This window comes from Flavobacterium sp. KACC 22758 (assembly GCF_028736135.1).
GTDB classification, from domain to species: domain Bacteria; phylum Bacteroidota; class Bacteroidia; order Flavobacteriales; family Flavobacteriaceae; genus Flavobacterium; species Flavobacterium johnsoniae.
Window position 1 is genome coordinate 1787818 of the sequence record NZ_CP117878.1, and the last position, 57248, is coordinate 1845065.

General features: G+C 33.4%; 59 protein-coding genes (2 of these 59 only partly in view). 33 read left to right on the plus strand and 26 right to left on the minus strand.

The window, feature by feature from the left end:
- Together PQ462_RS07695 and PQ462_RS07700 are read left to right on the plus strand one after the other, a co-directional pair.
- Nucleotides 1-105, plus strand: the 3' end of a protein-coding gene (locus PQ462_RS07695) for a polysaccharide deacetylase family protein (protein WP_274252998.1). It extends 609 nt beyond the left edge of the window; only the last 105 of its 714 coding nucleotides appear in the window; its start codon lies off the left edge, out of view; its stop codon occupies nucleotides 103-105.
- Nucleotides 106-112: 7 nt separating this feature from the next.
- Nucleotides 113-862, plus strand: coding sequence for a glycosyltransferase family 2 protein (locus tag PQ462_RS07700; protein WP_274252999.1), 750 nt, complete (start codon nucleotides 113-115; stop codon nucleotides 860-862).
- A 51-nt stretch (nucleotides 863-913) separates the two neighbouring features.
- Here PQ462_RS07700 and PQ462_RS07705 read toward each other — a convergent pair whose 3' ends face one another.
- Nucleotides 914-1729: a 2,3,4,5-tetrahydropyridine-2,6-dicarboxylate N-succinyltransferase gene (locus tag PQ462_RS07705; protein WP_073409737.1), complete on the minus strand. Its 816-nt coding sequence runs from the start codon at nucleotides 1727-1729 to the stop codon at nucleotides 914-916.
- Nucleotides 1730-2008: 279 nt separating this feature from the next.
- Here PQ462_RS07705 and PQ462_RS07710 point away from each other — a divergent pair, with 279 nt between their 5' ends.
- From PQ462_RS07710 to PQ462_RS07735, 6 genes are all read left to right on the plus strand, one after another.
- On the plus strand, nucleotides 2009-2635 hold the full coding sequence (locus PQ462_RS07710) for a PAS domain-containing protein (protein WP_012024591.1): 627 nt from the start codon (nucleotides 2009-2011) through the stop codon (nucleotides 2633-2635).
- A gap of 172 nt (nucleotides 2636-2807) precedes the next feature.
- Nucleotides 2808-3053, plus strand: coding sequence for a hypothetical protein (locus PQ462_RS07715; protein ID WP_121361685.1), 246 nt, complete (start codon nucleotides 2808-2810; stop codon nucleotides 3051-3053).
- Nucleotides 3043-3324: a type II toxin-antitoxin system RelE/ParE family toxin gene (locus PQ462_RS07720; RefSeq protein WP_044047716.1), complete on the plus strand. Its 282-nt coding sequence runs from the start codon at nucleotides 3043-3045 to the stop codon at nucleotides 3322-3324. The genes PQ462_RS07715 and PQ462_RS07720 overlap by 11 nt, the downstream gene beginning before the upstream one ends.
- A gap of 23 nt (nucleotides 3325-3347) precedes the next feature.
- Nucleotides 3348-3764 carry a Holliday junction resolvase RuvX gene (ruvX, locus tag PQ462_RS07725; protein WP_274253000.1) on the plus strand — a complete coding sequence of 139 codons (417 nt, stop codon included), beginning with the start codon at nucleotides 3348-3350 and terminating at the stop codon, nucleotides 3762-3764.
- A gap of 125 nt (nucleotides 3765-3889) precedes the next feature.
- The gene (locus PQ462_RS07730) at nucleotides 3890-5383 is read left to right on the plus strand and encodes a malate:quinone oxidoreductase (RefSeq protein ID WP_274253001.1); all 1494 of its coding nucleotides are present in this window, start codon (nucleotides 3890-3892) and stop codon (nucleotides 5381-5383) included.
- A gap of 82 nt (nucleotides 5384-5465) precedes the next feature.
- A complete protein-coding gene (locus PQ462_RS07735) occupies nucleotides 5466-6038 on the plus strand; it encodes a cysteine hydrolase family protein (RefSeq protein ID WP_274253002.1) in 573 nt (190 codons plus the stop codon).
- Between the two features lie 29 nt (nucleotides 6039-6067).
- Here the strand turns inward: PQ462_RS07735 and PQ462_RS07740 are convergent, their stop codons facing one another.
- Nucleotides 6068-8290, minus strand: coding sequence for an FUSC family protein (locus PQ462_RS07740; RefSeq protein WP_012024597.1), 2223 nt, complete (start codon nucleotides 8288-8290; stop codon nucleotides 6068-6070).
- 199 nt (nucleotides 8291-8489) lie between these two features.
- On the opposite strand from PQ462_RS07740, the gene def reads away from it, so the two are divergent.
- The 3 genes from def (at nucleotide 8490) to mazG (ending at nucleotide 10496) form a co-directional block, all read left to right on the plus strand.
- Entirely contained in the window at nucleotides 8490-9080 is a 591-nt protein-coding gene (gene def, locus PQ462_RS07745; protein WP_012024598.1) for a peptide deformylase, read from the plus strand.
- A 60-nt stretch (nucleotides 9081-9140) separates the two neighbouring features.
- On the plus strand, nucleotides 9141-9626 hold the full coding sequence (locus tag PQ462_RS07750) for a DUF5606 family protein (RefSeq protein WP_012024599.1): 486 nt from the start codon (nucleotides 9141-9143) through the stop codon (nucleotides 9624-9626).
- A 99-nt stretch (nucleotides 9627-9725) separates the two neighbouring features.
- Nucleotides 9726-10496: a nucleoside triphosphate pyrophosphohydrolase gene (gene mazG, locus PQ462_RS07755; protein ID WP_073409741.1), complete on the plus strand. Its 771-nt coding sequence runs from the start codon at nucleotides 9726-9728 to the stop codon at nucleotides 10494-10496.
- Between the two features lie 2 nt (nucleotides 10497-10498).
- Here mazG and PQ462_RS07760 read toward each other — a convergent pair whose 3' ends face one another.
- Complete coding sequence (locus PQ462_RS07760) at nucleotides 10499-11179, minus strand: Crp/Fnr family transcriptional regulator (RefSeq protein WP_274253003.1); 681 nt, start codon at nucleotides 11177-11179, stop codon at nucleotides 10499-10501.
- Nucleotides 11180-11384: 205 nt separating this feature from the next.
- On the opposite strand from PQ462_RS07760, the gene PQ462_RS07765 reads away from it, so the two are divergent.
- The 8 genes from PQ462_RS07765 (at nucleotide 11385) to PQ462_RS07800 (ending at nucleotide 20098) form a co-directional block, all read left to right on the plus strand.
- Nucleotides 11385-13772 (plus strand): heavy metal translocating P-type ATPase, encoded by a 2388-nt coding sequence (locus PQ462_RS07765; protein WP_274253004.1) that lies wholly within the window; start codon nucleotides 11385-11387, stop codon nucleotides 13770-13772.
- A 114-nt stretch (nucleotides 13773-13886) separates the two neighbouring features.
- Nucleotides 13887-14078: a cbb3-type cytochrome oxidase assembly protein CcoS gene (gene ccoS / locus PQ462_RS07770; RefSeq protein ID WP_274253005.1), complete on the plus strand. Its 192-nt coding sequence runs from the start codon at nucleotides 13887-13889 to the stop codon at nucleotides 14076-14078.
- Nucleotides 14079-14081: 3 nt separating this feature from the next.
- Nucleotides 14082-16265 (plus strand): cytochrome-c oxidase, cbb3-type subunit I, encoded by a 2184-nt coding sequence (gene ccoN / locus PQ462_RS07775; RefSeq protein WP_012024603.1) that lies wholly within the window; start codon nucleotides 14082-14084, stop codon nucleotides 16263-16265.
- Between the two features lie 7 nt (nucleotides 16266-16272).
- Complete coding sequence (locus PQ462_RS07780; RefSeq protein WP_073409744.1) at nucleotides 16273-16467, plus strand: cytochrome C oxidase subunit IV; 195 nt, start codon at nucleotides 16273-16275, stop codon at nucleotides 16465-16467.
- Between the two features lie 2 nt (nucleotides 16468-16469).
- Entirely contained in the window at nucleotides 16470-17411 is a 942-nt protein-coding gene (locus tag PQ462_RS07785; protein WP_274253006.1) for a cbb3-type cytochrome c oxidase N-terminal domain-containing protein, read from the plus strand.
- Between the two features lie 11 nt (nucleotides 17412-17422).
- On the plus strand, nucleotides 17423-18841 hold the full coding sequence (gene ccoG, locus PQ462_RS07790) for a cytochrome c oxidase accessory protein CcoG (protein WP_274253007.1): 1419 nt from the start codon (nucleotides 17423-17425) through the stop codon (nucleotides 18839-18841).
- Nucleotides 18842-18854: 13 nt separating this feature from the next.
- Nucleotides 18855-19304, plus strand: coding sequence for a FixH family protein (locus PQ462_RS07795; protein ID WP_274253008.1), 450 nt, complete (start codon nucleotides 18855-18857; stop codon nucleotides 19302-19304).
- A gap of 92 nt (nucleotides 19305-19396) precedes the next feature.
- A complete protein-coding gene (locus PQ462_RS07800; RefSeq protein WP_274253009.1) occupies nucleotides 19397-20098 on the plus strand; it encodes a sulfite exporter TauE/SafE family protein in 702 nt (233 codons plus the stop codon).
- Here the strand turns inward: PQ462_RS07800 and hemN are convergent.
- The 5 genes from hemN to PQ462_RS07825 all read right to left on the minus strand — a co-directional run bounded on the left by hemN (nucleotide 20095) and on the right by PQ462_RS07825 (nucleotide 24807).
- The gene (gene hemN / locus PQ462_RS07805; protein WP_274253010.1) at nucleotides 20095-21459 is read right to left on the minus strand and encodes an oxygen-independent coproporphyrinogen III oxidase; all 1365 of its coding nucleotides are present in this window, start codon (nucleotides 21457-21459) and stop codon (nucleotides 20095-20097) included. The two genes, PQ462_RS07800 and hemN, sit on opposite strands and share 4 nt — an antisense overlap.
- A gap of 128 nt (nucleotides 21460-21587) precedes the next feature.
- Nucleotides 21588-22058, minus strand: a complete 471-nt coding sequence (locus tag PQ462_RS07810; RefSeq protein ID WP_149207899.1) for a hypothetical protein — start codon at nucleotides 22056-22058, stop codon at nucleotides 21588-21590.
- A gap of 112 nt (nucleotides 22059-22170) precedes the next feature.
- Complete coding sequence (locus PQ462_RS07815; protein ID WP_073409750.1) at nucleotides 22171-22518, minus strand: hypothetical protein; 348 nt, start codon at nucleotides 22516-22518, stop codon at nucleotides 22171-22173.
- A 117-nt stretch (nucleotides 22519-22635) separates the two neighbouring features.
- Nucleotides 22636-23058 (minus strand): DoxX family protein, encoded by a 423-nt coding sequence (locus PQ462_RS07820; RefSeq protein ID WP_012024611.1) that lies wholly within the window; start codon nucleotides 23056-23058, stop codon nucleotides 22636-22638.
- Nucleotides 23059-23178: 120 nt separating this feature from the next.
- Nucleotides 23179-24807, minus strand: a complete 1629-nt coding sequence (locus PQ462_RS07825; RefSeq protein WP_274253011.1) for an acyl-CoA carboxylase subunit beta — start codon at nucleotides 24805-24807, stop codon at nucleotides 23179-23181.
- A 173-nt stretch (nucleotides 24808-24980) separates the two neighbouring features.
- Between PQ462_RS07825 and PQ462_RS07830 the strand changes: the two genes are divergently transcribed.
- The 4 genes from PQ462_RS07830 (at nucleotide 24981) to PQ462_RS07845 (ending at nucleotide 26625) form a co-directional block, all read left to right on the plus strand.
- Nucleotides 24981-25571 carry a TetR/AcrR family transcriptional regulator gene (locus tag PQ462_RS07830; protein ID WP_274253013.1) on the plus strand — a complete coding sequence of 197 codons (591 nt, stop codon included), beginning with the start codon at nucleotides 24981-24983 and terminating at the stop codon, nucleotides 25569-25571.
- A gap of 69 nt (nucleotides 25572-25640) precedes the next feature.
- Nucleotides 25641-26099 (plus strand): hypothetical protein, encoded by a 459-nt coding sequence (locus PQ462_RS07835; RefSeq protein WP_012024614.1) that lies wholly within the window; start codon nucleotides 25641-25643, stop codon nucleotides 26097-26099.
- 2 nt (nucleotides 26100-26101) lie between these two features.
- Nucleotides 26102-26413, plus strand: coding sequence for a DUF3817 domain-containing protein (locus tag PQ462_RS07840; protein WP_073409752.1), 312 nt, complete (start codon nucleotides 26102-26104; stop codon nucleotides 26411-26413).
- A gap of 5 nt (nucleotides 26414-26418) precedes the next feature.
- Nucleotides 26419-26625 (plus strand): hypothetical protein, encoded by a 207-nt coding sequence (locus tag PQ462_RS07845; RefSeq protein WP_073409753.1) that lies wholly within the window; start codon nucleotides 26419-26421, stop codon nucleotides 26623-26625.
- A 218-nt stretch (nucleotides 26626-26843) separates the two neighbouring features.
- Here PQ462_RS07845 and lpxD read toward each other — a convergent pair whose 3' ends face one another.
- From lpxD to prfB, 3 genes are all read right to left on the minus strand, one after another.
- Nucleotides 26844-27842, minus strand: a complete 999-nt coding sequence (gene lpxD, locus PQ462_RS07850) for a UDP-3-O-(3-hydroxymyristoyl)glucosamine N-acyltransferase (protein WP_012024617.1) — start codon at nucleotides 27840-27842, stop codon at nucleotides 26844-26846.
- Between the two features lie 333 nt (nucleotides 27843-28175).
- Entirely contained in the window at nucleotides 28176-28622 is a 447-nt protein-coding gene (gene msrB, locus PQ462_RS07855) for a peptide-methionine (R)-S-oxide reductase MsrB (protein ID WP_274253014.1), read from the minus strand.
- A 90-nt stretch (nucleotides 28623-28712) separates the two neighbouring features.
- Nucleotides 28713-29811, minus strand: a protein-coding gene (gene prfB / locus PQ462_RS07860) for a peptide chain release factor 2 (protein WP_121361670.1) whose coding sequence is annotated in 2 segments (ribosomal slippage) — nucleotides 28713-29747 and nucleotides 29749-29811 — 1098 coding nt in all. Because the reading frame shifts where the segments join, the coding sequence is not laid out codon by codon here.
- A gap of 343 nt (nucleotides 29812-30154) precedes the next feature.
- On the opposite strand from prfB, the gene PQ462_RS07865 reads away from it, so the two are divergent.
- Nucleotides 30155-31174, plus strand: coding sequence for a threonine aldolase family protein (locus PQ462_RS07865; RefSeq protein WP_274253015.1), 1020 nt, complete (start codon nucleotides 30155-30157; stop codon nucleotides 31172-31174).
- A gap of 110 nt (nucleotides 31175-31284) precedes the next feature.
- Here the strand turns inward: PQ462_RS07865 and PQ462_RS07870 are convergent, their stop codons facing one another.
- Entirely contained in the window at nucleotides 31285-31605 is a 321-nt protein-coding gene (locus PQ462_RS07870) for a YbaB/EbfC family nucleoid-associated protein (protein WP_121361669.1), read from the minus strand.
- Between the two features lie 150 nt (nucleotides 31606-31755).
- Between PQ462_RS07870 and PQ462_RS07875 the strand changes: the two genes are divergently transcribed.
- From PQ462_RS07875 to PQ462_RS07890, 4 genes are all read left to right on the plus strand, one after another.
- On the plus strand, nucleotides 31756-33816 hold the full coding sequence (locus tag PQ462_RS07875; RefSeq protein WP_274253016.1) for a S9 family peptidase: 2061 nt from the start codon (nucleotides 31756-31758) through the stop codon (nucleotides 33814-33816).
- Nucleotides 33817-33886: 70 nt separating this feature from the next.
- Nucleotides 33887-34927 (plus strand): PLP-dependent cysteine synthase family protein, encoded by a 1041-nt coding sequence (locus tag PQ462_RS07880; protein WP_012024623.1) that lies wholly within the window; start codon nucleotides 33887-33889, stop codon nucleotides 34925-34927.
- A gap of 372 nt (nucleotides 34928-35299) precedes the next feature.
- Nucleotides 35300-36220, plus strand: coding sequence for a LamG domain-containing protein (locus tag PQ462_RS07885; protein WP_274253017.1), 921 nt, complete (start codon nucleotides 35300-35302; stop codon nucleotides 36218-36220).
- Nucleotides 36221-36564: 344 nt separating this feature from the next.
- Nucleotides 36565-37458, plus strand: coding sequence for a LamG domain-containing protein (locus tag PQ462_RS07890; RefSeq protein WP_274253018.1), 894 nt, complete (start codon nucleotides 36565-36567; stop codon nucleotides 37456-37458).
- 268 nt (nucleotides 37459-37726) lie between these two features.
- Here the strand turns inward: PQ462_RS07890 and PQ462_RS07895 are convergent, their stop codons facing one another.
- From PQ462_RS07895 to gcvT, 3 genes are all read right to left on the minus strand, one after another.
- On the minus strand, nucleotides 37727-38440 hold the full coding sequence (locus tag PQ462_RS07895) for a YebC/PmpR family DNA-binding transcriptional regulator (protein ID WP_012024626.1): 714 nt from the start codon (nucleotides 38438-38440) through the stop codon (nucleotides 37727-37729).
- Nucleotides 38441-38598: 158 nt separating this feature from the next.
- The gene (locus tag PQ462_RS07900) at nucleotides 38599-40629 is read right to left on the minus strand and encodes a S41 family peptidase (RefSeq protein WP_274253019.1); all 2031 of its coding nucleotides are present in this window, start codon (nucleotides 40627-40629) and stop codon (nucleotides 38599-38601) included.
- Nucleotides 40630-40839: 210 nt separating this feature from the next.
- Nucleotides 40840-41922, minus strand: a complete 1083-nt coding sequence (gene gcvT, locus PQ462_RS07905) for a glycine cleavage system aminomethyltransferase GcvT (RefSeq protein ID WP_274253020.1) — start codon at nucleotides 41920-41922, stop codon at nucleotides 40840-40842.
- A gap of 330 nt (nucleotides 41923-42252) precedes the next feature.
- Here gcvT and PQ462_RS07910 point away from each other — a divergent pair, with 330 nt between their 5' ends.
- From PQ462_RS07910 to PQ462_RS07920, 3 genes are all read left to right on the plus strand, one after another.
- Nucleotides 42253-43101 carry an NAD(P)H-hydrate dehydratase gene (locus PQ462_RS07910; RefSeq protein WP_274253021.1) on the plus strand — a complete coding sequence of 283 codons (849 nt, stop codon included), beginning with the start codon at nucleotides 42253-42255 and terminating at the stop codon, nucleotides 43099-43101.
- Nucleotides 43102-43317: 216 nt separating this feature from the next.
- Nucleotides 43318-44100 carry a HipA family kinase gene (locus PQ462_RS07915; protein ID WP_012024630.1) on the plus strand — a complete coding sequence of 261 codons (783 nt, stop codon included), beginning with the start codon at nucleotides 43318-43320 and terminating at the stop codon, nucleotides 44098-44100.
- Nucleotides 44090-44473 carry a DUF3037 domain-containing protein gene (locus PQ462_RS07920; protein WP_012024631.1) on the plus strand — a complete coding sequence of 128 codons (384 nt, stop codon included), beginning with the start codon at nucleotides 44090-44092 and terminating at the stop codon, nucleotides 44471-44473. The genes PQ462_RS07915 and PQ462_RS07920 overlap by 11 nt, the downstream gene beginning before the upstream one ends.
- Nucleotides 44474-44820: 347 nt before the next feature.
- Here the strand turns inward: PQ462_RS07920 and PQ462_RS07925 are convergent, their stop codons facing one another.
- Nucleotides 44821-45927 (minus strand): pectate lyase family protein, encoded by a 1107-nt coding sequence (locus tag PQ462_RS07925; RefSeq protein WP_274253022.1) that lies wholly within the window; start codon nucleotides 45925-45927, stop codon nucleotides 44821-44823.
- A gap of 234 nt (nucleotides 45928-46161) precedes the next feature.
- Between PQ462_RS07925 and PQ462_RS07930 the strand changes: the two genes are divergently transcribed.
- The gene (locus tag PQ462_RS07930) at nucleotides 46162-46731 is read left to right on the plus strand and encodes a Crp/Fnr family transcriptional regulator (protein WP_012024633.1); all 570 of its coding nucleotides are present in this window, start codon (nucleotides 46162-46164) and stop codon (nucleotides 46729-46731) included.
- 193 nt (nucleotides 46732-46924) lie between these two features.
- Here PQ462_RS07930 and PQ462_RS07935 read toward each other — a convergent pair whose 3' ends face one another.
- The 4 genes from PQ462_RS07935 to PQ462_RS07950 form a co-directional block, all read right to left on the minus strand.
- A complete protein-coding gene (locus tag PQ462_RS07935; RefSeq protein WP_274253023.1) occupies nucleotides 46925-47431 on the minus strand; it encodes a GNAT family N-acetyltransferase in 507 nt (168 codons plus the stop codon).
- Nucleotides 47432-47652: 221 nt separating this feature from the next.
- Nucleotides 47653-47886 (minus strand): hypothetical protein, encoded by a 234-nt coding sequence (locus PQ462_RS07940; protein WP_274253024.1) that lies wholly within the window; start codon nucleotides 47884-47886, stop codon nucleotides 47653-47655.
- Nucleotides 47870-48394 (minus strand): hypothetical protein, encoded by a 525-nt coding sequence (locus PQ462_RS07945; RefSeq protein WP_274253025.1) that lies wholly within the window; start codon nucleotides 48392-48394, stop codon nucleotides 47870-47872. Before PQ462_RS07945 ends, PQ462_RS07940 begins: the two co-directional genes overlap by 17 nt.
- A 344-nt stretch (nucleotides 48395-48738) precedes the next feature.
- Nucleotides 48739-49044 carry a hypothetical protein gene (locus PQ462_RS07950; RefSeq protein WP_274253026.1) on the minus strand — a complete coding sequence of 102 codons (306 nt, stop codon included), beginning with the start codon at nucleotides 49042-49044 and terminating at the stop codon, nucleotides 48739-48741.
- 163 nt (nucleotides 49045-49207) lie between these two features.
- Between PQ462_RS07950 and PQ462_RS07955 the strand changes: the two genes are divergently transcribed.
- Nucleotides 49208-49606, plus strand: coding sequence for a helix-turn-helix domain-containing protein (locus tag PQ462_RS07955; protein WP_274253027.1), 399 nt, complete (start codon nucleotides 49208-49210; stop codon nucleotides 49604-49606).
- Nucleotides 49607-49790: 184 nt separating this feature from the next.
- Here the strand turns inward: PQ462_RS07955 and PQ462_RS07960 are convergent, their stop codons facing one another.
- From PQ462_RS07960 to thrA, 6 genes are all read right to left on the minus strand, one after another.
- Entirely contained in the window at nucleotides 49791-50225 is a 435-nt protein-coding gene (locus PQ462_RS07960) for a hypothetical protein (protein WP_274253028.1), read from the minus strand.
- Nucleotides 50215-50679 carry a hypothetical protein gene (locus PQ462_RS07965; protein ID WP_274253029.1) on the minus strand — a complete coding sequence of 155 codons (465 nt, stop codon included), beginning with the start codon at nucleotides 50677-50679 and terminating at the stop codon, nucleotides 50215-50217. The genes PQ462_RS07960 and PQ462_RS07965 overlap by 11 nt, the downstream gene beginning before the upstream one ends.
- 986 nt (nucleotides 50680-51665) lie before the next feature.
- Nucleotides 51666-52355 carry a hypothetical protein gene (locus PQ462_RS07970; RefSeq protein WP_274253030.1) on the minus strand — a complete coding sequence of 230 codons (690 nt, stop codon included), beginning with the start codon at nucleotides 52353-52355 and terminating at the stop codon, nucleotides 51666-51668.
- Nucleotides 52356-52455: 100 nt separating this feature from the next.
- Complete coding sequence (gene thrC / locus PQ462_RS07975) at nucleotides 52456-53745, minus strand: threonine synthase (protein WP_274253031.1); 1290 nt, start codon at nucleotides 53743-53745, stop codon at nucleotides 52456-52458.
- A 350-nt stretch (nucleotides 53746-54095) separates the two neighbouring features.
- A complete protein-coding gene (locus PQ462_RS07980; protein ID WP_274253032.1) occupies nucleotides 54096-55016 on the minus strand; it encodes a homoserine kinase in 921 nt (306 codons plus the stop codon).
- A 167-nt stretch (nucleotides 55017-55183) separates the two neighbouring features.
- Nucleotides 55184-57248: the 3' portion of a bifunctional aspartate kinase/homoserine dehydrogenase I gene (gene thrA, locus PQ462_RS07985; RefSeq protein ID WP_274253033.1), read on the minus strand. Its footprint extends 383 nt past the window's final position; only the last 2065 of its 2448 coding nucleotides appear in the window; the start codon falls outside the window, past its right edge — the gene reads right to left on this strand; its stop codon occupies nucleotides 55184-55186.

The window sequence follows — 57248 nt, forward strand, 5'->3', positions numbered from 1 at the left end:
CCTTTTAAAAATAATTATTTAGTAAAAAGAATTGACATTAAAGGAGAGGACAGTATGTTTAAATTTAGATTAAAATTAAAGATTGGAAAACTTAAATTATTTTAAATAATACATGAAAATCAGCGGATTGGTAATAACCTATAATGAGGAAAAAAATATAGGTAAATGTATAGATGCACTTTTTAGAATTTGTGATGAAGTAATTATTATAGATTCATTGAGTGCAGATAATACAGTAAAAATAGCAGAAGAAAAAGGAGCTAAAGTTATCCCGCAGAAGTTTTTAGGCGATGGACCACAGCGAATTCATGGACTTCAATATTGTAAAAACGACTGGATTTTAAATCTGGATGCAGATGAAATTTTGGCTGAAGATGCCGAAAAATTCATATTATCAGGAAAACATGAAAATCAAGATTTTGATGTTTATACTTTTAGATTGTATAATTATCTGGGGGGTAAAAAAATAAATTTTGCAGGCTGGTATCCTGATAAAACAGCACGTTTTTTTAATAAAAAAACAGCTTCTCCATCAAATGAGAGAGTTCATCAAAAAGTTTGCGGAAGCAGTAAGACCCATTTAAATGTTCATATAAATCATTACGCTTGGGAAAATTTTGATCAATTTATCGCTAAGAAAAATTTATACACTACCTGGAATGCCCAGCAGCTTTATGATCAGGGAAAAAAAATCAATAGTTTTAAACCTGTATTAAACGGAACTGTATCTTTTATAAGATGCTATTTCTTTAAAAAAGGTTTTTTAAACGGATTGGATGGTCTGACATTTTCAATGATTCAGGCTTTTTTCTCTTATATGAAATATGCCAAGCTTTTGAAACTTCAGAAAAATAATAAATAAAAAAAATCCAAATTTCAATGGAAATTTGGATTTTTTATTGATTTTTAAAATCTATACTGCAACATCGTATTCACGAAGTGCATTATTTAATGAAGTTTTTAAATCTGTAGACGGTTTACGAGTTCCAATGATTAAAGCACATGGAACTTGGAATTCACCAGCAGCAAATTTCTTAGTGTAACTTCCTGGAATTACAACAGAACGTGCAGGAACAAAACCTTTCATTTCAACTGGTTCGTCACCCGTAACGTCAATAATTTTTGTAGAAGCGGTCAAACATACATTTGCACCAAGAACGGCCTCTTTACCAACGTGAACACCTTCTACAACAATACAACGAGAACCAATAAAAGCGCCGTCTTCAATAATTACCGGAGCAGCTTGTAATGGCTCTAAAACACCGCCAATTCCAACACCACCACTTAAGTGTACATTTTTACCAATTTGTGCACAGCTTCCAACAGTTGCCCATGTATCAACCATAGTTCCCTCATCAACATAAGCACCAATGTTGACATAACTAGGCATTAAAATAACACCGCTGGAAATATAAGCTCCGTAACGTGCAACAGCATTTGGTACTACACGAATTCCTTTCTCAGCATAATTTCTTTTAAGGAGCATTTTATCGTGGTATTCAAAAATACCAGATTCCCATGTTTCCATTTTTTGAATTGGGAAATACATTACAACCGCTTTCTTAACCCATTCGTTTACCTGCCATTTATCACCAACTGGTTCGGCAACACGTAATTTTCCTGCATCAACCAATTCGATAACTTCTCTAATAGCATCAGTTGTAGCTGTTTCTTGTAATAAAGCTCTGTTTTCCCAAGCTTGTTCAATTATAGTCTGTAAAGAATTCATAGTTTAAATTTTTGGCAAAGATAAAGTATTTAAAGAAAAGCAAAAAAGTAAACGAGATCGAAAGTGTTACAGGTATAACATTTTGTTTTTAATTTGATAAATTTTTATAACGGTCTTTATGTGAAATAAATTTAAAAAACATCCACTAAAAGTTTTTTTTATATCAAAATATGACAAAAGTCAGATTTTGCACTTTTTCTTCTATCTACTTTTGTGTAATTAATTCTTACAAACCAGAATTAAAAAATCCAATCCAAAAACATATTAAATTTACGAGACATGAATCAAGAAAATCAACTTCGAACACCAGTTACAGTTATTGATAAAGAAGTTACTTGGGATAAAACGCAGGTAATTATGAGCAAAACAAACGCTTTTGGTATTATTGAATATGCTAATGAAGTTTTTGTTGACGTTTGTGGTTACGAAGATTACGAGTTAATGGGACAGCCGCATAACATTATTCGTCATCCGGATATGCCAAAAGTTATTTTTAAAGTCCTGTGGGAAAATCTTAAAAACGGAAAAAACTTTCATGCAATAGTAAAAAACTTAGCTAAATCTGGAAGATACTATTGGGTTATAACTGACTTTGATATCGCCAGAGACGAAAATGGAGTTATTGTAAACTACTTTGGAAGAAGACAAGCCGTTCCGCAAGAAGTTGTTACAATGCATATTGAACCATTGTATAAAAAACTGCTTCAAATTGAAGCTGCAAGCGGTGTAGAGTTTAGTGAAAAATATCTAATAGGTTTCTTAGAAGAAAAAAAGAGAACTTATGTAGAATATATTAAAGAGTTAATTTTTGAGCACGAAAAAGCACAAGCAAAATTTGCTCATTATGAAGAAGAACAAGATACTGAAGAACACAAAGGTTTTTTCAGCAGATTATTTAATAGATAGAATAAAGTTTTAGTTTTTAAATATTTAGGTTCGGGTCCGTTTTGAGTTCGCTCAAGGCGGACCTTTTGGGTTAAATAATTAAGAGATTAAATTAATGGACTTTTTGAAGTAAGTTAAATTGTAAAAACATCAATTCAAAAAGCTTTATATTTGTATTGTAAAATAAAGTATTATGGAAGCAATTAGATTAGAATTTCAGCCAGAAATTAAGGAGAAGATATTGAAATTATTAAGTTCATTTTCTTCTGATGAATTGAAAATAGTTGAGGAGAGTAATTTTGTTGATCCTAATTTTATTAAAAATAAAAGAAAATTAGAGGCTGCAGCGGCTAAAATTGATAATGGTACAGCAAAGCTTTACACGTTTGAGGAATTAGATGAAATCTTAGAAAAAACTATTTCTAAATATGAAAGTTAGCTTTACTGAGGATTTTATGTTGCAACTAAAAGAACAAATAAAATATATAGCTAAAGATAAACCAATTGCTGCGAGAAAATTTAAAAAAGATTTGCTTAAGAATATTAAAAAAGATTTGGTAAACCCTTTTTACTTTAAAAAATCCATTTATTTTGATGAGGAAAAGTATCGAGACTATGTTTTTAAAGGTTACACTGCAATTATTAGAATTGAATCGGAATTAGAAATCGTTTATATTATTGGTTTTCTAAAACACAATAAATTATTTTAAGGTAAACCTGCTAAAAAAATACAATGCCAAGAATACTCTCTATAGATTACGGACAAAAACGTACTGGAATAGCAGTTACAGATGAAATGCAGATAATAGCATCTGGTTTAACTACGATTCCAACTCACACTTTAATCGATTTTCTCAAAGATTATTTTACCAAAGAAAAAGTCGAAGCCGTTTTAATTGGCGAACCCAAACAAATGAACGGCCAGCCATCTGAAAGTGCATCTGTTATTAATGGTTTTGTAACTCACTTTTCAAATATTTTTCCTGACATGAAAGTAATTCGTGTCGATGAACGTTTTACTTCAAAAATGGCATTTCAAACTATGCTCGACAGCGGACTCAGCAAAAAACAACGCCAAAACAAAGGTTTAATCGACGAAATTTCGGCAACAATTATGCTTCAGGATTATCTTTCTTCTAAACGTTTTTAAGTGTATTTCTGATTAATTTTTCTTTTTTAGAAAAAATTATAGTTTCCTAACTTTTATCATGTAAAAATTAGTTTTTTTTTGCGATTGAAAGAAGTACCTTTGCACTTTAAAAACAAAATACTGTTATGCCTGACAATACAATACGTTCCAATAGTGAAGTAGTGCTTATTGGAGCTGGAATTATGAGTGCAACTCTTGGATTAATTTTAAAAGAGCTGCAGCCGGATATAAAAATTGAAATTTACGAAAGATTAGATGTGGCGGCTGCCGAAAGCTCGGATGCCTGGAATAATGCAGGAACCGGACACTCAGCTTTTTGTGAATTAAATTATACTCCAGAAAAGGCTGATGGAAGTATTGACCCTAAAAAAGCAATCAGTATTGCTGAATCATTTGAAATTTCACGCCAGTTTTGGTCGTATTTAGTACAGCAGAATAAAGTTCCATCTCCGGAAAATTTTATAAAAAGTGTTCCTCACATGAGTTTTGTATGGGGAGACAAAAATGTAGAATACTTAAGAAAAAGATTCGAAGCACTTCAAAGTAACCCAATTTTTGCAGATATGACATTCAGTACTGATTTTAATCAGTTAAAAGAATGGATGCCTCTTGTAATGGAAGGAAGAGAAGCAGATGAAAAATTAGCTGCGACTCACATGGAAATAGGTACCGATGTTAATTTTGGAGCCTTAACAAGAAGCATGTTTAATTATCTTGAAAAGTTAGACGGCGTTACTTTATATTTTAATCACGAAGTTAAAAAGTTAAAACAGCGTGAGGATAAATCATGGAGAATTAAAATTACAGATTTGTCAACAGGACAAAAACGCAAAGCATATACAAAATTTGTATTTATTGGTGCTGGCGGCGGTTCATTGCCATTATTAGAGAAAGCAGATGTTCCGGAAGGTCACGGCTACGGCGGTTTCCCGGTTAGCGGACAATGGCTGAAATGTACAAACCCGGAAGTTATTGCAAAACATCAGGCAAAAGTTTATGGTAAAGCTAGTGTTGGAGCACCTCCAATGTCTGTTCCTCATATTGATACACGTGTAATTGATGGTGAAAAAGCACTTCTTTTTGGCCCTTTCGCCGGATTCTCAACACGTTTCTTAAAAAATGGTTCATATTTAGATTTACCTCTATCTATAAAAGCAAACAATTTAATCCCAATGCTTTCTGCGGGATTCCATAATATTCCATTAACGAAATATTTAATCGAGCAGGTTCGTCAGTCTCCAAAAGACAGAATGAAAGCACTTCGTGAATATTTGCCTACTGCACGCTCTAAAGACTGGAAATTAGAAAAAGCAGGTCAGCGTGTTCAGGTTATTAAAAAAGGAAAAGATGGCGGCGGTGTTTTAGAATTTGGTACAGAAGTAATCAATACACACGACGGAACTCTGGCAGTTTTATTAGGAGCTTCTCCGGGAGCATCAACTGCAGTAGCTATTATGGTTGACTTAATCAGCAGATGTTTTGCCAATCAGATTAAAACTCCTGAGTGGGAAGCTAAAATGAAAGAAATGATTCCTTCTTACGGTAAAACTCTGAACGACAAACCAGAGCTTTTAGCAGAAATGAGAAAACATACGGCTGAAGTTTTAAAAATTAAATAATTAAAATTTCGAAATGTAAATAAAACCCAAGGACTTAGTTTGTAAATAACTGAGTCCTTTTTTAATTTTAACCAAAAAGAATATGGCACTTTCAAAAACAAACAATCCGGCATTAATTTTAATTGATATTCAAAAAGGATTTGATGATATTGATTATTGGGGAGGACAAAGAAATAATGTAAATGCAGAAGAAAACGCTGCTGAAATTTTAAATCTGTGGAGACAAAATAATCTGCCAGTTTTTCATATTCAGCATTGTTCTTCAAATCCAAATTCTTTGCTAAACGAAAATAATGCAGGAAATGAGTTTAAAGATGTGGTAAAACCAAATGAAGGTGAAATTGTTATTAAAAAGAATGTCAACAGTGCTTTTATAGGTACAAATTTAAAAGAACAATTAGATAATGCTAAAATCACGACATTGGTAATTGTAGGTTTAACAACAGATCACTGTGTGTCGACAACAACAAGAATGGCAGGAAATTTTGGCTTCGATACTTTTGTCGTTTCAGATGCAACAGCAACCTTTAATAAAAAAGGAGTCGATGGACAGAATTTTTCGGCAGAACTAATTCATGAAACTGCTTTGGCAAGTTTAAATGATGAATTTGCAGCTGTTGTAACAACTGATTTTGTAAAACAAAATATCAAATAAAAACAAACAAAACAAAAGAATTAAAAGCTTTAATCGTTCTTTACGGCTTTTAATTCTTTTGTTATTTTTAAAATTTTCTCGGCAAGATTACTCATCCAGATTAACTGCTCAATAACCATCGATGCTTCCTGCATTTTAGCCTGACGAGTTTCTTTATCCAATTCATCATCTGTTGCCAGACGAGTGAAATTTTTGCGTTTTAGTTCCTCAAACTGTAAAGTCACATCTTCTTTGTCAAAAAAAGTATCTGTAATTATAGTTTCATTTCTTAAAATAGAAATAGAGTTATCTAAATTAGATAAAATGGTTTTTATAATATAATTGAATGAATCTGAAGCCGACGTTGTTTGATGCGACTGAATATAAGTTGATAAAGAGGCCAATGCAGACAAAAGCGAATGGTTTAAAACTACCAGCTTATTTACCAAAGGCATTGTTTTTTGCTTTGATTTTGGTTCCTGCATCATACGCTGAAAAGAAGTCATTAAGTTTCCAATTTCAACAAAAGCATTTTTTCTCGCTAATCGGTATGAAGTTGGAATTTCACCTTTTTTATTATAAAAATCAGCAATTTCTTTAAGGTAATTTCGATTTGCCCTGATTGCATTTTCGATATGAATAGGCGTGTTTATAAATTCCCATGCCGGCCATAAAAATTGATTAGCAATAAATGCCAAAGTCGCTCCGGTAAGCGTATCTAAAATTCTAAACTGAATAACTTCTACAACATTTGGAGTTAAAATACCATAGATAAATACAACATACATAGTTACAAATGTTGCACTTATTTTATAGTTAATTTGAGTAAAAGAAATACCTAAAAGCATGCATACAATTGAAAAAATACTTAATGCAACATGATTTTGAATTATAGACACAATTCCAAAAGCTAATAATCCGCCTAGAATGGTTCCAAACATACGATTATAAGATCGTTCTTTGGTTAATCCGTAACCAGGTCTCATAATTACTACAATGGTCAGTAAAATCCAATAAACGTTTTGAAGATCCAGCATTTCTCCAATAAATAAACCAATTAAAATCGTAATGGTTAATCGCAGAGAATGCCTGAAAATAGACGAAGAATAACTTAAATTTTCAGTAAGTGTTCTTAAAGGATAGTATTGAGGTGTTAAGAATTTTTCTAACTCCTTATCTTTATCTTTCAATTTATAAGACTGCATTGCCAGTGATAAAGCACGCTGAATAATTTTAATTTTTCCAACCTGATTTTTGGCATATTTCAGCATATTGGTCAGCATTAAAACGCCTTCTGCAGCTTCTTCTTTTCCTAATGTTTTCTCATAATCAAAAATGGCAAATTCTAAAGCATCTAATTCATTTTTAAGATCGTCTTTGTCAACATAAACCGCAATATGATGTACATTTTTAGAAAGCTTTTTAAGTGTTGATGCCAGTTTGTAAGCTACATTTTGATACGTACGAAGAACTTCAGGATGTTTAGCAAATTTTTCATGAAGTTTACTATGATCGAATGAAGTATACAATGCGAGTTCCTGAATTTCAACCAAAGTAATAAAAACCAAAAGCATTTTTCGGTTTTGGCTTGTTGTTCCAGATGCATTTTGATTTCCGATAAGCATTTTGCGCAAATCTTCATGAATCAAATTCAAATCGACTTGTATGGCAAGCTGTTTTTCAATTATTTTTTCGCGATTCGCTTCCGGACTCCATAAATCCCCTCTTAATTTTAAATATTTTGCCGTTAGTTTTATACCTTCTGCAATTTGCAATTCTACATATTTATAAGGCTGTACAAAATGAAAAACAAGTGAAACTATCAGATATAAAATTCCTCCAATAAAAATAAACCCAGAATATTGAAAAGCTTCCCAGCCTTCGTGCAAATGTCCAAATGATAATGAAATAGATAATAAGGCAGAAAATGAAACCAGTGTGGCACGCTGTCCGTAAACCGAAATCATCGAACATAAAAACAATAAAAATCCTAAAAATGGATAAAATAAAAACGGAAAAGGATAAGCAAGATTTACTAATAAATTTACACCCGATACGATAAACGATGCAACGATTAATCCTTTAATTTTGTGGCTTAAAGAACTGGGGATATCACTGGGATAAGTATAAAAAGCACCCAGCGCAATAGTAAAACCTATTTCAAAATGGCCTAAAAAATTCAAAATTAAAACGGGCACAACGGAAGCAATTGTTACTTTTGAAGCGTTTAAAAAAGAAGTACTGTTTGTAAATTTTGAGATGCGGTCAAACATATAATGAGGTTTACTAGCAAAGTTAAGAATTGTACGAAATATTTTGGCATAATTATAGCTGAGTTTTCCAAAGCATATAAAAAATATGTTATAATGTGCGTTTACAACTATTGGTTGACTATTTTTTACTATTTTTGCCAGCTGAATTATGAGAACCGGTTTTTAAGGTTTTCGTTAGAAAAACATTAAATAAAAACAAATGATTTTACCAATTGTAGGATATGGTGATCCTGTTTTAAGAAAAGTAGGTACGGCAATTACGCCAGATTATCCTAACTTAAAAGAAACAATAGCAAACATGTATGAAACCATGTATAATGCTTACGGAGTTGGACTTGCTGCACCGCAGGTAGGTTTGCCAATACGTATATTTGTTATCGATACAACACCTTTTAGTGATGACGAGGATTTGCCGGCAGATGAACAAAAGGATTTAAAAGGTTTTAAAAGAACTTTTATCAATGCTAAAATTGTTAAAGAAGAAGGTGAGGAGTGGAGTTTTAACGAAGGATGTTTGAGCATTCCGGATGTTCGTGAAGATGTTTACAGAAAACCAACGGTTACAATTGAATACTGCGAAGAAGATTTTGTAATGAAAACAGAAGTTTTTGACGGTTTAATTGCAAGAGTAATTCAACACGAATACGACCACATCGAAGGAGTTTTATTTACAGATAAAATATCTTCTTTGAAAAAGCGTTTGATTCAAAAGAAATTGAAAAATATCACAGAAGGCAAAACGTTTCAGGAATACAGAATGAAATTTGCAGCCGCTAAAAAAGGCAGATAATGTTCTAAAAAAAGAACATCAAAAAAATACTAGAAATTCTTAATACTAATTTTAATAAACATGAATTTAGACAAAATTTTAGCCATTTCTGGGAAACCAGGTTTATATGTATTGAAAGTGCAGACTCGTACAGGTTTTGTGGCAGAATCATTATTAGATGGAAAAAAAATCACAGTAAACTTAAAAAGTAACGTAAGTTTATTATCTGAAATTTCAATTTATACATACGAAGGTGAAAAACCATTGACTGAAGTAATGCAAAAAATTGCAGTAAAAGAAAACAAAGGTCAGGCTATTTCTCATAAAGAAGATAATGCAACTTTAAGTGCTTACTTCAAAGAAATTTTGCCAGAATATGATGAAGAAAGAGTTTATCCTTCAGATATTAAAAAAGTATTAAACTGGTATAATACACTTCAGGCTAAAGGTTTAGTAACAGATTTAGCTCCGGCTGCTGCTGAAACTCCGGAAGAAGCTCCTGCTGCTGAAGAAAAACCAAAAAAAGCGCCAGCTGCTAAAAAAGCAAAAGCTAAAAAAGAAGAATAACAGTTTACTGCATTCAAATATATTAATCCTGTTAAGATGTTTTCTTAGCAGGATTTTTTACTTTTACATATTCGGTTACAATATCAAAAATACTTCAAAATGAGCAGAGAACTTCAATTAAAAGCCTTCGAAAGATTATTAATTATAATGGATGAACTTCGTGAGCAGTGTCCGTGGGATAAAAAACAGACTTTGCAGACACTAAGGCATTTAACTATTGAAGAGACCTATGAATTGGGCGATGCTATTTTGGATAATGATTTAAACGAAGTAAAAAAAGAACTTGGCGATTTGTTATTGCATATTGTGTTTTATGCAAAAATAGGTTCAGAAACCAATGATTTTGATATTGCCGATGTATGCAATGAAATCTGCGATAAATTAATTCATCGTCATCCGCATATTTACAGCGATACTGTTGTAAAAGACGAAGAAGAAGTAAAACAAAACTGGGAAAAACTAAAATTGAAAGAAGGTAAAAAATCAGTTTTAGAAGGTGTTCCGAGAAGTTTACCCGCATTAGTAAAAGCAAGCCGAATTCAGGATAAAGTAAAAGGCGTTGGTTTTGACTGGGAAGAACCGCATCAGGTTTGGGATAAAGTTCAGGAAGAGCTGGAAGAATTACAAGTTGAAGTTCAGGCTGGAGATCAGGATAAAATTGAAGCCGAATTTGGAGATGTTTTATTCTCGATGATTAATTATGCCCGATTTTTAAATGTCAATCCGGAAGATGCTTTAGAACGCACCAATAAAAAATTCATTAAGCGTTTTCAATATTTAGAAAGCAAAGCTTCAGAATTAGGAAAACCTTTAATGGATATGACTTTGGCCGAAATGGATGTTTTTTGGAATGAAGCGAAAAAGCAATAAAACTATTCAGCCAGTTTTTTTAAGGCTTTTACATTTTTAAGCATAATTTTTTTACCCACTAATTCAATCAATTCCAATTTGTTGAAATCAGATAGTAATCGAATACAACTTTCAGTTGCAGTACCAATTATTCCGGCAAGTTCTTCTCTGGTAAGCTGTACTTTAAGGGTTTTGTCTGGATTTTCACCAAAATCATCATGAAGCTGCAGTAAAGTTTCAGCCAGACGTTGTTTTACTGTTTTTTGAACTAAAGCGATTTTGTCATTGTCAGATTCCTTCAAATCTTCGCATACAGACTGCATCAGGTTCAAAGAAAATTGATTATTGTTGTTAAAGAAATGAATAATTTCAGATTTCGGAATAAAACAAACTTCCATATCAGCAATTGCTTTTGCAGATAAATTGGCTGGTTCATTGCTAATCATAGAACGCTGACCTAAAAGTTCACCAGATTTTACAAGTTTTACAATCTGGTCTTTTCCGTTGGCACTTAATTTAGACAGTTTTCCAACTCCGTCCTTAATACAAAAAACGCCGTTGGTAACTTCACCTTCTTCAAAAATAGCCTCACCTTTTTTAATAGTGTAAGTCGTTTTACTGCTGGCAAGTTTTACAACCTCATCTTTATTGAGAGCCTTTAATGAAGAAAGCTGTCTAACGATACATTGGTCACATTTACTCATAGCAATTAAAAAGTTTGATGCAAAATTAACCAATATTGGGCTTTCTTGGTAATTTTATTGTCTAAAAAATACATAAAAAAGTGATTATCGCTGTTTGAGCGTTTTAATTTGCTAAATTAGAATTTTGAATTCATTGTAACATGATAAATATCATAGTTATAATTACTGCTTTTTTGGAATATTTGTCGAATTAAAAAAACAAATTATGAGTGAGCAGAGTTGTTTTCATTGCGGGCTTGAAATTCCTAAAGATGAAGAGATCAATTTTGATGAAAAAACGTTTTGTTGTACAGGCTGTAAAACAGTTTACGAAATTTTTAGTCTAAATGATTTAACCTGTTATTATGATTTCGAAAAGTCTCCTGGCGCAACTCCGCAGGATATTAAAGGCAAATATGATTTTTTAGACAACGAATCTATTCTTGCCAAAGTTTTAGAGTTTCAGGAATCAAATACTTCAATAGTTTCTTTAAATATCCCTCACATTCACTGTAGTTCATGTATCTGGATTCTGGAAAATTTAAACAGATTAAATTCAGGTGTAAGCAGTTCTCAGGTTAATTTTCCGGAAAAAAGAGTTAGAATCACTTTTAATTCAGAAACCGTATCGCTAAAAGAAATTGCCTATTTATTGAGTTCAATTGGTTACGAACCTTATATAAGTTTAGAAAACTACGAAACAGGAAAAACAAAAGTAGACAGGAGTTTAACTTATAAACTTGGTGTTGCTTTTTTCTGCTTCGGAAATATTATGCTGCTTTCTTTTCCGGAATATTTCGAAATGAAAGAATTTTGGTTAGATAGCTACAAACCGTTTTTTAGACTGTTGATTTTTGTTTTGGCTCTGCCAAGCTTCTTTTATTCAGCAAGTGGTTATTACGTTTCGGCCTATAAAAGTATCAAAAGCGGTATGCTTAACATTGATATTCCAATTGCATTAGGAATCATCGTAATGTTTATACGAAGTACTTATGATATGCTAATGGACCACGGACCGGGATTTTTTGACAGCCTTGCCAGTTTAGTTTTCTTTATGCTGCTTGGGAAAATGTTTCAAATTAAAACCTATAGCTTTTTAAGTTTCGAAAGAGACTTTAAATCCTATTTTCCTATTGCTGTTACCCGAATTAATTCAGATGCATCTGAAGAAAGTGTGCCAATTTACGATGTTTTAAAAGGAAACAGACTCTTAATTAGAAATCAGGAGTTAATTCCTGTTGATGGTATTTTAATTAGTGAAAAAGCTGAGATTGATTATAGTTTCGTAACAGGAGAAGCGGTTCCAATTACAAAAAAATCAGGAGACAAAGTTTTTGCCGGTGGAAAACAAATTGGTAAAGTGATAGAAATGGAAGTTTTACATTCTGTTTCTCAAAGCTACTTAACACAGTTATGGAGCAATGAAGTTTTTCAGAAAAAAGTACAGCAAAAGCATAAAACAATTACAGATGCAATAAGCCGTTATTTTACGCCAATTTTATTATTAATTGCATTTGCAGGATTTGGTTATTGGATATTTATTGATGCCAATACAGCTTTTAATGTTTTTACGGCAGTTTTAATCGTAGCATGCCCTTGTGCATTGGCTTTAACAGCTCCGTTTACTTTTGGAAACATTCTCAGAATAATGGGAAAACAAAAAATTTATCTAAAAAATGCTTTGGTTATAGAGCAATTGGCTAAAGTTGATACCATCGTTTTTGATAAAACAGGAACGATTACAACCAATAAAAAGTCGAATATTATATACGAAGGAACAAATATTTACGACGATAATTATTTGTTCATTAAAAATGTTCTCCGAGGATCTAATCATCCGTTAAGCAGAATGTTGTATGACTTTTTGCCCGAAAACAAACGAATTAAAATTGATGATTTCCAGGAAATTACTGGAAAAGGTATTCTGGCAGTCGTAGAAGGTAAGGAAATAAAAATAGGGTCTTCATCATTTGTGGAAAGTCCTGTTGCAGAGGTATCTGAAATAGAAAAAACAGCGCTTCATATCAAAATAGATAATCTTTATCTGGGAAAATTCGTTTTCCAAAATCAATATCGTGAAGGTTTAGAAAAATTATTTGCAACACTCAGCAAAGAGTACAACATAAAAGTCCTTTCTGGGGATAATGATGGAGAAAGAAATACTCTTGAAGAAATCCTGCCAAACAATACAGAATTGGTTTTTAATCAAAAACCAGAACAAAAATTAGAATTTATCAAAGAACTTCAATTGCAAGGAAAAAACGTTATGATGGTTGGTGATGGTCTAAACGATGCCGGAGCTTTGGCGCAAAGTAACGTTGGTATTTCAGTTTCTGAGAATGTAAATGTGTTTTCTCCGGCCTGCGATGCGATATTAGATGCAGGTGTATTTTCGAAGCTGAACTACTTTTTAAAATTGTCTCATAAGTCAATTTTAATAATTAAAATGAGTTTTACTTTATCGCTGCTTTATAATGTAGTAGGCTTGGCATTTGCAGTCACCGGAAATCTAAATCCGCTTGTTGCCGCAATCATAATGCCGTTGAGTACAATTACCATTGTGAGTTTTGTAACTATTATGTCTAACTATTTCAGTAACAGTAATTTAAAATAATTATAAATAATACAAAGAATATTTTATCTAATTTTAGTATTCTTCTCCGATTATGATAATTATCATATTTTAAACGCCAATCACCTAGTAATTTTGTTAACATAAATTTACGGTATGAGTGTTATTTATCTTTTAATTTCAGTAAGTATTTTCGTGGCAGTTTGTTTCTTTATTGCTTTCATTATTGCTGTAAAATCCGGTCAGTACGATGACGATTATACGCCCTCAGTCAGAATTCTTTTTGACGACGAGACCAAAATTACTTCTCAAAATAATAATCAACCAATCGAAGAAAAACAAGTATAAATTATGGAAATGGAACAGTTTTATTACGACAACAAAATTGTAAAAAAATTCATTTACGCCACCATTCTTTTTGGAGTCGTGGGTATGTTAGTGGGACTGACCTTAGCGGTTATGTACCTTTTTCCCAATATCACAGACGGGATCTCATGGCTTAGTTACGGTCGTTTAAGACCTTTGCACACTAATGCTGTTATTTTTGCCTTTGTTGGGAATGCTTTCTTTGCAGGTATGTATTACTCAATGCAAAGATTGCTGAAAGCCAGAATGTTCAGTGACTTTTTAAGTAATCTGCACTTTTGGGGATGGCAGTTAATTATTGTTGCTGCCGCAATTACATTACCATTAGGATATACTTCTTCAAAAGAGTATGCAGAGCTTGAATGGCCTATTGATATTGCTATAGCGTTAATTTGGGTGGTAATGGGAATTAATATGATAGGTACAATGCTTCGAAGAAGAGAACGCCACCTGTATGTAGCAATTTGGTTTTACCTTGCTACGTTTGTTACGGTTGCTGTACTGCATATTTTTAACAACATCGAAATTCCGGTTTCAGCATTAAAAAGTTATTCAGTTTACGCAGGTGTTCAGGATGCTTTAGTACAATGGTGGTACGGACACAATGCAGTTGCGTTTTTCTTAACAACACCATTTTTAGGATTGATGTATTACTTTGTTCCTAAAATTGCAAACCGTCCTATTTACTCTTACAGATTATCAATTATTCACTTCTGGTCTTTAATTTTTATCTATATCTGGGCAGGGCCTCACCACTTATTATATTCAGCTTTACCAAACTGGGCTCAAAATTTAGGAGTTGCGTTTTCAGTAATGCTTATCGCTCCATCTTGGGGAGGTATGATCAACGGTCTTTTAACATTAAGAGGTGCGTGGGATAAAGTTCGAGAAGAACCGGTTTTGAAATTCTTCGTAGTAGCGATTACAGGTTACGGAATGGCGACTTTTGAAGGACCAATGTTATCTCTTAAAAATGTAAATGCTATTGCGCATTACACTGACTGGATCGTAGCTCACGTACACGTAGGAGCTTTAGCTTGGAACGGATTTATGTCATTTGCAATTATTTACTGGTTGATTCCAAGAATGACAAAAACAACTTTGTTCTCTAAGAAACTGGCAAATTTCCATTTCTGGATAGGTACTCTGGGTATTATTGTGTATACAATTCCTTTATATGTTGCCGGATTCCAACAAGCTTCGATGTGGAAACAATTTAATCCAGACGGAACTTTAACTTACGGGAACTTCCTTGAAACAGTTACGGCGATTATGCCAATGTATTGGATGAGAGCTATTGGAGGCAGTTTGTACTTAATTGGAATGCTGACATTAGTTTATAATATCATCATGACAGTTAGAGCTGGTGAGCCAGTTGAAGACGAATTAGCTCAGGCTCCGGCTTTACAAAAAATAAGCAGTAACAGATTGAGCGGAGAAAAATTCCACTCATGGTTAGAAAGAAAACCAATTCAGTTAACTATTCTGGCTACGATTGCCATTTTAATTGGAGGTATTATACAAATTGTACCAACCATTATGGTAAAATCAAATATTCCAACTATTTCGAGTGTGAAACCATATACACCGTTAGAACTTGAAGGACGTGATTTATATATCAGAGAAGGATGTGTAGGATGTCACTCTCAGTCAGTTCGTCCGTTTAGAAGTGAAGTTGAACGTTACGGAGTTCAGTCAAAAGCAGGAGAGTTTGTTTATGACCATCCATTCTTATGGGGATCAAAACGTACAGGACCAGATTTATTAAGAGTAGGTGGTAAGTATAATGATAACTGGCACTTTAACCACATGTGGAATCCTCAAAGTACATCGGCAGGATCTATTATGCCAGGATATAAATGGTTATTTGATAACAAACCGCTTGATATTTCATTGACACAAAAGAAAATGAATGCTATGATTTCACTTGGAGTTCCTTATTCAGCACAAGATGTTGAAAATGCACAAAGAACATTAAGAGAACAGGCAGTTAAGATTGAGAAAAGCTTAGAAAGTGATCCTGACTTTGTGAAAAGTTATGAAGACAGCAAGAAAAAAGCAGCTGCAAAAGGAGAAAAATTCATTCCGATGAATGAAAGAGAAATTGTCGCTTTGATTGCTTATATACAAAGACTTGGTACTGATATTAAAGTAAAAGAAACTAAATAACAGCATTATGTTTGAACAAATAAAACACAATATGGAAACGATATCGGGTGTAGAAATTTACCCGATACTTTCCCTCTTGATTTTCTTCTTCTTTTTCGTAGGATTAGGCATTTGGGTGTTTTCTTATAGAAAAGATAAAATTCAGGAAATGAGTAATATACCTTTAGAAGAAGGACAAGTTATAATCTCAAAAGATAGATAAAAATGAAAAAGTTTTTCCCAGTATATGTTAGAGTACCGTTGATTTTCTTCATCGTATTTGCTTTGATGGAATATTTTATAGATTCAGGCGATAAGCCCGCTTTTATCAAATATCCAATGGTATCTGTCTTTTTATTTGTTTTCTTATTCATTTTGATTGCAATCGAAGTTACGCTTAGTGCTGTAAACAGAGTGATGTATCAATTAATGTCGCCGGAAGAAAAAGCAAAATTAGAATACGAAAATAGTTTAAGCTTAAAAGAAAGTACCTGGTTCAAAGAATTAATGCACAAGCTTACTAAGACAGAACCAATGTCTAAAGAAGCTGACTTATTAATGGATCATGATTATGACGGCATTAAAGAGCTAGACAACAATTTACCGCCTTGGTGGGTGTATTTATTCTACATCTGTATCATTTTTGGGGTAATCTACGTAGTTCGTTACGATGTATTAGGAGCTGATGATCAGGAAATGGAGCTTAAGAAAGAAATGGCTCAGGCAAAAATTGATGTTGAAGAATACCTGAAAACAGCGCCTGATCTAATGGATGAAAAAACAGTTGTTTTACTTACAGACGAAGCAAGCCTTGCGGCAGGAAAAGAAATCTTTACAAACAATTGTGCAGCCTGCCACAGAGCAGATGCAGGAGGGCAGATTGGTCCAAACTTAACAGACAACCGTTGGATTTTAGGAGGAGGAATTAAAAATCTGTTCCATACAATTACAAACGGAGGCCGTGACGGAAAAGGAATGATTGCCTGGAAAGGAACTTTGAAACCAAAAGAAATTCAAAAAGTTGCGAGTTATATTTTGTCTTTACAAGGAAGTAATCCTAAAGATCCAAAAGAAGCAGAAGGTGAAGTTTGGGTAGACGAAAGTGCACCAATCAACGATGCAACCTCAGCTGCACCAAAAAAAGATACCACAGAAGTTAAAAAATAAAATAGAATACCATGTCAAATTTACCAGACGAAGCTTTTAGAGATACCATTGGAACAATAGATGAAGGTGGTAAAAGGAAATATATTTTTCCGAAAAAACCGTCTGGTAAATTTTATGATTACCGTAAAATAGTCAGTTACGTTTTACTGGCAATTTTAGTCATAAATCCGTTTATAAAAGTAAACGGAAACCAGTTTATGATGTTCAATATCATTGAACGTCGTTTTAATATCTTCGGATTTCCTTTTTGGCCGCAAGATTTTTACCTCTTCGTAATTTCAATGCTGGTAGGCGTTGTATTTATAATCTTATTTACTGTTGTTTTTGGCCGAATATTTTGCGGCTGGATTTGTCCGCAGACCATCTTTCTTGAAATGGTTTTTCGCCGGATAGAATATTGGATTGACGGCGACCGCGGTTCACAATCACGTTTGGCAAGACAGGAATGGAATGCCGAAAAAATCAGAAAGAGATTGATTAAATGGACGATTTTCTTTATAATTTCTTTCGCTATTGCAAATGTCTTTTTAGCTTATTTGGTAGGAAGTGATGCTTTACTGCTAATGATTGAAAAAGGCCCGATTCAGCAGGCAAGCAATTTTATTGCACTTTTAATTTTTACCGGAGTTTTCTACTTTGTTTTTGTATGGTTTCGTGAGCAGGTTTGTATCATTGCCTGTCCTTATGGAAGATTGCAAGGCGTTCTTTTAGATAATAAATCAATAAATGTAGCGTATGATTTTGTTAGAGGAGAAAAAGAAGAAGGAAGAGCAAAGTTTAATAAAAAAGAAGACAGAGCTTTAACCGGAAAAGGAGATTGTATCGATTGTCTTCAATGTGTTCATGTCTGCCCAATGGGAATTGACATTAGAAACGGAACCCAGTTAGAATGTACAAACTGTACAGCTTGTATCGACGAATGCGATCATATTATGGAAAGTGTAGGACTGCCAAAAGGACTTATACGTTATGCATCAGAAGATGAAATCGTTAAAAAAGAACCTTTTAAGTTCACTGCCAGAATGAAAGGCTACAGTGCAGTTTTATTTATATTATTGAGTATTTTTGTTGGAATGTTGTTTTTAAGAACTGATCTTCAAGCAGTTGTTTTACGTTTGCCAGGACAGCTTTTTCAACATAAAGGAGAAAAAATAAGCAACGTTTACACTTATAAAATTGTCAACAAGACAATGAAAGACTACAACGATATTCATTTTGAATTAATCGATCAAAAAGGTGAAATTAGAAATGTTGGAAAACAGCATTTTAAAGTACCAAAAGAAGGAATTTCTCAAGGAACATTGTTTATAGAAATTGATGAAGTACTGCTGGAAAGTGACAAAACTAATGTAAAAATTGGTGTGTACAACGGCAGAGAACTTCTAGAAACTACCAAAACAAATTTCTTAGGACCACGAAGTTTTAATTAAAATATATACCATCATGAAAATTAATTGGGGAACAGGAATTGTCATTGCATTTGCATTGTTTATGACCTTTATTTTATATTTTGTTTTTGAAGTACAATCAAATAGTAAATATGACAATGATTTGGTTGTAGAAGAATATTACAAACATGATACGCATTTTCAGGAAGAAATGGCCCGAATTCAGAATGCGCATGATTTACAGCATAAACCTTCAATTAAATTTGAAGAAGAAGGAGTAAAAGTTACTTTTCCTGCCACTTTTGAAAGTGAGAAAATAAAAGGTAACATTTTATTGTACAGACCTTCAAATAAAAAATTTGATTTTGATACACAAATTGCCTTAACCAATTCTTCTATAGTTATTCCGCACAAAAAATTAATTAAAGGACGCTGGGATGTTAATATGGAATGGCAGTATGAAGGTAAAAAATACTTAACAAAAGAAGTTATCTACGTAAATTGATTCGTCTTTTAGCCTAAAGTAATGCAGTCCCAACGGAAAATGTCTCGCAGGGGCTACATATTTGTCTGAATTAATTATAAAAAACAAATAAAATGTTGTTTTCAGCTTTTATATTAGGCCTTATCAGCAGTCTGCATTGTGTTGGAATGTGCGGGCCAATTGCTATGATGCTTCCTGTTGATCATCAAAATGAAGCTAAAAAAGTAACGCAGATTATTACTTATCACTTAGGAAGATTAACAGCATATGCTGCAATTGGTTTAATTTTCGGAATATTGGGCAGGGGGTTTTTCCTGGCAGGAATGCAGCAGCGAATGTCTATTTTTATTGGTATAGCAATGATTTTAATTGCTTTGATACCAGAAAAAATATTTGCCAGATACAACTTTTCAAAACCCGTTTATAAAATTATCTCAAACATAAAATCAAGTTTAGGAAGCCAGTTTAAAAAGAAAAGTTATAAATCTCTTTTTACGATTGGTTTACTTAATGGATTTTTGCCTTGCGGAATGGTTTATGTTGCTTTATTTGGGGCAATTGCCATGCAGAGTGCCGGCTTTGGTGTTTTGTATATGTTTCTGTACGGATTAGGAACTATTCCTTTAATGACAATTGTGGTTTATGTAAAATCACTTTTAAAATTACCATTTAGAAATAAGATTCAAAAAGCAATTCCTTATGTTGCAGTAATTATTGGAATTTTGTTTATTCTGAGGGGTTTAGGTTTAGGAATTCCCTATTTATCTCCTTCAAATATGAGTTTGTTTGTTCAGGGAACTCCTAATTGTCATTAAACCGTCATCGAAAACAAATTGGTTTCCGGTGACTTTCTTTTTAAATGTAAATCAAAAGCCATACAGATATTACGAACAAAAGGTCTTCCGGCTTCAGTAATTTTTATTTTATTCTCTTCAATTAAAATCAATTGATCGTTTTCTATTTCTTTTAGAGATAATAAAACTTCAGGCAGTTCTTTAAAATATAAAGAATCATTGCTCCAGGATGTTTCAAGCTCACAGGTTAAGTTTAAAATATGTTTTCTGATGATAAGATCTTCATTATTTAAAATATGGCCTTTTACAACCGGAAGCTGGTTCCATTCTAAAATTTGATAGTAATCTTCCAGGTTTTTAGTATTTTGAGCAAAACCATACCAGCTGTCGCTAATTGAAGAAACTCCTAAACCAATCATAAGCTGTGTTTTTGAAGCACTGTAACCCATAAAATTTCGATGCATTGTTTTGTTTTGCGCTGACTGATATAAACTATCAGATTTTAAAGCAAAATGATCCATGCCAATTTCATGATACCCATTTGTAGAAAGTAATAGTTTACCTGTTTCGTAAAGTTTTCTTTTTTCGGCATCTTTTGGGAGGTTTTCTTCATTAAAACCGCGTTGTCCATTTCCTTTTATCCAGGGCACGTGAGCGTAGCTGTAAAATGCCAGTCTGTCTGGTTTTACAGAATTGGTTTTTTCGACTGTATCAATTACATCTTCAACCGTTTGAAAAGGAAGCCCAAATATAATATCGTGTCCTATAGAAGTGTAACCAATTTCTTTGGCCCAAAAAGTTACTTTGGCCACATTGTGAAAAGGCTGAATTCGGTTGATTGCTTTTTGTACCTTTTCAGAATAATCCTGAACTCCAAAACTAACCCGGCGAAAGCCTAAATCATATAATCTTTTTAATTGATCGTAGGTAGTGTTATTAGGATGTCCCTCAAAGCTAAACTCATGATTTTCGGCTTTATTTGCAAAGCTGAAAATACCATTTATCAAATGCTCTAAATTATGTGCCGAAAAAAAAGTAGGTGTTCCGCCTCCTAAATGAATTTCCTTTATAAGAGGTCTTTCAGGTAATAAATTGCAATACAATCTCCATTCTTTTAAAACGGCTTGTATGTATTTTTCTTCAACAGTATGATTTTTTGTAATTCGTTTGTTGCAGCCGCAAAAGGTGCACATGCTTTCGCAAAATGGAAGATGAATGTATAAACTTATTCCGTTTTGAGAATTGCTTTCAGAAAACGCTCTTTGAAATGATGATTTCCATTCTTCTATCGTAAAAGCAGCTTCATTCCAATAAGGTACGGTAGGATAACTGGTGTATCTTGGCCCTGGTACATTGTACTTTTGGGTTAGTGAAATTTTCATAAAGACGGATTTAGTTTTCACCAAAATTACTACACGAAACTGGGGTATAAAATGACAAATATCATATTAATTAACAAAAAAAAAGAGACCCATAAAGAGCCTCTTTCTACTGAATTAAATAACTAACATTAAATAGAATCCTGAATGATTTTAAGCCATTTTTTCGCAAACATATGATCCTGATACACGCTTATTTGTTTAATGCGGTCATCATCAAAATCATAGAATGGAATTATTATTTTTCTAGAAGTTTCTTTATCCTGAAATTCAAAATCGATTTTTACGATTGTATCTGAACTGCCTTCTGTAGTTAAAACTAATTTACAAGACGAAACACTTTTTAAATCTACATAAGTAGATTCCTGTTGATTTGGATTGAAATTCATTAAAATGAATTTTCTGTTTTTTTGATCGATCGTAAGTGTTTTGTTGCTTTGAGATTCAGTCAAATCAAATTGCTCCGGATTATTTGGATTGAATTTCTTTTTGATGTTTAATATTCTTGATTTGTTTGCAGCGCTCGAGCGTGCTGAAAAATACATTGGAATGGCTACTATGATTGCGATCACAATACCAATTATGGTTACACTTGTTTCCATTTTTGATTTAAGTTTTTGGTGAAAAATAAATGAAATCATAAACAGTTTTCAGGATGAAAACGGTTTACTTATTTGTGAAGAATTGCTCTTCAGAATAAAATTCAAGTTTTATTTACCAGAAAAAATGGAAGGCATAGAGCAATAACATGATTTTTTTGCTCTGAGTAGTAAACTGATTTGTAAAGTTAAATGCAGATTTAACTGCTTTATGAGGCGGTATAACAACTAACAGCGCATCAAACCATTTGATGACAACGGCTGTATCTGTTTTAATATTTGCAGCAAATTGATAACTGCCCTGAGGCTGAATAAATGCTGATGAATCGGCTGTTTCCTTGCAGAAATTAGTATCCGTTTTTTGACTTTCATTTTTTTGCACAGGAAACTCATTTGCCTGAGCAGCAAAAAGTCCTATGATCAAAAGTGATACAAAAAATATGGTTTTACGAATCCAATTCATGGCTGCGAATTTAGTTCATAAAACACAATAAATGAAATTTTAAGTGCTAATTACTTCTTAAAAGTAGCTTTATTATTTTATCCTCAACATTTGTAGAATAGCTGAGGATAAAATTATTTATTGCTGCATTTTAAAGTAATAGTCGGCTGAGTGTTTTCCTCCTCCGTAAAATAAGAAGAAGATGCAAAGCAGTAAAACTACTATGGCAAGAATTAAACTTTCAGAGTGCATGCGTCCCATAAAATTAACGAGAACAGCACCAAATAGTACAGGTAATTGAGCTGCAATTGCCCAGCGGGTAAGCAGCCCGAATACAATCATTATGCCTCCAATCATGTGGGCCGGTGCAATATAATGCAAAAGAAACATTCCGCCCCCAAACTGATCTATAGGAGAAATTAAATCATGTAAATACTGAATGTTTGTTACAAATGAAATTCCTTTCATAAATAAAAAAACACCCAATATAATACGCACCAAATCTACTGGTAAATAAGTATGCGAATTCGCCCACTTATTTAAGCTTTTAACATTTTCCATGATACTACGTGATTAAAAATTACATATAAAGTTACTAATTTTTAATGATATATTTAATTTAAGTATCTGAAAATAAGTTTTTTGATATTTATTTAACAGCTTTTCAAAATTTTCAAACTGCTAAACCTGAATAACTCCCAAATTAAATGGTTTTTGAATAGGAGCGTGGTTTGCTGCTTCGATTCCCATTGAGATCCATTTGCGGGTATCAAGCGGATCGATAATAGCATCTGTCCATAATCTTGAAGCTGCGTAATACGGAGAAGTCTGCTCGTCGTAACGTGCTTTTATTTTATTGAATAATTCTGCTTCTTTGGCTTCATCAATAACTTCGCCTTTGGCTTTAAGCGAAGAAGCTTCAATTTGCGCCAAAACTTTAGCAGCCTGAGTTCCTCCCATAACAGCAAGTTCTGCACTTGGCCATGCGAAAATTAATCTTGGATCATAGGCTTTTCCGCACATCGCATAATTTCCTGCGCCATAAGAATTACCTACAATTACTGTGAATTTTGGTACAACAGAATTGCTTACTGCGTTTACCATTTTAGCACCATCTTTAATAATGCCGCCATGTTCAGATTTTGAACCTACCATAAATCCGGTAACATCTTGTAAAAATACCAGCGGAATCTTCTTTTGATTGCAGTTTGCAATAAATCGGGTTGCTTTATCTGCACTGTCAGAATAAATTACGCCTCCAAACTGCATTTCTCCTTTTTTGGTTTTTACCACTTTTCGCTGGTTTGCCACAATTCCAACAGCCCAGCCGTCTATTCTGGCATAACCGGTTATTAGTGATTGTCCGTAACCTTCTTTATAGGCTTCAAATTCTGAATTATCAACCAAACGTTTTATGATTTCCATCATGTCGTATTGATCTGTTCTGGCTTTTGGTAAAATTCCGTAAATGTCATTTTGGTCTAAAGCTGGTTTTTCAGCTTTGATTCGGCTGTAGCCGGCTTTATCAAAATCACCAATTTTATCTACGATATTTTTAATTTTATCTAAAGCATCTTTGTCATCTTTAGCTTTATAGTCTGTAACTCCAGAAATTTCGCAGTGTGTTGTTGCGCCGCCCAGAGTTTCATTGTCGATAGTTTCTCCAATTGCTGCTTTAACCAAATAACTTCCGGCAAGGAAAATACTTCCTGTTTTATCTACAATTAAAGCTTCATCGCTCATAATGGGCAGATAAGCACCTCCGGCAACACAGCTTCCCATAACGGCAGCGATTTGTGTAATTCCCATACTGCTCATTTGAGCATTATTTCTAAAAATGCGTCCAAAATGTTCTTTGTCAGGAAAAATTTCATCCTGCATAGGCAGGTAAACTCCGGCGCTGTCTACTAAATAAATAATTGGAAGTCTGTTTTCGATAGCAATTTCTTGCGCTCGAAGATTCTTTTTTCCTGTTATTGGAAACCAGGCTCCGGCTTTTACTGTCGCATCATTGGCAACCACAATGCATTGCTTTCCTTTTATGTATCCTATTTTAATTACAACTCCTCCAGACGGACATCCGCCGTGTTCAGCGTACATTCCTTCTCCGGCAAAACCGCCAATTTCAATACTATTTGAATTTTCATCTAATAAATAATCGATACGTTCACGAGCCGTCATTTTTCCTTCGACATGTAATTTTTCAATTCGTTTTTCGCCTCCGCCCAATTTTACTTTGGCAAATTTTTGTTTTAGTTCTGAAAGTAAGAGTTTATTGTGATCTTCGTTTTTATTGAAGTTTAAATCCATGATATAATATTGATTTTACAAAATAGTGTTGGCTAATTTACAAAATCAATTGAAATAAACCGATTGCTTTGTGAATTAAGAAAAAGTTTATATTTCTGTTTATATGTGTTTAAATCAATTACACCAATTATTTTTCTTTAATTTGCTTTTTCATACCAATTAGTATTTTTTTTATGTCTAAAGCTGCCAATACCCGACTTACTATTCTTCATAAAGCATTTGAATTGATATACACTAAAGGATATCAAACCACTAGTGTTGATGAAATTATTGCAACAACTCAAGTTACAAAAGGAGCTTTTTATTATCATTTTAAAAATAAAGATGAAATGGGAGTTGCAATTATAGAAGAAATTTTAAAGCCGACAATGCAGGAACATTTTATAAAGCCAACTGAAGTTTCTCAAAATCCAATTGAAGATTTTTATAATATGATTTCTTACCTGTTATTAGAAGATCCATTTTTGCAGGTAAAATATGGCTGTCCGGTTGGAAATCTTACTCAGGAAATGACGCCCTGGAATACTAAGTTTAGCGAAGCTTTGACTGAATTAGTCAATTTATGGAAAACCACGATTATAGATTCAATTGAAAAAGGTAAACAATCTGGATTGATTCGTAAAGATGTTATTGGCGAACAAGTAGCTTTTTTTATTCTTTCAGGCTATTGGGGAATACGAAATTTTGGAAAACTTCAAAATGATAATTCAGCATATCTTATTTATTTACAAGAGCTTAAAAGGTATTTGAATAGTTTGAAATAAAATTATTTTTCAAAACATACTAATTAGTATGTTTTTTGAATATATTTGCATTGTCTAAATCAAAAAACAATGTATCAAACTCTTTTATCAGGCCATTCTTTTATAAGATGGCTCGTATTGTTAAGCTTATTATATTCTATGTATATCGCTTACAAAGGTTATTCTCAAAAACTTCCTTTTACCAAAAAAGATAATCTCATACGGCACTGGACAGCAACAATTGCTCATATCCAGCTTCTTTTTGGAATTTTGGTTTATATGCAGAGTCCAATTGTGAAATATTTCTGGAGAAATTACAAAGATGCTTTTCTAAATCTGGATGCTTCATTCTTTGGAATTATTCATATCTTTTTAATGTTAACTGCGATAGTTTTCATTACAATTGGCTCGGCTTTAGCCAAAAGAAAACTTTCTGATGAGCAAAAATTCAGAACCATGTTTTTGTGGTTTTCAATTGCTTTGATAATTATTTTTATTGCCATTCCGTGGCCATTTTCTCCTCTTGCAAGCCGACCTTATTTTAGATAATTATGAAAAATTTATTCAATACAAATACCGGACGATTACGAATTATTGGTTTCCTTGAAGGAACGTCACTTTTAATTCTGCTTTTTATTGCAATGCCAATGAAATATGTTTTTGAAATGCCATTTTTAACGAGACCTGTTGGAACAATTCATGGCGCTTTATTTCTGCTTTTTGTTTTTAACACTTTAAGTGTTGGAGTAGAACAGAACTGGAAATTTAAGGACACAACCTGGAAAGTGCTTTTGGCCTGCGTAATTCCGTTTGGCACTTTTTACATCGATTCTAAGATTTTAAGTAAAATTCAAAACCATTAAAATTTATGATTTTTGTATTCAAAACAAACGTTGACAGTATTTCGAAAGTAAAGAAAGTTACCCCAAAACTGAATCGGTTATTTCCCAATTCTAAATGGAATTTTGATCTTGAAGATTGTGATAATATTCTGCGATTTGAATGTAAAGATGATAGTATTGAAAAGGTAATTTTTTTAATGAAAGTAATTGGTTTCGAATGTGAAGCCTTATAAAAACAGAAAACATCCGTTGAAGCGGATGTTTTTTTATGTAAACGATTGTGTGTAATTAATTTAAACACATAGAAACATAGGTTTTTAGTTTTCTTAATAAAGATTAAAAAAATGATATATCATTTACACATAACCTATATTTGTTAATGCAAATGAAATGCCTTTTGCGAAAACAAAATTTATGTTTCTATGTGTTTAAAAATATTTAGAATTACAGATTATTTTTTAGGAGCGCAAACCATTCGTTTTAACATTGCCCATTGTTTTAATGCATCACGAGCTTCTACAGCCGGATAACCCAGCATTGTTTTTCCGGCAGGAACGTCTCCAGTAACACCAGATCCGGCGCCAATTACAGCTCCGTCACCAATTGTGGTATGGTCTTTTATAGAAGCGCTTCCGCCAATGATAACTCCGTTTCCTAAAGTTACAGAACCTGCTAAACCGCTGTTTCCTGCCATAATACAGAATCGGCCTAATTTACTGTTATGTCCAATCTGTACTAAATTGTCGATTTTACAGCCGTCGCCTAAAACGGTCGAACTGAATTTTCCACGGTCAACGCAGGAATTGGCTCCAATTTCAACTCCGTTTCCAATAATTACATTTCCAATTTGAGGAATTTTTACTAAACCTTTTTCAGTGCAAGGACGAAATCCAAAACCATCGGCTCCAATTGTAGCATTTGGGTGAATAATACAATCGCTTCCAATATGACAACGCTCACGTACAACGCTTCCTGACCATATAATGGTGTTTTTTCCAATAGTACATTCGTCTAGAATGGTAACGTTTGGGTAAATTGTTGCATTAGCACCAATTTCAACTTTAGGTCCAATATAACATCCCGCACCAATTTTAGCACCTTCACCAATTACAGCTGTTTCGTCTATAGTGGCAGTTTTGTGTATATTGTTATGGAATATTGGTGTAGGAGGGGCAAAAAGAGCAAGGATTTGTGACATCGCCAAATCTGCATTTTTAACCTTAATAAAAGCACGATTTTCACCAGGTTCAATCGAAATATCTTCGTTTACAACTGCAATTGATGCATTTGATGTCGACCAGTATTTTTCGTATTTTTTATTTCCTATAAAAGAAATCTCTGAAGTTGTAGCTTTTTCTAATTGCTCAGTTGCGGTAATGTTCTGCGAAGTAGTGCCGTAAATTACGCCATTAATTACTTCATTAATTTCTTGAATTGAATAGGATCTCATTGACAATTTTAATCGACTTAGGGTTAATTTTTGCCAAATAAAACAAATTAGATTTTAATTACCTAATAAATTTTTTATGTTTCTTAATAAATATTTAAAATAGAAGTCTAAATATTACAAAATTAACATTTTAACTATTAAATTACTGAAAGTCTTTTAATGTTTGGAATTGCTGTAGCTGTGTTTTTGACTTAATTGTCTTAATTTTGATGCTGTAGGAAATAAATAATTTAATTGATAAGTAGCGACTTACATTTGTTTTGTTAATTGTTTAGTTCAGTGAAGATTAAAAAATAAAGCGATTCACTTTTTTGAAGGAATCGCTTGTAGAATTTATTCTTTAATTTTTGATAGTGAAATGGCATTTATGCAGTATCGTAAACCTGTTGGAGGAGGTCCATCAGGAAATACGTGTCCTAAATGCGCGTTGCATACATTACAGACAACTTCAACACGTATCATGCCGTATGATTTGTCTGCATGATAACCAATTGCATTTTCTTTAATTGGCTGTGTAAAAGAAGGCCAGCCTGTTCCTGATTCAAATTTTTCACTCGCATCAAAAAGAACAGTTCCGCAGCATTTGCATTCGTAAATTCCAGGATCAAATAAACTGCACATTTCAGAGCTGAAAGATCTTTCGGTTCCTTTTAAACGTGTTACCTGATATTCTTCAGGAGTTAAAAGCTGTTTCCATTCTTCTTCTGTTTTCTCTACTCTTTTATCCGGAGTTGGATTTCCTTTATTTGTAAAATGAATTACATCTGCCCATTTTATCATAATTTTTTTGTTTTAAAGTTTCAGGTTTCAGGTTTCAAGTTTACTGTGACTGCAAACTGAGACTGAATACTAAAAAAAACAGAACACTGTTTACTCTTCTTCCTTCTGTCCCATCATCATTAAATAGGCTTTCAGGAATGCATCTATATTTCCATTCATAACGCCGTCGACATCGCTGGTTTCATAACCTGTACGAACGTCTTTTACTAATTTATAAGGCTGCATTACGTAGTTACGAATCTGCGAACCCCATTCGATTTTCATTTTTCCGGCTTCAATATCGGCGCGTTGTGCCTGTTGTTTCTTTAACTCAATTTCATACAATTGAGAACGAAGCATCTGCATAGCACGCTGTCTGTTGTCCTGCTGTGATCTTGTCTCAGAACACTGAATCTGGATTCCGGTTGGTTTATGTACTAATTGAACTTTTGTTTCAACTTTATTTACGTTCTGTCCTCCGGCACCACTTGATCGTGACGTTGTAATTTCGATATCGGCAGGATTAATGTCGATTTCGATACTGTCATCAACAAGTGGATAAACGTATACAGACACAAACGAAGTATGACGTTTAGCATTACTGTCAAAAGGAGAAATTCTAACCAAACGGTGAACTCCGTTTTCGCCTTTTAAATAACCAAAAGAATAATCGCCTTCGAACTCTAAAGTTACCGTTTTAATTCCTGCTACATCACCTTCCTGAAAGTTAAGTTCTTTTATTTTGTAACCATAACTTTCTCCCCACATCATGTACATACGCATCAGCATTCCAGCCCAGTCACAACTTTCTGTTCCTCCGGCTCCGGCCGTAATTTGAACTACTGCACTTAAACTGTCACCTTCGTCAGAAAGCATGTTTTTGAATTCGATGTTTTCTATATGAGACTGAGTTACATTGTACTGTTCGTCTAATTCTTCTGTAGAAAGTTCACCTTCTTTATAAAAATCATAAGCAAGCTGTAATTCATCTGTTAGAGATACGGCTTTATCATAATCTTCAATCCATTTTTTCTTGTTTCGAAGATTTTTTACAATGTTTTCTGCTTCTTTAGGATTGTTCCAAAAGTCAGGAGCAAAAGTTTTTTCTTCTTCGTTTGCAATTTCGATTAGCTTGGCATCAACGTCAAAGATACCTCCTCAACGCACCAAGGCGCTCCACAATACCTTTTACTTGTTCGGCTGTTGTCATAAATTAATAACTTGTTTTAGATGTTTTTTGTTGATATTACATTGGTTTAGATTTTAAAACTCAATGCTTAATTTCGTTGTACAAAAATAAGATTTAGTTTTTAGAATACAGCTATAAATTATGGTGCAAAAAAGGAGATATTTGAAAACTAATTTTTTAGTAAAAACAATTGTTTAGAAAAATAAGAAATCAATTTTTGAATTATTAATGCTAGTTTTATATGTTTTTTATAAATATTACGTTAATTTGGTTCTATGTAATCTCTAAGTTAAAATTTATTAAAACTTGAGATTATTAACAAACAGTTATACGTAATTTTGCAGTCCAAAATATATAGTTTTATATGGAAATAAATTTAATCAGCGATACCATTACTAAGCCTACATATGAGATGCTTCAGTATATGTTTAACGCTCACGTTGGCGACGATGTATACAAGCAGGATCCTACGGTTATCGAATTAGAGACAAGAGTAGCCGAGTTTTTTGGTATGGAAGCTGGACTTTTTTTTCCGTCTGGAACTATGGCAAATCAAACTGCAATTAAACTTCATACACAGCCGGGAGAGCAGTTAATTGCTGATAAATATGCCCATGTTTTTCATTATGAAGGAGGAGGAGTTTCTTTTAACAGCGGTGTTTCATGCTGTTTGTTAGATGGAGACCGAGGTATGATAAATGCGAAACAGGTTGCTGCAGCGATAAACGATCCAGAATTTTACCATAGTCCGCTGACGAGTTTGGTTTGTGTAGAAAATACAACAAACAAAGGGGGCGGCGCTTGTTATGAATTGCAGGATTTAAGAGATATTAAAAAAGTTTGCGACGCTAATAATTTAAAGTTCCACTTAGACGGTGCCAGAATTTGGAATGCATTGGTTGCTAAAAGGCAAAACCCAAAGGAATTTGGAGCTATTTTCGATACTATTTCAGTTTGTTTATCTAAAGGATTAGGAGCTCCAATTGGTTCTGTTTTGCTTGGGAGTAAAGCTGATATTCATAGGGCGTTGAGAATCAGGAAGATATTAGGTGGCGGAATGCGTCAGGTAGGTTATTTGGCTGCAGCGGGATTATATGCTTTGGCAAACAATATAGAACGTCTTGCCGAAGATCATCGCAGAGCAAAAGAAATTGGAGCAATTTTAAGCACCAAATCCTGGGTTGCTTCAGTAGAACCAGTTGAAACTAATATTTTGATTTTTTCATTGGCAGAAGGCTACAGCGACCAGCTTTTGATAGAAAAATTAAAACAAAAAAATATTTTAATAAGCTCTTTAGGTCATAATAAACTTAGAATCGTTACGCATTTGGATTATAAAGAGGTAATGCATACTTATGTAGTTGATACGCTTTCGAAGATTTAAATAAAGCTGCTAAGGTTCTAAGTTTCTAAGAGCCATAACAACTGGATAAAAAAAGACACACAATTAGTGTGTCTTTTTTTGTAAAGCAAAAACCTTAGCAGCTTAGAAGCTTATTTAAAAAGATTATCCATTCCAGGAATAGAAGGCATATCCATTCTGGCAACAGCATCAAGTTCTCTTTCGTTTACGCTTGTTGCTTTTTCTATTGCTTTGTTTAGAGTTACAACTAAGTAATCTTCTAATTGTTCTTTATCTTCTAAAAGAGAATCATCGATAGAGATTGATTTTACTTTTCTATTTGCAGTAACTGTAATTTTTAATAATCCGTCAGCGCTTTGTTCGTCAATTAAAACAGTATCAAGGCGTTTCTTTGTATCTTCAATTTTTTGCTGGGTTTCTTTAAGTTTACCCATCATTCCCATTAAATCCATTTTTTGTTGATTTTAATATTATTTCATACAAAATTAGTATATTGCTGTATGATTACAATAGAATATTTTATGAAAAATTTAATTTCGTTCTATATGTGATTGTAGTATTTTTGCGTCTCCGAATTAAAAACCTAATGCTTAATTAAATCAATGCAGAACGATATACTGGCTCCAAAGGCTAAAGAAATTCCAAAATCATTAAAGAAACATAAAGAAACAAGAATCGATAATTATTTTTGGCTGAATGACAGAGAAAATCCAGAAGTTATCGATTATCTGAATAAAGAAAACGAATATTACCAAAAATCGACGGCTCATACAAAAGGTTTACAAGAATCTTTATATGAGGAAATGAAAGGAAGAATTAAAGAAGACGATTCGTCTGTTCCTTATTTCTACAACGGTTATTTCTACATTACACGATTTGAAACGGGACAGGATTACCCTATTTTCGCCAGAAAAAAAGGAAGTCTTTCGGCAGATGAAGAAATTCTTTTTAATTGCAACGAATTAGCAAAAGGCCACGCGTATTTTAAATTAGGAGGTTTAAGCATAAGTCCGGATAACAAATTTGCGAGTTTTGGAACCGATATTGTAGGAAGAAGAATTTATACAATTCAAATTAAAAACCTCGAAACAGGAGAAATTCTGGCAGATAAAATCGAAAATGCTACAGGAGGATCTGTTTGGGCCAATGATAACAACACTATTTTTTATACCAAACAGGACGAAGTTACTTTAAGAGCTGATAAAATTTTCAGACATAAATTAAATACAGATTCAGCTTCGGACGTTTTGGTTTATAATGAAACCGACGATACTTTTAATGTTTCGGTAAACAAAGAAAAATCAAGAAAATATATTGTAATTAGTTCAGGAAGTACTTTAACGACTGAATATAGAATTCTGAATTCTGATAATCCAGATGGAGAGTTTGAAGTGTTTCAGCCTCGTGTACGTGGTTTAGAATACAGCATCTCTCATTATGAAGATTCATTTTATATCTTAACGAATAAAGACAAAGCGACCAATTTTAAGCTGATGAAAACGCCTGAAAATAAAACAGGCAAAAAAAATTGGGTTGATGTGATTCCGCATAGAGAAGATGTTTTATTAGAAGATATTGAGATCTTTAAAAACTATTTAGTGGTAGAAGAGCGTTCTAATGGTTTAAACCATATCAGAATTATGCCCTGGAATGAAGAACCAGATTATTATCTGCCATTTGGAAGTGAAACTTATAGTGCTTTCACTACTACAAATATTGATTTTGATACCGATATTCTGCGTTACAGTTATCAATCGCTGGCAACACCTTCTTCGGTAATTGATTTTAATATGAAAACTAAAACCAAAGAGATCTTAAAAGAGCAGCAGGTTTTAGGCGGAAAATTTGATAAAGAAAATTACGTAGAAGAACGTGTTTGGGCAACTGCCAGAGATGGCGTAAAAGTGCCAATTTCGATGATTTACCGAAAAGGATTGCAGAAAAACGGTAAGAATCCGTTACTTCTTTATGCTTACGGTTCATACGGAATTACAATGGATACATATTTCTCATCAACAAGACTTTCTTTGTTAGACCGCGGATTTGTTTATGCAATCGCACATATTAGAGGAGGAGAGGACTTAGGGAGACAATGGTATGAAGACGGAAAACTGTTAAAAAAGAAAAATACCTTTACAGATTTCATCGATTGCTCTAAATTTGTAATAGACGAGAAATATACTTCGCCAGAACATCTTTATGCTGAAGGTGGATCTGCAGGAGGACTTTTAATGGGTGTTATTGTAAATGAAGCACCAGAATTATACAACGGCGTTATAGCTCAGGTACCTTTTGTAGATGTTATTACAACAATGCTGGATGACAGTATTCCGCTTACAACAGGAGAATATGACGAATGGGGAAACCCAAATAATAAAAAGTATTATGATTATATGTTGTCGTATTCACCTTACGATAATGTAAAAGCGCAAAATTATCCTAATATGTATGTATCCACAGGATTACATGATTCGCAGGTACAATATTGGGAGCCAGCTAAATGGGTGGCCAAATTGAGAATTTTAAAAACAAATAATAATCAATTGTTTTTAGATACTAATATGGATGCCGGACATGGCGGGGCTTCAGGACGTTTTGAGGCTTTAAAAGACTTAGCAAAAGAATTTAGTTTTTTATTAGATTTAGAAAAAATTAAAAGCTAATTAGAAAATTTTTGTTAAATTTGCAACCTATCAAGGTTATTTAAAAATGCCTTCGATTAACTATTTTTTTATGAAAGAAGAAATAAACGCTTATAATAATGTTTTAGAGTTAATAGGTAACACCCCACTTATTAAACTAAATAAAATCACCGAAGAGTTAGAAGGAAATTTCTACGCAAAGGTAGAAGCTTTTAATCCAGGTCATTCCTCAAAAGATAGAATAGCGTTATATATTATTGAAGAAGCCGAAAGAAAAGGAATATTATCACCAGGCGATACCATTATTGAGACAACATCTGGTAATACAGGTTTCAGCTTAGCGATGGTAAGTATAATAAAAGGGTATAATTGTATTCTGGCTGTAAGTTCAAAATCATCTAAGGATAAAATTGACATGCTGCGAAGTTTAGGAGCAAAAGTGTATGTCTGTCCGGCCCACGTTTCTGCAGATGATGAAAGATCTTATTATAATGTAGCAAAACGTTTACACGAGGAAACAAAAGGTTCAGTTTACATTAATCAATATTTCAACCAGCTAAATATTGATGCTCACTACAACACTACAGGTCCTGAAATCTGGGAACAAACAAAAGGAAAAATTACACATCTTATTGCTTGCAGCGGAACCGGAGGAACAATTTCAGGAACTGCAAAATTCTTAAAAGAGCAAAATCCGAATATTAGAATCTTAGGTGTTGATGCTTTTGGATCAGTATTGAAAAAATATCATGAAACAAGAGAGTTTGACAGCAAAGAAATTTACCCATACCGTATAGAAGGTTTAGGTAAAAATTTAATTCCATCAGCTACAGATTTCGACATCATCGATAAATTCATGAAAGTGACCGATGAAGAAAGTGCACACTCAGCAAGAGAAATCACTCGTAAAGAAGGTTTATTTGTTGGATATACATCTGGAGCAGTAATGCAGGCGATTAAACAATATGCAGAAGAAGGTGAGTTTACAAAAGACAGTAATATTATAGCGATTTTCCCTGATCATGGTTCACGCTACATGAGTAAAGTATTCAGCGACGACTGGATGAATGAACAAGGTTTCTTTGATAGTGTTAATGAAGAAGAAGCTCAAAAAATTGAATTTGTAAAATAAGATTTATCTTAAATATATTTAAAACTCCATTCTTGCCGAATGGAGTTTTTTTTATTAATCATATTTATTTTATTGTCTAAATTGTATCTTTTGTGGAGAAATCTTGTTTTTTGCAAATGTTAAATATTAGTATTTCTTTAGAAATACAGTATTAATACGTAGGAAATAATGTTTTTGGTTGAAATAAAATTATAATTTTAATAAAAAATCCTAAAGTATAACAATCTGATTTAAAGTCAAAATCATCAAATTTGGTTGTTTTAACGATTTTTTAGGTTACTTAACGAAGAAATTTTCGACGAACAGCATATTAACATAGATTAGCGGGTGTAAAATTAACACACTTAGTTTTAACCCTTTAAATCTATTATCATGAAAAAATTACTACTCTCGTTGCTGTTTGTAAGTTATTTGAATGTTGATGCTCAAAATCCAATTCAGGAGTTTAATTTCAATGGAACTTTAAATAATACCTCTAATACAATTTCTTTCATGGGAACAAATGATTTTGTTGCTGATAGAACTGGAGATGCAGGAAAAGCTCAAAGATTAAATAATAAAGCATTAGAAGCAGTAATAGATAATCTGCCACAGGCCAATACAGCAAGAACAATAAGCCTATGGGTTAAGTTTAATGATATTGCTTCAGCAAATTATATTTGGGGTTACGGCTCGGCTTATAATGCACAGTATTTTGGCTTATTGCAGCAAGGTACAACATCATCAAACTCAGATTTAAGTCTGGCAGGATGGGGAGCAAGTAATGATGTTATTGTTTCGATTCCATTAGCAAAAGGAATTTGGTACCAATACACGATAACATTTGATGGAACTGTTTCCAAAATGTATAGAAATGGAGAATTGTTGAAGTATATAAGCGGTTCAAAGCGTTCTACAAACGGAAATATATTTAGATTAGGAGAAATCAATACAGCGGTAGGAATCAATGCTGATATAGACGATTTAAAGATTTATAATATAGCTTTGACAGATGAACAGGTTTTGGAGTCTTATGATAGCTCAAAACCACTAATTTCGACGATTTCAGAAACAACAATTAAGGACAAAGCAGTAAAGAGAATTGCAAAAACTAAAACCAATATTAAATCAGCAGGATCAGGTTCAATAATTGCAGCTGCTGATTTAAATGCGGGTTCAAAAAATATCGAAGTGTTTTCACAAGGGCAGAAGGTACTGGGGAATAATAGTTCAATTACTATAAGCGATCTTCCGGAAGGAACTTATCTGTTGAAAATAACAAATACACCAGGCAAGAAAATTACTTCGAAATAAGGCATTACTTTAATTTTAAATAGTTAGTTAGTTTTTTTATATTTTTTAGCAGCAATCAGGTTTTGGAATACGAAAAAAGCCTTCTGGTATTTCAGGAGGCTTTTTGATTTTTGAGTATTCAAATAACTTCATGCTTCGTTAAAATGATTCAGAAAAAGGTGTGTTTTTATTTTTGTGAGAATTCTATATTTGTGTGTAAGAATTGCTTGGTGATGTTGAATTAAAATTATAGTTTTAACAAAATTTGTAAAAATATAATTAATATTTTAAGAAGCAGAAGGCTTTTACTGTGACTTATATTATTGAAAAACATATAAAATATACCATATAATCTCTTTTTGCATATGAAAAAAACATTACTCACTTTCTTGTTTGTGAGTTTTTTAAGCGTGAATGCTCAGAATCCCGTTCAGGAATTTAATTTTAATGGAAATTTAAATAGTGCTGACAATTCTATTTCGTTTTTAGGCTCGCCAACTTTTGCTCCAGACAGGCTGGGTGTGGCAAATGGAGCTTTACGATTAAATAATAAAGCATTTCAGGCTGTAGTTGGTGATCTTCCGCAAGCTAATAAACCAAGAACAATTTCTGTTTGGGTTAAATTTAATGCCATAACACTGCCTAATTATGTTTTAGGTTATGGTACAGCAGTAAACGGACAGTATTTTGGTTTGTCACAGCAAACAGCGGCAGGAGGAAATTCAGATGTAAGCCTGATAGGCTGGGGAGATGCAGGTAATGTTGTGGCTTCTGTTCCGCTTGCAAAAGATACTTGGTATTTTTATAGTATTACCTATGACGGAAATGTTTCAAAAGTATATCGTAACGGAGTATTAATAAAAACTGCTGAAGGAATTTCGCGTGCTACAAAAGGTTATATTTTAAATATCGGAAAACTGAATACATCGACAAGTATTAACGCTGATATTGATGATTTAAAATTATATACTGTAGCAATGACAGATGAACAGGTTATGGAATCGTATAACAGTTCAAAGCCGGTTCCGGTGGCAACTGAAACTGCACCAGTTTCTACTGCAAGAAAAGTAACTATTCTGCCTGCTAAGACCTCATCGTCTTCAAGTGCTGCTCCTCCGGTTGAATCTTATAAAATGAGTAAAAATGTTGAGGTTTTCTCGCAAGGCAAACAAATTCCAGGAATCAACGCTTCTAATATAACCGATTTACCAGAAGGTACTTATTTAATTAAAGTAACAAATGGTGCTCCAAAAAAGTAATTGGTAATTTTTGTATAATAAAAAAGCCTTCTGAATTTCAGAAGGCTTTTGTTTTTCTAGCTGATTACGCTGATTACTATAAATAGAACTACTAGTAATATTACGGCGTATCTTGTGATTTTTGAGGTTTGCATAAAATTATATTTAATTAAGTTTATTGCTGAGATTAGCAAATATAATTTTTTATTTGATTTAAAAAAGCTAAAGCACGCTAAAACAAAAAAGCTCCAGAAAAATCCAGAGCTTTAAGTGTATTTTCAGAATAAGGTTATTCTTCTTTCATAGTATGATAAACGTTCATAACGTCATCATCTTCTTCGATTTTTTCGATTAATTTTTCAACATCAGCGATTTGAGCTTCTGTTAATTCTTTTGTGATTTGAGGAATACGCTCAAAACCAGAAGATAAAATTTCAAGGCCTCTGTTTTCTAATTCTTTTTGTAAAGCACCAAAACTTCCAAAAGGAGCGTAGATCAAGATTCCGTCTTCATCTTCAAAAACTTCCTCGGCACCAAAATCAATTAATTCAAGTTCTAATTCTTCGGCATCGATACCATCTTTTGCAATTCTGAAATTACAAGTATGGTCGAACATAAATTCAACAGAACCCTGAGTTCCCATTGTACCGTTGCATTTATTAAAATAGCTTCTAATGTTTGCTACTGTTCTGTTATTATTATCAGACGCAGTTTCGATCAAAATAGCGATTCCATGAGGAGCATATCCTTCAAATAAAATCTCTTTATAGTTTGCAGTATCTTTGTTACTTGCATTTTTTATTGCACGCTCAACATTGTCTTTTGGCATGTTGGCTGCTTTCGCGTTTTGTATAACAGCTCTTAATCTAGAATTGGCGTCAGGGTTAGGACCGCCTTCTTTAACAGCCATAACGATGTCTTTACCAATTCTGGTAAATGTTTTGGCCATTGCAGACCAACGTTTCATTTTTCTTCCTTTTCTAAATTCGAACGCTCTTCCCATTTCTAATTTTTAGTTTTGTGTTGCAAAAATAAAGGTTATTCCTTATTTATCCAAAATCAAAATTTAAGTTTTTTTCTATTTGTTTCAGGTTTTAGGTTTCAGATTTCGCGTTTGCTGTCTCAGTATTAAACTTGAGACCTGAAATTTGAGAAAAGAGCTTACTTCAAACCGTTAAACTCATTAATAATATTTACGGCTTCGTTTAGATAAGGATTTGTTTTCAAATTATCCATCTGATATTGGTTGATTGTTTTGTCGTTTGGATAAACGCCTAATAAAAGCTGATTTACAGAAGAGTTGTAAACATCCAGCGGATTATTCTCGTCGTTAAAAGTATTAATCTCAGTCCAAAGTGAATTCACGACTTTTTTCTGTTTAAAAACAGCATCTAAAGTCATCGGAATTTCTGCTTTTGGAGTATTAACCAGCTGATCTATTTTTTGGTTGATTTTTTTAATTCCATTAAAATAATAATTGTCAGCTAACCTCAAAGTACTGTTTTTAGCTATTTTATCAATCAGGCTGCGTTTTACATAAGGGCGGTATTTTAGAACAGATTCAATACTATCATTTTTAATAGCAGTAGGAAAATCACTTTCTTTTTGATAAACATCTTCATAAAATTCCGGAAGAACAACATCTGGAGTAACGCCAACATATTGATGGCTTTTTCCGGTAACGCGATAGAACTTATTAATTGTAATTTTTAAGAAATCTGTATTTTTAGTTTCATCCAGTGAAAGAATCGTCTGCATGGTAGCTTTTCCAAGCGTACTGCTTCCAAGCAAAAGCGCTCTATTGTAATCCTGCATTATTGAAGAAAAAAATTCACTAGCCGAAGCCGTGTTGCTATTTACCAAAACCACAATTGGACCTCTGTAAATTAGTCCTTTGTATGGATCGTTTATTACTGATTTTTCCTTAGTATGATCAACAACTATCGAAAGAGGCCCGTAATCAATAAACATTCCGGCCAGTTTTATAGCTTCTTCCATAGAACCGCCGCCATTATCGATTAAATCAATAACGAGACCTTTAATATTATCCCTTTCTAGTTTAATAACTTCGCGTGCTACATCATCGGCACAGCCTTTGCGGCTGTTTCCGTCTAAATCAGCATAAAAACTTGGAATTTTTATGTAACCTATTTTGCTTTCTTTACCAATTATAAAACTGAAAACCGAATTTTCTTCGTCTTTCATAACTTGCTTTTCAATATGCACGTCAAAGTTTTTGCCTGAGTTTCTTTTCAGCGTAAGCGTAAGACTTTTGTTGGCTTCAGACGTAATCATTGTAGAAATAGATTCTAATGAAGCACACGAAACCTGCAGCGTTTCTTTATGATTTGAAACCGAAATAATCTGATCTCCTTTTTTGATCAATCCTGTTTGATAAGCAGGACCATTTGGATCAATTTCGTGTACAATAATTTCATTTTTTTCGTTTAAATTAACGGTCATTCCTAAAGATAAATGCTCTTTTGATAATGAGGCTACAAAACTCGATTTAGAATCATTGCTAAAATAGGCTGTATGCGGATCAAAATAAGTACAAAAGAAATTATACAGATTTTCATCTTGTTTCGTTTTGGTTTCTAAAAGTGTGCTTATACGGCATATTTCGTTCGACAAAATCAGTTTTCTGGATTTTGCTTCAATCGAATTAAAGTTGGTTTTTATGGAATCTAAATTGTTACTCACTTCGGCTATATCATCCAGAATTTGATAACGGAGTTTTTTACGCCATACTTTTTCCAGATCTTCTTTTTTAAGGTAAAAAGCGAATGATTTTTTATAAAATCGAATGGTATCTTTCTTTGTATAATCAAAAGCAGTCGATTGAATTTTTTCAAGAACTTCCTTTGTTCTTATTAATCCATTTACATATTTTGCTGTAATATCAGTCAAAAAACTGCAGTCGTTTTTAAGTATTAAATCGTCGATATTTAAACGATATTTAGCAGCTAATTCGTCGTATTCACTTTTAAAGAAAATGTTTCGGGAAGGATCTAATTCATTGATTAAATTATCAAAAACAAAAACAGACAAGCTGTCATCTACAGGTTTTGGTCTTAGATGTTCAGTTTGGATAACGGCATTTATTTTGTTCAGTATTTCGCATGTCTCCGCGCTATTTTGACTAAATAGGAAAGAGGTAATCAGTAAAAACAGCGGCGAAAATTTTCTCATAAGTTTGACATCAATGTGTACATTAAAGTTACGCTTATTTTCTGATACGATTTTATATTATTTATAAAAAATCTTACAGATAAATACTCGATCTAAACTTTAATGATTGAAATATGTAAAGAATTAACTTTAAAATGAATTAATCTGCCATAAAAAAATGCATTACAATTTGACTTGTAATGCATTATGAAAAATTATATGTTTAAAAAATTATTTCTTGTAAAAAGGTAATTTTACCACTTTTGCAGGAACATCATTTTTTCTGATTCTAATAAAAATATTGCTGTCAACAGCACTGTTTGCTACCGTTACATATCCTAAACCAATTCCTTTATTCATTGAAGGCGACATAGTTCCAGAAGTTACGATTCCAATAACATTTCCTTCGCCGTCAACAATTTCATAATCGTGTCTTGGCACTGCACGCTCCTGCATTTCAAAAGCAATTAATTTTCTGGCAACACCAGCTTCTTTTTGTTTTTTAAGAGCTTCAGAGTTTGTAAAATCTTTGGTGAATTTAGTAATCCATCCCAGACCAGCTTCAAGTGGAGAAGTAGTATCGTTAATATCATTTCCGTATAAACAGAATCCCATTTCAAGACGCAAAGTGTCACGTGCTGCAAGACCAATAGGTTTGATTCCGTAAGCAGCTCCAGCTTCAAAAACTTTATTCCAGATTTGTTCTACTTCGTTGTTTTTACAGTAAATTTCAAATCCGCCAGAACCAGTATAACCTGTAGCAGAAATAATTACATGTTCGATTCCGGCAAAATCGCCTACCTCAAAATGGTAATACGTAATTGCAGATAAATCTACAGAGGTTAAAGCCTGCATAGCTTCAACTGCTTTTGGTCCCTGAATTGCCAATAAAGAATAGTCATCAGAAAGATTTCTCATTTCAACTCCCAAATCATTATAAGAAGAAATCCAGTTCCAGTCTTTTTCAATATTCGAAGCATTTACAACTAGTAAATACTGTTCTTCTTTCATTTTATAAATAATCAAATCGTCAACGATTCCGCCTTCATTATTTGGCAGACAAGAATATTGCGCTCTTCCAATTGTCAACGTCGAAGCATCATTTGAAGTTACTTTTTGAATCAAAGCCAATGCATTTGGACCAGTCAGCAAAAATTCTCCCATGTGCGAAACATCAAAAACTCCCACACCATTACGAACCGTTTCATGTTCAGCATTTACACCTTCGTATGTAATAGGCATGTTATAACCTGCAAAAGGCAGCATTTTCGCTCCCAGACTCTCATGTATGTGCGTAAGCGCAGTATTTTTCATTGTGTTGTTTTATAAAATTGTTTTGCAAATCTATTCAAAAAATATCTAATTAGAATGCCTTAAATTATAAATTTCGCAATAATTAGGAGCTATTTCCTGCTATCCGCTATATCTTTTTGTTTTTAAAGAAAAAACAAAAAGGATGCCGCTGTTATCAGGGCTAGGGGTGACCGTTAGAAAGAAACGTTTATGCTTTCGATTTTTTATGTAACTTTAATATATATAAAGTCATACTTTTTCAAGTTTAGCTATGTTTATTAAACAAGTGAAACGCCTTTATCCGCAAAGAAAAAACTATGATTCTATGTGTTTAAAATAAAAAGCCATCAAATGAAGTCTCCGTTTTTAATCAATAAAGAAGAAATTTTAAAGATTTATAAACCCGTAAATCCGCACACACATAAGGGAATTCAAGGACATGCCGTGATTATTGCCGGAAGTTATGGCAAAATTGGAGCAGGAGTTCTTGCCTCAAAATCCTGCTTAAAATCAGGCTGCGGACTCGTAACGACTTTTATACCAAAATGCGGTTATCAAATCCTTCAAATTTCCATTCCAGAAGTGATGACTGTGACAGACGAAAACACCAATTTTATAACCAGTATTCATTTACCATTACAGCCTCAGGCTGTTGGAATTGGACCCGGAATAGGAAAGGAACTCGGAACACAAAAAGCTTTATTCGAATTTTTAAGAATCAACAAAGCGCCATTGGTTATAGATGCAGACGCATTGAATATTTTAGCAGAAAACCAATCCTGGTTAGAATTAGTTCCCGAAGACACAATAGTAACACCTCATCCAAAAGAATTAGAACGCCTGATAGGCAAATGGAATTCTGAAGCCGAAAAATTTCAAAAAACAATCGCTTTTTCAGAAAAATATAAAATCATTGTTGTCATGAAAGGCGCGCCGACATTTATTATAAACAGAACTTCGGTTTACGTAAATACAACCGGAAACGCCGCACTCGCAACTGCAGGAAGCGGCGATGTTTTAACCGGAATCCTCACCAGTCTTTTAGCGCAAGGTTATGAACCTAAATACGCTTCAAAACTAGGAGTTTATCTTCATGGATTAACAGCAGATCTGGCTTTACCCAAAACTGGTTATGAGTCTTTTACGGCTTCTACAATTATTAAATATCTTGGAAAAGCGTTTTTGAGTTTAGAGGTTTAACCGCAAAGTACGCAATCCCGATAGCTATCGGGAACGCAAGGTTCGCAAGGTTTTTTTAGATATAGCTTTGCGAACTTTGCGATTTTGTAAAATCCTCATTAAATAAAATCTTAGCGAACTTTGCGGTTAAATAAAAAATCAAAAATTGTAAGTTTGTAATATCAAAGATTAGAAACTTAGCAACTCAGTACCTTAGCATCTTTGAATCTTTAAAAAATGAAAAACAACTTCGATCTTAGAACAGTAAATGTCATGCGTTATATAACGCCGCTGCGCGAAGGAGGTTCTTTACCTGCTTTGGCAGAAGCCGATGACGATTTTAAATACGTATTAAAATTCAGGGGAGCCGGTCACGGTGTAAAAGCCCTTATAGCCGAATTAGTAGGCGGACAAATTGCAAAAGCTTTAAAACTACAATTACCAGAATTAGTATTCGCAAACCTCGACGAAGCTTTTGGAAGAACCGAAGCCGATGAAGAAATTCAGGACTTACTGCAGGGAAGTCAGGGATTAAATCTTGCGCTTCATTTTTTATCCGGCGCAATAACTTTTGATCCTGCCGTAACAACTGTCGATGCAAAATTAGCTTCGCAGATTGTCTGGCTGGATGCTTATATTACAAACGTAGACAGAACTTTTAAAAACACCAATATGCTGATCTGGCATAAAGAATTATGGCTTATCGATCATGGCGCATGTTTGTATTTTCATCATTCATGGAATAACTGGGAACAGCATGCCAAAAGTCCGTTTGCTTTGATAAAAGATCACGTTTTACTGCCTCAGGCTTCACTTTTAAAAGAAGTCGACGCTGAGTTTAAAGCCATTTTAACGCCGGAAATTTTAGAAGAAATTGTAAACACAATTCCGCTTGACTGGCTGCAGTGGGAAGATGCAGATGAAACACCAGAAGGCTTGCGAAACGTTTATCTGCAGTTTTTAAAAACAAGATTAGAGAATTCAGAAATATTTGTAAATCAGGCTCAAAATGCAAGATAACCACTTATATGAATATGCTGTGATTCGTGTTGTGCCAAGGGTAGAACGCGAAGAATTCCTAAATATCGGAATCATTTTATTCTGCAAAAAAGCCAAGTTTATTAAAGTGCTTTTTCATCTTAATAAAGAAAAAATACAAGCGCTTTCTTCAGATTTTGACATCGAACAATTAGAATGCAATTTAACCTCATTGGAGAAAATTGCAAACGGAGCCAAAGACGGCGGTCCAATTGCTGAATTTGAAATTCCGGAGCGTTTTCGCTGGTTAACAGCCATCAGAAGTTCGGCGATACAAACTTCAAGACCTCATCCGGGATTGTGTCAGGATTTAGAGAAAACCATTCAGAGATTGTTTGAGGAGCTGGTGCTTTAAAAGGGGCTGAGGTTCTAAGATTCTAAGGTTTTCTGTGATGCACTCCAATGCGTTTAGGTATTTGCCACAGATTAAAGGGATTAAAATGATTTTTGTTTCACGCAGATTTTCCAGATTTACGCAGATTTAATTTAATAAATTCATCTATTTAAAATCTGCTTAAATCTTTTTAAATCTGCGTGAAAAATCTTTTTGTCCTCTCTGCCAACGCTTATCGGGATTACGAGATTAAATAGACTTTATGCCTTGTGTCTTAGTGGAAAAAAATGAAAAACCACGAACTGCATTACTGCAATCCGTGGTTTTAGAAACTAAAACTAACTCATTTTTTTGCTATCCAGAGTTTATTAGAAAGAGCCGCAAATGTTACCGCCCAAAGTTGCTCCTGCGTTAGCAGAAATATCGGCTTTTACAGCTGTTTTATTAAGCTTTACAATAGAATAAGGAGGGGTAAAAGCTGTACCGCTTCCAGCCTGATTTCCAGATACACTTGTAAATACGTTGTCTGTTGCTGTAACAGCAGTAAAACCTGTCATTAAATCGATTGGTGTTTTTACGCCTTCAAAAACGTTGCTTTCTACGCGAATATCAGCTTCAAAACCTGCAGCGATGCATTTGTTGCTTACCGTACTGTTAAAGAAACTGTTTACGATATGTACTTTCCCAAAACGTACTCTAGGCATTCTTTCTTTACATCCAGGAGCCCACCAGCATCTTGCAAAAGTGATTCTCAATTTTCCGCGGTCACCAGTTGCACCGTCGCTTGAACCAATTAAGTTTGAATATCTGTGATCATCAGATCCTCCAGAACCTCCAGCTTTTGGCGGTTTTAAATAATGGAATTTAGAATACGTAACCGAAATATAATCAGATTTGTTTTTAATGTCGAAGTTTCCATCAACACCATCTCTAAATTCGCAGTGGTCAACCCAAACGTTTGTACATTCGTCCAAAATTGCATTGTCCCATCCGTCAGTATCATAAGCACCCGGACCTTCAAAAATTAGGTTTCTAATGATAATGTTTTTACATCTTTTAATGTTGATAATTCCAGAAGCATCTTTTGTCTGATTAGTCGAAACCAGTTTTGCGCCATTTGCACCATAAATAGTTTTACCGGTTTGATCCTGAAATGACAATCTGGTCGTAACTGTAATAGTTCCTGAAACTTTAATAACTTTTACAGAGCTGTTTTCAATAGCCGATTTCAGCTGAGCATAAGTAGTTACCGTAGTTTCAGCAGCAGAACCTCCGCCGGTTGTTCCGCCGTTTTGAGAAGCCCAGCCAGGAACTTCGGCACAGTTTCCAATTTTAGCAGTTAAATTGCCTGAAGGAGTTTCGGTTACTGCTTCAGTTTTTGCTTCTGTGTTCGAAGCAATTTCTTCGGAGTTACATGCTGTAAATCCGAAAGTCAATGTTAGTAAAAACATTGAAAGTTTCAATTTTAAGTTCATAATAAGTTTGGTTATTTATAAAAGTTTAACAACGCAAAACTCAGAATTATCTGTAGAAAAAAAATTGAACAAGTTCAAACTTTTGTAAAAAAATCTTGTAAATGTGTTTTTTTAACAGTTGTAAATTTACAAAAATGCATAAATAGTGTATTTTTACGTAATCGATTACATTATTTAAGCCCCTAATTAATAATGAATTGAGTAACCACTTTTATTCCTTAAACAAAACACAAAATGTACAACCTACTACGAAAAAACATTGAAAGGAAAGTTCCGCTCACTGATGAAGAATGGAACATTATTGTTTCAAAAGCAGAACTTGTAAAATTAAAGAAAAATCAGTTCTTGCAGATTCAGGATTCTCATAATAGTTATGAAGGATTCATTTTAAAAGGATCGTTTAAAACCTACATCGTAAACGAAAACGGAACAGAAACCGTAATTTTCTTTTCCTTTGAAGACGAATGGATGTGTGACCTGGAAAGTTTTTACCATCAAAAACCAACGACCTACAACATTAAAGCCATTGAAGACAGCGAAATTTTGGTTATCAGTAAAATCAAAAAAGCGCAGCTGTTTCAAGAAATCCCAAAAATTATGCAGTTTCACGTTCTTATGATTGAACGTGCAAATGTTGCCATTCAGCAAAGACTATTGGATGTTCTTAATAAAACTTCGAAACAGCGTTATCTTGATTTTAAAGAGCGTTATCCGCAAAAGGTAAGTTCGATAAACAATAAGAATTTGTCTTCGTATTTGGGAGTTTCTCACGAGTTTCTTTCGAAGATAAAAAGGAGGTGCTAAGGTACTAAGGTTCTGAGATTCTAAGTTTTTATTTCACGCAGATTTTAATATGATTTAAGCTGATATTGCAGATTTTCAAATAATCTGCTCAATCTGCTCAATCTGCGTGAAACAAAAAAACTTTACGCCTCAGCTCCCGAATAGCTGTTAGGATTGTGAGATTAAAAAAACTTTGTGTCTTCGTCTCAAAAACTTAAATACTCTTCTCTAAATATATAAACTCCAAAGGTTCATCTGAAACCGTTACATGAATTTCACTCTCAGGAAATGCTTCTCGTTTTCCTGTATCTACATAACCATGACGTTTGTACCACGCCACAAGTTCTTCTCGAACAGAAATAACCGTCATAATAATACTTGACAATCCTAGAGATTTAGCATGATTTTCGGCTTCAGCTAAAAGTTTTTTCCCAATGCCGCTGTTTTGAAGTTCTGGCGAAACGGTAAGCATTCCTAAATACAATTGATGTCCTTTTTCTACCAATAAAACCGAACCAATAATCTTGTCATTTTCTGTAAATTTCAGAATCGTATTTTTTGGATCAAGAAAGATTTGGGTCATTTCTTGCTCGTCAGTTCTTTTTCCTTCTAGTAAATGCGCTTCGGTTGTCCAGCCTTTTTTTGAGGTTTCGCCTCTGTATGCTGAATTGATTAAGATGGTTAATGCTGGAATATCTTCGATTGTTGCTTTTGTAATCATGGTAATCTGATTGTATTATAATATAAATGGTTTCCAGTTTTAACTGGAGAAAAATTTGAATTGCCTCCAGCTTTAGCTGGGGGAACAAAATTAAATAAGAAAAATGGCTTCAGCCTAATCTTTTACATTTTTTGGCTAAAGCCTCTTATTGTGCAAAACAAAACCTCCAGCTAAAGCTGGAGGCAATTATTTTATTGTACGCATTTGCCAGCGTGAGAAAACTAATTGTTTTTCTGAGATTCAATCAAATCTAAACGATTTTTGATTCGTTCAATAATATCTAAGTCATCATGACCATGAATATCCCTTATATTATAATTTGGATTTCTTGGGTCAGTTGTTTTCTGAAATTCATTAATATTAACATTGAACAATGCCTGTCCAAATCTCTGACTTGGATTCTTTTCCAAATAAGATTCTAGTAACTCAAGGATAAGTTTATGTTCTTGTTTCATCTGAATTATTTTTACTTAAATCTTCAAAAAATTGTATTGGATCATTTAAAAATCGTGTTGCATTTGAGGTTTTAATACTTCCTAAAACATCTTCTAATTTTGGTTCGAAAATTTTTCCTTTTAAGTCAATTAATACAAGATTGTGCTTCTCACAAACATTTAATATTGATTGAAGAATATTGGTAATATTTGAAGGTTTCCTCAAATCAATTCTAAATTGAAATTCTTCGATTTTTGTTTTATCATCACTTAAACAAATGCATGCATCATTATCTTCTTCATTTTGTCCATTTCCTTTCCAGTTTAAATAAGTCTCATTTCCCCAATTCGCTTTAGGGATAATTTGATCAAGTTCAGAAATGATTGAAGAAATGTCGCCATTAAAATTTTTCCAAAAAATATCAGTCTCTGGTAAAAATTCTGTTTTGTTATTTTTAAAAATGCATTCGTAATTATTATCGATTGAATCTTCTGGAACTGCGATTAAAAGATATTGCCAAACTGCCATTTTTACAATATGATTAATAATTGGTAATTATTCTAGAGCTGGCTAATATAGAAATTATGAAAATAGTATCTTACAAAAACAGCTTTCTTTTTTACCGAAACTCATGCTGTGCGAAGTCTCCTGACTTCGTACACGCTTCTATATTCCGTTCCAATATATTGTAATTTGCGTTGTGGCTAATTGGGACGGGTGCGAAGTCGGGAGACTTCGCACAGTGATTGTAATACTTCGTAGAGCGGGTTTACACTGATTAAATTAAAAAATCCTTATAATCCGCGCTATCAGAACAACTTTTATTAAATAACGGTGTTCCGTGATCGATGTTGCAAAATTGTCTGCTAGTGTTAGTCATGAATCACTTTATACAACTCATCCAACAATTCCATTTCATCAGAAGGCAAAAGCTGTATCGCGATTTCAAGAAGAAGCATAACATCAATGGCAGTTTGAGATTCTTCCTGTTGAAGCGTGTTAATACTTGTTCTTAATAGCGAAATAATGGTTTGCATTAATTCGTTGTAACACGATATGATCATTTTGGTTTTAAATGAGTTTCTGTTCTTTTTACTGGGTTTTAATTGTGTAAAATAGTTAACTCTGGCTGCAAATTCTAAAAAATCGGTTATTGATAATTTACTTGGTTTTGTCATGGCTTATAGTTTTAATTGATGTAAAAATCTTACTTTTGTGTAATTAGCGGCAAGTAAGCCAGAGATTTTGAGTTACAAAAATATTTACGTTTGTATATCACAAATGGACTTAGTTTTTTACAAAAATCTATTTTTCCTTAAGAATTTTAAATATCTTTGAATTATGAGTACAGCAACAAAACCAAAACATATCGGCAGAAATATAAGCCGTATCAGAGAGCTTAAAGATATGAAGCAGGAAGCTCTGGCAGATGCTTTAGGAATAACCCAGCAGACCATTTCGAATATTGAAAACAGCGAAACGGTTGACGAACAAAGATTAATTGAGATTGCAAAAGCTCTTGGGGTTTCTGTTGAAGCAATTAAAAACTTTTCGGAAGAAGCGGTTTTTAATATTATTGGAAATACTTTTCAGGATCACGGTACTATTCCTATTATTACTACAGGTGATTACAATTGTACTTTTAATCCTTTAGATAAAGTAGTTGAACTTTACGAACGTTTGGTGCAAGCTGAAAAAGATAAAGTTGAGTATTTGGAGAAGTTATTGAATGGGAAATAAAGTTTTAAGACATATAATAAAAAAAGAGGTTTTAATTAGATCTCTTTTTTATTTTTAAAAAGTTTAAGATTAGTTTTCTACGTATTTAGATCGTGTTCTTCCTAAGTAGGGATATAAAAAAAACTCCCACACTAGCGGAAGTTTTCTTTGTAACTTTATAAAGTTTTTATTGTAAGTTTAAACTTTATAGTTTTTTTGATTTATCGTGAAAGTCCTTCAATACCGTTAAAGCTTCAGTAGCAACTTGTAGTCTTTGCTTTCCAACATTGTAATTTATATATCTTGCAAAATGACAAACTCCTTTTAAATCTTTATAGGAATTTTTAACATCGTCATTATCAACATAGTTTTCAACTATGTTTTCTAAAATCCGATGCGCATTTGCTTGATTTAACGATCTATTGGCTTTTATATATTCGGCAAAAGTATTAAAATTTTTCATTGTCCTTTCAGAAGGGCATATGTATTGACTAGGAAACAATGCACTCTGTAAGAATTTTATTCCTGAATAAAAACCTGTAGTTATGGCCCAATCATCGTAGTTGCCATCTTCTAATAACTGAGTATGTAATTTATAGTTATGCTCAGCGTGATCTAAATCTTTAGTTCTATTTATCATATTTAAAAACAAAACCTTCAGATGCAATAATTGAATTGTCAATTTCTTCTGAATGAGGCATAAATGAAAAATTTAAAGATAAATCATCAATACTTTTGTTGATCTCTCTGGCATACTTATATGCATTCCATCTTTTTTCTTTATTATAATAATCCTCGTCAGCAATTATTACAAGAGTATCAAACTCTTTAGGTGTTACGAAACGTAAATACATCTCTTCAACCTTAATGGTTTCATTCTTTAATTTTTCAAACAAATAATTTGAAGAGACAGAGGATAATTGTAAGCCGCTTTTTATGAGTTCTTTGACCTCTTTCATTACCGATTCTTTTCCTTTAAAATAAGCATTCAAAACCTCATCAGCAGTAAATTGGCCACCTACTACTTTAAAATTTAAAGGATTTTGAATCTCTGTATTTACAGATGATGTTATCATGTCTTGAGTTTTATTCATACATCAAAAGTAAGATTGTTCTTTAATATTAATGTTATAGAATTTTTATTTTTTATTTCAATTTAATGTTGCAAATATAACAACAATTTTTTTATAATCTGCACACTATAAGTTGTTTAGGAGTTACTGAAGTTTTTTATCTTACGAACATATGTTCGTAAGATAAAAAACTTCAGTATCATGTAGCAAAAGTATAAGAAAATTATAATAAAAACAAATCTATTTTCTATAAAGTGATAATGTTTAAGTGATTTTTATTTTGATGAAATGTGGGTTTATAGTTAATTATTTTAATTTCAAAATTAAATAAGCAAATTTTTGTGAAATATATTTAATTATGCAATTTTGTGCCAAGTGACTGTATAAAAGTGTATTTAAATTTAAAACATTCTAAATTAAAAATTGTAATAATAGTTAATCTTTAAATATTTTTCTATTTGGTCAGTTTTTCTCTTTAACAGGTTTGTTTTGTTACATCGGTGTGATTTTTATATAACTGTTGTTTATCTTCTTTTATAGCAGTAAAACTTTTCGGAAAGTTTCCTTAAGGTATTTTTTTATTTATATAAGTATGTATATTTATATAAATATTCTACTGTTGTATAGGAAGAAACTGATTGTTAATTATCTGCTAGGCAAAGATAATCTATCATGTAAGAATAGAAGTTTTTTTTTGTTTGGTGTTTCAATAGATTCAGTAGGTTTTTAAGATTCTTTCAAATAGAAATTTACTTTGCAGAGATGTATTGATTATCTTTATATAAACAACTTTATTATTGTATTTAAAATTTAAGTGCTAAGTTATAGTGTTTAATCTAAATTAAAAAATGATTAAGTTCATTAATGCTTTAATATGTTAAAAAGATATAACGGCCATTGCTAGCGCGAGCGTCTCGCTCGTGCACATTCCAATGTTTTTGAATTTCTTTGTCGTCACGAGCGGGACGCTCGAACTAGCCCGTGATAAATCTTTAAGCAAGAATAGATTAATGCCATATTACTTGAATCGCAAAATAATTTTGGATAAATATTTTGACTTGAGTAGAAGTTTTACTTTGAATGACACAATATTGATAAACTTTATCTTGAACATTTTCCCAATTTAAATAAGGGACATTGTTAGCGAAGTGGACATTCATAGTTCCTCTGCTTCCAACTTCAGGAGCTATATCTAATTCTTTAGTTTCAAAAAAAGAATCTATTTCTTCATCAGACATTTTGTTTATAGTAGTGATGCCAATGTGCTTCGGATCATCAAATTTTGGTTCACTAGTTTCAAATTTAATATGCCCTTTAGCTAGTTTGGTAATGACATTTTTAAATCTATTTTCTTCAAAATTAAAAACTTTTATATTGTTTTTATAAGAGAAGGAGTTTTCAATGCGTTGTTGTAATTTTTCATTTTTTGAAAGAACATTTTTAATTTTGGTTCGCTCTAATTTTTCTATTTCGGTAGTTCCATGTATTATGCATTCAATTGAACAAGCAAAATATTGCTCATCTAAAGAAAAGCTTTGGTTACATTCATCGCAACAAAAAACAACAGGTAAATTTTCAGGAAAAGGTTCATCTAATAAAATTTTAGAAGGTACATGATCACGTGTTCCGTGTTTATCTCCACAGTATGTACATGTCATATCAAGTCTTTCATCACTAAAAGTTGGTATTGCTCTCAATATTTAATATTTTTAATAAATATAATAAAAAAGACTACATATTTCATTGAAATTATCAATGCAATATGTAGTCTTATAATTTTAAAATAAGATAAATTATTTACCCCAAGAAAGCCTTCAACTCCTCATAAGTCCCAATTTTCACACTAACTTTCTCCTCATTAATAACACTCTCAATTTGAGCAGGAATCGGAAGCGTAATTCCCAAAGCAGGTTCAACAACATCTAAAAATTTAATAGGATGTGCTGTTTCTAAGAAAATTCCAATGGCGTTAGGATGTTTTTCTAGTTCTTTTTTCAAGCCTAAATAACCCACAGCGCCGTGAGGTTCTGCTATGTAACCGTCTGTGTTGTAGATTTTCTTTAGAGCTTCAAGCGTTTCTTCATCAGTATAGCTATAAGAAGAAAAATCTTTTTCGAAAGCTTTTAAGTCATTGTTATACAATTCCTGAATTCTAATAAAGTTGCTTGGGTTTCCAACATCCATGGCGTTAGAGATTGTTGCTTTAGAAGGTTTTGGGTCGTATTTTCCGTTTTCTAAGAATCTTGGCACCGTATCGTTTACGTTTGTCGAAGCAACGAAATGTTCAATTGGCAAACCTAATTTCTTTGCCATAATTCCGGCGCAGATATTTCCGAAGTTTCCGCTTGGGCAAGAGAAAACTAATGGTTTGTTTTGGCTTTTCAACGCTTTGTAAGCAAAGAAGAAATAAAACATTTGCGGCAACCAGCGCGCAATATTAATTGAGTTTGCCGAAGTCAGGTTTTTATGCGCTAAAGTTTCATCTAAAAACGCTTTTTTTACCATATCCTGACAATCGTCAAAAACACCGTCAACTTCAAGCGCTTTAATGTTTTGCCCTAAAGTTGTCAATTGTTTTTCCTGAATATCGCTCACTTTTCCAGACGGATATAAAATGACAACATCAACACCGTCAACGCCAAGAAATCCGCTAGCAACGGCTCCGCCTGTATCTCCAGAAGTAGCTACTAAAACGGTGTTTTTAGCGTCTTTTTTGTCTTTATTGAAATAGCCCAGACAACGCGACATAAAACGCGCTCCAACGTCTTTAAACGCCATTGTTGGTCCGTGGAATAATTCTAACGAATAGATTCCGTCTTCGACTTTCACAACCGGAAAATCAAAAACTAAAGTTTCGGCAATGATTTCTTTTAGTTTTTCTGCTGGAATTTCGTCGCCAACAAATTGTTTAATCGCTTCAAAAGCAATTTCTTCATGGCTTAAACTTTTGATTTTATCAAAAAATGAAGGATCAAGCGGTGTAATGCTTTCTGGGAAATATAATCCTTTGTCAGTTGCTAATCCTTGTATAACAGCTTCTTGAAAAGAAACTTTTGGGGCATTATGGTTTAAACTGTAGTATTTCATTGGTTGTTTTTTATTTAACCGCAAAGCACGCAAGGAATTGGTTTCTTTTGAAAACGCAGAGTTCGCAAAGCTTTGTGGTTATTTAAATTGTTTTTTTATTTCAATAGTTATTTTTAAGCATTTTTGTCATTTCGACGTGAGGAGAAATCTTCGCAAGTAAATCCGCAACGTTATTCCAATCTTTGTTGAGCTTCTCGTGTGATCCTTCGTTCCTCAGGATGACAAACTGTGCTGTTATACTTTGCGTGGGCTTCGACGGAGTTTATCCTAAGGAACGAAGGGCTCAGCCTGACAGACGTCTCGTATAAATCTTAATACTTAATACTTAATACTTAATACTTAATACTCTTCTACAAAATTCTTACACCGCCTGGATTAATTTTCGAAACGTGAATTTCATACGGCAAATTCATTTTTTCGTAAACGTCGCTCATAGCTTTTGCGATTTGGTCGGCGGTTTCTTTTCCTCTGCTTAAAGCGAAAATCGACGGACCAGAACCTGAAATTCCAGAACCTAAAGCGCCGTTTTCGTAAGCTGTTTGTTTGATTTGATCAAAACCAGGAATTAAAACACTTCTTAATGGCTCAACGATTTCATCATGAAGCGAACGCCCGATTAATTCGTAATCTTTAGTGTAAAGACCTGCTACTAATCCGCCCACATTTCCCCATTGCATAATGGCGCTTTTTAGGGAAACATTTTGTTTTAAAACCGAACGCGCGTCAGACGTTTTTAACTCAATTTGCGGGTGAACCACCGTTGCGTATAATTCCTCCGGACTGTCAATTCTGATAATATCAAGCGGTGCATAACTTCTTACCAAAGTAAAGCCGCCTAAAAGGGCAGGAGCAACGTTGTCGGCATGCGCGTTTCCGCTGGCTAATTTTTCGCCCTGCATCGCAAACTGAACCAAATCTTTACGAGAATACGGTCTTCCTAATAATTCATTAATTCCGAAAACCGCTCCGGCAGAACTTGCCGCACTGCTTCCAATTCCGCTTCCGGCTTTTATGTTTTTATAAATTTCGATTTCGAATCCAAAATCCAATTCGTCCAAAGTTTCTAACATTGCCAAAGCAGCAACTCCGGAAACGTTTTTCTCGGTTTCCAAAGGTAAATCGGCACCGACAATTTTAGTGATTCGAACTCCTTTTTGATCGACTTTTCGAACAATCATTTCATCGCCCGCATTGTCTAAGCAAAGTCCCAATACGTCAAATCCGCATGAGAGATTGGCAATTGTAGCGGGACAGAATAATTTTATTTCCATTTCTTTTTAAAGGTTCTAAGGTTCTGAGTTGCTAAGGTTCTAAGGTTTTTGCTTTGCAAACTATCACCATTTTTTTTAAAGGTTTTGAGACTCTGAGTTGCTGAGGTTCTAAGGTTTAGTAGATAAAAAAACTTAGAACCTTAGCACCTTAGTATCTTAGCACCTCACTAAATGTTTCCTATTCGAATAACGTCAGCAAAAATTCCCGATGCTGTTACTGCTGCTCCGGCACCGGCTCCTTTGATTAATAAAGGCTGATCTACGTAACGATCTGTGTAGAAAAGCACGATATTATCTTTTCCTTCTAAATTGTAGAAAGGATGATCTTTTGGGATGAATTGCAGACCTACGCTTGCTTTTCCGTTTTCGAATTGCGCCACGTATTTCAATCTTGAATCTTTGGCTAAAGCTTCTTTATAAATACCTTCAAAATGAGCAGCGTGTTTGATTAACGATGCGAAGAAATCTTCGTTGTTTGTTGTTGCTAAACATTCTGCCGGCAGGAACGATTCGTTTGCAATGGCATCAATATCCATTTCGTAACCGCTTTCGCGAATTAAAATTAGGATTTTACGAGCAACATCAATTCCGCTTAAGTCGATTTTTGGATCTGGTTCTGTGAATCCCTGAACTCCGGCTTCTTTTACCACATCGTGGAAAGAGTTATTTTCGTTAAAATTGTTGAAAATAAAGTTCAGACTTCCTGATAAAACCGCCTGAATTTTATGCACTTTATCGCCAGATGCAATAAGGTTTTTAACGGTATCGATAATTGGCAGTCCTGCACCAACATTCGTTTCAAACAAAAATGGAGCGTTGTATTGGCGAGATAAGCTTTTTAGTTTTTTATAATTGTCGTAAGCAGATGAACAAGCGATTTTATTACAAGTTACAACGGCAATACTTTCTTTTAAGAATTTCTCGTACATTTCAGAAACGCTTGCATTTGCTGTAATATCTACGAAAATACTGTTACGTAAATTCAGTTCTTTTGCACGGGCGATAAATTCTGCAGCAACTGCATTTTCTCCTTTTTCCAAAGTCGACTGCCAGTCTTTTAAAGATATTCCGTCTTCATCAAAAATCATTTTTCTTGAGTTTGATAAAGCAATTACGCGAACATTAATTTTTAAAACATCTTTTAAGAATTTTCTTTGGTTGTGAATCTGCTCGATGAATTTTTCTCCCACATTTCCAACTCCCATTACAAATAAGTTGAGCTGTTTTGTGTTTTCTTCAAAGAAGTTTTCGTGTAAAGTGTTCAGTGCTTTTTTAACGTCTCTTTCGTTAATTACAGTCGAAATGTTTCTTTCAGAAGCACCTTGCGCAATGGCACGAATGTTTACGTTGTTTTTTCCTAAAGTACTGAACATTCTTCCGCTTAATCCCTGGTGATTTTTCATGTTTTCACCAACCAAAGCAATAATGCAAAGGTCTTTTTCTACATAACAAGGATCGATTTTGTTTTGCGAAATTTCGATTTCAAAAGCTCTGTTAATTGCAGCTTCGGCTTTATCAGCATCAGAATTCAGGATTCCGATACAAATTGAATGCTCAGAAGAAGCCTGAGTAATAAAAATCACGTTGATTTTTTCCTGAGACAATACTTCAAACAAACGTCTAGACGAACCCGCAACTCCAATCATTCCCGGACCTTCAAGAGTTACAAGTGAAATATTATCGATATGGCTTATTCCTTTTACAACTGTATCTTTTGATACAACAGTGTCAGAAATCAAAGTTCCAACAGCTTCCGGCTCAAAAGTATTTTTGATTAAAATAGGAATATTTTTTCTTAAAACCGGCTGAATTGTTGGCGGATATAAAACTTTTGCTCCAAAATGCGACAATTCCATCGCTTCCTGATATGAAATGTTTGCAATTGGCTGTGCTTGTTTTACGATTTTTGGGTTTGCAGTAAACATTCCGTTTACGTCAGTCCAAATTTCCAATTGTTCAGCATCTAAGGCTCCTGCTATAATTGCAGCAGTATAATCAGAACCGCCGCGTCCTAAAGTTGAAGTAATTCCGTCTAAAGTCTGCGCAATAAATCCCGGAAGAATATTTATTTTTGCTTTATTTTCAGCAAAATATTCTTTAATCAGCTGATTTGAAACTTCAAAGTTAACAGCTGCTTTTCCAAAATTATTATCAGTTTTAATTAATTCACGGCTGTCTTTATAAACGGCATCTTTTTCAGTTTGCTGAAATGCCTGTGCAATGATGAATGAT

What these genes read in the sequence shown, in the direction of transcription:
- PQ462_RS07820 (WP_012024611.1), bottom strand. Translation starts at nt 23,058, where the DNA reads ATGGAAAATGTTAAAAGCTTAAATAAGTGGGCGAATTCGCATACTTAT.
- PQ462_RS07865 (WP_274253015.1), top strand. Translation starts at nt 30,155, where the DNA reads ATGGAAATAAATTTAATCAGCGATACCATTACTAAGCCTACATATGAG.
- PQ462_RS07915 (WP_012024630.1), top strand. Translation starts at nt 43,318, where the DNA reads ATGAAAAACAACTTCGATCTTAGAACAGTAAATGTCATGCGTTATATA.
- PQ462_RS07830 (WP_274253013.1), top strand. Translation starts at nt 24,981, where the DNA reads ATGTCTAAAGCTGCCAATACCCGACTTACTATTCTTCATAAAGCATTT.
- PQ462_RS07925 (WP_274253022.1), bottom strand. Translation starts at nt 45,927, where the DNA reads ATGAACTTAAAATTGAAACTTTCAATGTTTTTACTAACATTGACTTTC.
- PQ462_RS07730 (WP_274253001.1), top strand. Translation starts at nt 3,890, where the DNA reads ATGCCTGACAATACAATACGTTCCAATAGTGAAGTAGTGCTTATTGGA.
- PQ462_RS07950 (WP_274253026.1), bottom strand. Translation starts at nt 49,044, where the DNA reads ATGACAAAACCAAGTAAATTATCAATAACCGATTTTTTAGAATTTGCA.
- PQ462_RS07980 (WP_274253032.1), bottom strand. Translation starts at nt 55,016, where the DNA reads ATGGAAATAAAATTATTCTGTCCCGCTACAATTGCCAATCTCTCATGC.
- PQ462_RS07780 (WP_073409744.1), top strand. Translation starts at nt 16,273, where the DNA reads ATGTTTGAACAAATAAAACACAATATGGAAACGATATCGGGTGTAGAA.
- hemN (WP_274253010.1), bottom strand. Translation starts at nt 21,459, where the DNA reads ATGAAAATTTCACTAACCCAAAAGTACAATGTACCAGGGCCAAGATAC.
- mazG (WP_073409741.1), top strand. Translation starts at nt 9,726, where the DNA reads ATGAGCAGAGAACTTCAATTAAAAGCCTTCGAAAGATTATTAATTATA.
- PQ462_RS07785 (WP_274253006.1), top strand. Translation starts at nt 16,470, where the DNA reads ATGAAAAAGTTTTTCCCAGTATATGTTAGAGTACCGTTGATTTTCTTC.
- PQ462_RS07735 (WP_274253002.1), top strand. Translation starts at nt 5,466, where the DNA reads ATGGCACTTTCAAAAACAAACAATCCGGCATTAATTTTAATTGATATT.
- def (WP_012024598.1), top strand. Translation starts at nt 8,490, where the DNA reads ATGATTTTACCAATTGTAGGATATGGTGATCCTGTTTTAAGAAAAGTA.
- PQ462_RS07935 (WP_274253023.1), bottom strand. Translation starts at nt 47,431, where the DNA reads ATGATTACAAAAGCAACAATCGAAGATATTCCAGCATTAACCATCTTA.
- PQ462_RS07965 (WP_274253029.1), bottom strand. Translation starts at nt 50,679, where the DNA reads ATGAATAAAACTCAAGACATGATAACATCATCTGTAAATACAGAGATT.
- gcvT (WP_274253020.1), bottom strand. Translation starts at nt 41,922, where the DNA reads ATGAAAAATACTGCGCTTACGCACATACATGAGAGTCTGGGAGCGAAA.
- PQ462_RS07760 (WP_274253003.1), bottom strand. Translation starts at nt 11,179, where the DNA reads ATGAGTAAATGTGACCAATGTATCGTTAGACAGCTTTCTTCATTAAAG.
- PQ462_RS07765 (WP_274253004.1), top strand. Translation starts at nt 11,385, where the DNA reads ATGAGTGAGCAGAGTTGTTTTCATTGCGGGCTTGAAATTCCTAAAGAT.
- PQ462_RS07875 (WP_274253016.1), top strand. Translation starts at nt 31,756, where the DNA reads ATGCAGAACGATATACTGGCTCCAAAGGCTAAAGAAATTCCAAAATCA.
- PQ462_RS07910 (WP_274253021.1), top strand. Translation starts at nt 42,253, where the DNA reads ATGAAGTCTCCGTTTTTAATCAATAAAGAAGAAATTTTAAAGATTTAT.
- PQ462_RS07885 (WP_274253017.1), top strand. Translation starts at nt 35,300, where the DNA reads ATGAAAAAATTACTACTCTCGTTGCTGTTTGTAAGTTATTTGAATGTT.
- PQ462_RS07955 (WP_274253027.1), top strand. Translation starts at nt 49,208, where the DNA reads ATGAGTACAGCAACAAAACCAAAACATATCGGCAGAAATATAAGCCGT.
- ccoG (WP_274253007.1), top strand. Translation starts at nt 17,423, where the DNA reads ATGTCAAATTTACCAGACGAAGCTTTTAGAGATACCATTGGAACAATA.
- PQ462_RS07840 (WP_073409752.1), top strand. Translation starts at nt 26,102, where the DNA reads ATGAAAAATTTATTCAATACAAATACCGGACGATTACGAATTATTGGT.
- lpxD (WP_012024617.1), bottom strand. Translation starts at nt 27,842, where the DNA reads ATGAGATCCTATTCAATTCAAGAAATTAATGAAGTAATTAATGGCGTA.
- PQ462_RS07940 (WP_274253024.1), bottom strand. Translation starts at nt 47,886, where the DNA reads ATGAAACAAGAACATAAACTTATCCTTGAGTTACTAGAATCTTATTTG.
- PQ462_RS07870 (WP_121361669.1), bottom strand. Translation starts at nt 31,605, where the DNA reads ATGGATTTAATGGGAATGATGGGTAAACTTAAAGAAACCCAGCAAAAA.
- PQ462_RS07960 (WP_274253028.1), bottom strand. Translation starts at nt 50,225, where the DNA reads ATGATAAATAGAACTAAAGATTTAGATCACGCTGAGCATAACTATAAA.
- PQ462_RS07800 (WP_274253009.1), top strand. Translation starts at nt 19,397, where the DNA reads ATGTTGTTTTCAGCTTTTATATTAGGCCTTATCAGCAGTCTGCATTGT.
- PQ462_RS07740 (WP_012024597.1), bottom strand. Translation starts at nt 8,290, where the DNA reads ATGTTTGACCGCATCTCAAAATTTACAAACAGTACTTCTTTTTTAAAC.
- PQ462_RS07900 (WP_274253019.1), bottom strand. Translation starts at nt 40,629, where the DNA reads ATGAGAAAATTTTCGCCGCTGTTTTTACTGATTACCTCTTTCCTATTT.
- PQ462_RS07795 (WP_274253008.1), top strand. Translation starts at nt 18,855, where the DNA reads ATGAAAATTAATTGGGGAACAGGAATTGTCATTGCATTTGCATTGTTT.
- PQ462_RS07810 (WP_149207899.1), bottom strand. Translation starts at nt 22,058, where the DNA reads ATGGAAACAAGTGTAACCATAATTGGTATTGTGATCGCAATCATAGTA.
- PQ462_RS07845 (WP_073409753.1), top strand. Translation starts at nt 26,419, where the DNA reads ATGATTTTTGTATTCAAAACAAACGTTGACAGTATTTCGAAAGTAAAG.
- PQ462_RS07705 (WP_073409737.1), bottom strand. Translation starts at nt 1,729, where the DNA reads ATGAATTCTTTACAGACTATAATTGAACAAGCTTGGGAAAACAGAGCT.
- PQ462_RS07710 (WP_012024591.1), top strand. Translation starts at nt 2,009, where the DNA reads ATGAATCAAGAAAATCAACTTCGAACACCAGTTACAGTTATTGATAAA.
- ccoN (WP_012024603.1), top strand. Translation starts at nt 14,082, where the DNA reads ATGGAAATGGAACAGTTTTATTACGACAACAAAATTGTAAAAAAATTC.
- PQ462_RS07715 (WP_121361685.1), top strand. Translation starts at nt 2,808, where the DNA reads ATGGAAGCAATTAGATTAGAATTTCAGCCAGAAATTAAGGAGAAGATA.
- PQ462_RS07720 (WP_044047716.1), top strand. Translation starts at nt 3,043, where the DNA reads ATGAAAGTTAGCTTTACTGAGGATTTTATGTTGCAACTAAAAGAACAA.
- ruvX (WP_274253000.1), top strand. Translation starts at nt 3,348, where the DNA reads ATGCCAAGAATACTCTCTATAGATTACGGACAAAAACGTACTGGAATA.
- PQ462_RS07890 (WP_274253018.1), top strand. Translation starts at nt 36,565, where the DNA reads ATGAAAAAAACATTACTCACTTTCTTGTTTGTGAGTTTTTTAAGCGTG.
- PQ462_RS07895 (WP_012024626.1), bottom strand. Translation starts at nt 38,440, where the DNA reads ATGGGAAGAGCGTTCGAATTTAGAAAAGGAAGAAAAATGAAACGTTGG.
- thrC (WP_274253031.1), bottom strand. Translation starts at nt 53,745, where the DNA reads ATGAAATACTACAGTTTAAACCATAATGCCCCAAAAGTTTCTTTTCAA.
- ccoS (WP_274253005.1), top strand. Translation starts at nt 13,887, where the DNA reads ATGAGTGTTATTTATCTTTTAATTTCAGTAAGTATTTTCGTGGCAGTT.
- PQ462_RS07835 (WP_012024614.1), top strand. Translation starts at nt 25,641, where the DNA reads ATGTATCAAACTCTTTTATCAGGCCATTCTTTTATAAGATGGCTCGTA.
- PQ462_RS07930 (WP_012024633.1), top strand. Translation starts at nt 46,162, where the DNA reads ATGTACAACCTACTACGAAAAAACATTGAAAGGAAAGTTCCGCTCACT.
- PQ462_RS07700 (WP_274252999.1), top strand. Translation starts at nt 113, where the DNA reads ATGAAAATCAGCGGATTGGTAATAACCTATAATGAGGAAAAAAATATA.
- PQ462_RS07750 (WP_012024599.1), top strand. Translation starts at nt 9,141, where the DNA reads ATGAATTTAGACAAAATTTTAGCCATTTCTGGGAAACCAGGTTTATAT.
- msrB (WP_274253014.1), bottom strand. Translation starts at nt 28,622, where the DNA reads ATGATAAAATGGGCAGATGTAATTCATTTTACAAATAAAGGAAATCCA.
- PQ462_RS07945 (WP_274253025.1), bottom strand. Translation starts at nt 48,394, where the DNA reads ATGGCAGTTTGGCAATATCTTTTAATCGCAGTTCCAGAAGATTCAATC.
- PQ462_RS07920 (WP_012024631.1), top strand. Translation starts at nt 44,090, where the DNA reads ATGCAAGATAACCACTTATATGAATATGCTGTGATTCGTGTTGTGCCA.
- PQ462_RS07815 (WP_073409750.1), bottom strand. Translation starts at nt 22,518, where the DNA reads ATGAATTGGATTCGTAAAACCATATTTTTTGTATCACTTTTGATCATA.
- PQ462_RS07825 (WP_274253011.1), bottom strand. Translation starts at nt 24,807, where the DNA reads ATGGATTTAAACTTCAATAAAAACGAAGATCACAATAAACTCTTACTT.
- PQ462_RS07880 (WP_012024623.1), top strand. Translation starts at nt 33,887, where the DNA reads ATGAAAGAAGAAATAAACGCTTATAATAATGTTTTAGAGTTAATAGGT.